At 71.0% G+C, this 56,841-nt stretch carries 49 protein-coding genes and 3 tRNA genes (1 of these 52 running past the window's edge); 30 read left to right on the top strand and 22 right to left on the bottom strand.

The annotated features are described in order from the left end of the window. The 6 genes from ASG04_RS04705 to ASG04_RS04680 form a co-directional block, all read left to right on the top strand. On the top strand, window positions 1-150 hold the 3' end of the coding sequence (locus ASG04_RS04705) for a DUF721 domain-containing protein (protein ID WP_056120990.1). Its footprint begins 351 nt before the window's first position; only the last 150 of its 501 coding nucleotides appear in the window; its start codon lies off the left edge, out of view; the stop codon is at window positions 148-150. A 133-nt stretch (window positions 151-283) separates the two neighbouring features. Beyond that, the gene (gene gyrB, locus ASG04_RS04700) at window positions 284-2,266 is read left to right on the top strand and encodes a DNA topoisomerase (ATP-hydrolyzing) subunit B (protein WP_056120989.1); all 1,983 of its coding nucleotides are present in this window, start codon (window positions 284-286) and stop codon (window positions 2,264-2,266) included. 116 nt (window positions 2,267-2,382) lie between these two features. Then, a complete protein-coding gene (gene gyrA, locus ASG04_RS04695) occupies window positions 2,383-5,052 on the top strand; it encodes a DNA gyrase subunit A (protein ID WP_056120987.1) in 2,670 nt (889 codons plus the stop codon). Continuing rightward, the gene (locus ASG04_RS04690; protein ID WP_056120986.1) at window positions 5,045-5,452 is read left to right on the top strand and encodes a DUF3566 domain-containing protein; all 408 of its coding nucleotides are present in this window, start codon (window positions 5,045-5,047) and stop codon (window positions 5,450-5,452) included. Before gyrA ends, ASG04_RS04690 begins: the two co-directional genes overlap by 8 nt. A gap of 76 nt (window positions 5,453-5,528) precedes the next feature. Further along, window positions 5,529-5,605 (top strand) — tRNA-Ile (locus ASG04_RS04685). Between the two features lie 41 nt (window positions 5,606-5,646). Then, window positions 5,647-5,719: transfer RNA gene (locus ASG04_RS04680), tRNA-Ala, on the top strand. 468 nt (window positions 5,720-6,187) lie between these two features. On the opposite strand, the gene ASG04_RS04675 is transcribed toward ASG04_RS04680, so the two are convergent. After that, window positions 6,188-6,766, bottom strand: coding sequence for a hypothetical protein (locus ASG04_RS04675; protein WP_056120984.1), 579 nt, complete (start codon window positions 6,764-6,766; stop codon window positions 6,188-6,190). Window positions 6,767-6,882: 116 nt separating this feature from the next. On the opposite strand from ASG04_RS04675, the gene ASG04_RS04670 reads away from it, so the two are divergent. Further along, window positions 6,883-7,422 carry a peptidylprolyl isomerase gene (locus ASG04_RS04670; protein WP_056120982.1) on the top strand — a complete coding sequence of 180 codons (540 nt, stop codon included), beginning with the start codon at window positions 6,883-6,885 and terminating at the stop codon, window positions 7,420-7,422. A 149-nt stretch (window positions 7,423-7,571) separates the two neighbouring features. Next, the gene (locus ASG04_RS04665) at window positions 7,572-8,282 is read left to right on the top strand and encodes a rhomboid family intramembrane serine protease (RefSeq protein WP_235515437.1); all 711 of its coding nucleotides are present in this window, start codon (window positions 7,572-7,574) and stop codon (window positions 8,280-8,282) included. 271 nt (window positions 8,283-8,553) lie between these two features. Here ASG04_RS04665 and ASG04_RS04660 read toward each other — a convergent pair whose 3' ends face one another. After that, window positions 8,554-8,808 carry a cell division protein CrgA gene (locus ASG04_RS04660; RefSeq protein WP_056120978.1) on the bottom strand — a complete coding sequence of 85 codons (255 nt, stop codon included), beginning with the start codon at window positions 8,806-8,808 and terminating at the stop codon, window positions 8,554-8,556. Window positions 8,809-8,890: 82 nt separating this feature from the next. Between ASG04_RS04660 and ASG04_RS04655 the strand changes: the two genes are divergently transcribed. After that, the gene (locus tag ASG04_RS04655) at window positions 8,891-9,535 is read left to right on the top strand and encodes an anthranilate synthase component II (protein ID WP_056120976.1); all 645 of its coding nucleotides are present in this window, start codon (window positions 8,891-8,893) and stop codon (window positions 9,533-9,535) included. Window positions 9,536-9,654: 119 nt separating this feature from the next. Here the strand turns inward: ASG04_RS04655 and pknB are convergent, their stop codons facing one another. From pknB to ASG04_RS04620, 7 genes are all read right to left on the bottom strand, one after another. Then, window positions 9,655-11,466: a Stk1 family PASTA domain-containing Ser/Thr kinase gene (gene pknB, locus ASG04_RS04650; protein WP_235515436.1), complete on the bottom strand. Its 1,812-nt coding sequence runs from the start codon at window positions 11,464-11,466 to the stop codon at window positions 9,655-9,657. Window positions 11,467-11,583: 117 nt separating this feature from the next. After that, the gene (locus tag ASG04_RS04645; RefSeq protein ID WP_056120975.1) at window positions 11,584-13,317 is read right to left on the bottom strand and encodes a serine/threonine-protein kinase; all 1,734 of its coding nucleotides are present in this window, start codon (window positions 13,315-13,317) and stop codon (window positions 11,584-11,586) included. Then, the gene (locus tag ASG04_RS04640; RefSeq protein ID WP_056120973.1) at window positions 13,314-14,768 is read right to left on the bottom strand and encodes a peptidoglycan D,D-transpeptidase FtsI family protein; all 1,455 of its coding nucleotides are present in this window, start codon (window positions 14,766-14,768) and stop codon (window positions 13,314-13,316) included. The genes ASG04_RS04645 and ASG04_RS04640 overlap by 4 nt, the downstream gene beginning before the upstream one ends. After that, on the bottom strand, window positions 14,765-16,213 hold the full coding sequence (locus ASG04_RS04635; RefSeq protein WP_056120971.1) for an FtsW/RodA/SpoVE family cell cycle protein: 1,449 nt from the start codon (window positions 16,211-16,213) through the stop codon (window positions 14,765-14,767). Before ASG04_RS04635 ends, ASG04_RS04640 begins: the two co-directional genes overlap by 4 nt. Further along, window positions 16,210-17,574 carry a Stp1/IreP family PP2C-type Ser/Thr phosphatase gene (locus ASG04_RS04630; protein WP_056120968.1) on the bottom strand — a complete coding sequence of 455 codons (1,365 nt, stop codon included), beginning with the start codon at window positions 17,572-17,574 and terminating at the stop codon, window positions 16,210-16,212. Before ASG04_RS04630 ends, ASG04_RS04635 begins: the two co-directional genes overlap by 4 nt. A 6-nt stretch (window positions 17,575-17,580) precedes the next feature. Further along, window positions 17,581-18,138: an FHA domain-containing protein gene (locus tag ASG04_RS04625; RefSeq protein WP_056120966.1), complete on the bottom strand. Its 558-nt coding sequence runs from the start codon at window positions 18,136-18,138 to the stop codon at window positions 17,581-17,583. Then, the gene (locus ASG04_RS04620) at window positions 18,135-18,815 is read right to left on the bottom strand and encodes an FhaA domain-containing protein (RefSeq protein ID WP_056120963.1); all 681 of its coding nucleotides are present in this window, start codon (window positions 18,813-18,815) and stop codon (window positions 18,135-18,137) included. Before ASG04_RS04620 ends, ASG04_RS04625 begins: the two co-directional genes overlap by 4 nt. A gap of 87 nt (window positions 18,816-18,902) precedes the next feature. On the opposite strand from ASG04_RS04620, the gene ASG04_RS04615 reads away from it, so the two are divergent. From ASG04_RS04615 to ASG04_RS04600, 4 genes are all read left to right on the top strand, one after another. Continuing rightward, window positions 18,903-18,989: transfer RNA gene (locus ASG04_RS04615), tRNA-Leu, on the top strand. 260 nt (window positions 18,990-19,249) lie between these two features. Further along, entirely contained in the window at window positions 19,250-20,233 is a 984-nt protein-coding gene (locus tag ASG04_RS04610) for an NAD-dependent epimerase/dehydratase family protein (RefSeq protein WP_056120962.1), read from the top strand. Window positions 20,234-20,252: 19 nt separating this feature from the next. Beyond that, window positions 20,253-20,492, top strand: a complete 240-nt coding sequence (locus ASG04_RS04605; RefSeq protein WP_056120960.1) for a hypothetical protein — start codon at window positions 20,253-20,255, stop codon at window positions 20,490-20,492. Continuing rightward, window positions 20,489-20,833 carry a type II toxin-antitoxin system PemK/MazF family toxin gene (locus ASG04_RS04600; RefSeq protein WP_056120957.1) on the top strand — a complete coding sequence of 115 codons (345 nt, stop codon included), beginning with the start codon at window positions 20,489-20,491 and terminating at the stop codon, window positions 20,831-20,833. The genes ASG04_RS04605 and ASG04_RS04600 overlap by 4 nt, the downstream gene beginning before the upstream one ends. Before the next feature lie 254 nt (window positions 20,834-21,087). On the opposite strand, the gene ASG04_RS04595 is transcribed toward ASG04_RS04600, so the two are convergent. After that, on the bottom strand, window positions 21,088-22,632 hold the full coding sequence (locus ASG04_RS04595) for a PucR family transcriptional regulator (protein ID WP_056120956.1): 1,545 nt from the start codon (window positions 22,630-22,632) through the stop codon (window positions 21,088-21,090). A 92-nt stretch (window positions 22,633-22,724) separates the two neighbouring features. Here ASG04_RS04595 and gabT point away from each other — a divergent pair, with 92 nt between their 5' ends. The 3 genes from gabT to ASG04_RS04580 are packed head-to-tail and all read left to right on the top strand — an operon-like array spanning window position 22,725 to window position 26,961. After that, entirely contained in the window at window positions 22,725-24,080 is a 1,356-nt protein-coding gene (gene gabT, locus ASG04_RS04590) for a 4-aminobutyrate--2-oxoglutarate transaminase (RefSeq protein WP_056120954.1), read from the top strand. Then, window positions 24,077-25,594, top strand: a complete 1,518-nt coding sequence (locus ASG04_RS04585; RefSeq protein ID WP_056120952.1) for an NAD-dependent succinate-semialdehyde dehydrogenase — start codon at window positions 24,077-24,079, stop codon at window positions 25,592-25,594. Before gabT ends, ASG04_RS04585 begins: the two co-directional genes overlap by 4 nt. After that, window positions 25,591-26,961, top strand: coding sequence for a flavin monoamine oxidase family protein (locus ASG04_RS04580; protein ID WP_056120950.1), 1,371 nt, complete (start codon window positions 25,591-25,593; stop codon window positions 26,959-26,961). Before ASG04_RS04585 ends, ASG04_RS04580 begins: the two co-directional genes overlap by 4 nt. 63 nt (window positions 26,962-27,024) lie before the next feature. Here ASG04_RS04580 and ASG04_RS04575 read toward each other — a convergent pair whose 3' ends face one another. Next, a complete protein-coding gene (locus ASG04_RS04575; RefSeq protein WP_056120949.1) occupies window positions 27,025-27,555 on the bottom strand; it encodes a GNAT family N-acetyltransferase in 531 nt (176 codons plus the stop codon). A gap of 90 nt (window positions 27,556-27,645) precedes the next feature. Between ASG04_RS04575 and ASG04_RS04570 the strand changes: the two genes are divergently transcribed. Then, the gene (locus tag ASG04_RS04570; protein ID WP_056120947.1) at window positions 27,646-29,136 is read left to right on the top strand and encodes a hypothetical protein; all 1,491 of its coding nucleotides are present in this window, start codon (window positions 27,646-27,648) and stop codon (window positions 29,134-29,136) included. A 184-nt stretch (window positions 29,137-29,320) separates the two neighbouring features. After that, the gene (locus ASG04_RS17315; protein WP_156463530.1) at window positions 29,321-29,479 is read left to right on the top strand and encodes a hypothetical protein; all 159 of its coding nucleotides are present in this window, start codon (window positions 29,321-29,323) and stop codon (window positions 29,477-29,479) included. 69 nt (window positions 29,480-29,548) lie between these two features. Here ASG04_RS17315 and ASG04_RS04565 read toward each other — a convergent pair whose 3' ends face one another. Further along, entirely contained in the window at window positions 29,549-30,919 is a 1,371-nt protein-coding gene (locus tag ASG04_RS04565; RefSeq protein ID WP_056121586.1) for an NAD-dependent succinate-semialdehyde dehydrogenase, read from the bottom strand. Window positions 30,920-31,162: 243 nt separating this feature from the next. Here ASG04_RS04565 and ASG04_RS04560 point away from each other — a divergent pair, with 243 nt between their 5' ends. Beyond that, window positions 31,163-32,269 (top strand): alpha/beta hydrolase, encoded by a 1,107-nt coding sequence (locus ASG04_RS04560; RefSeq protein WP_156463529.1) that lies wholly within the window; start codon window positions 31,163-31,165, stop codon window positions 32,267-32,269. A 58-nt stretch (window positions 32,270-32,327) separates the two neighbouring features. Here ASG04_RS04560 and ASG04_RS04555 read toward each other — a convergent pair whose 3' ends face one another. Continuing rightward, window positions 32,328-33,179: a phosphotransferase gene (locus ASG04_RS04555; protein ID WP_056120943.1), complete on the bottom strand. Its 852-nt coding sequence runs from the start codon at window positions 33,177-33,179 to the stop codon at window positions 32,328-32,330. 32 nt (window positions 33,180-33,211) lie between these two features. Between ASG04_RS04555 and ASG04_RS04550 the strand changes: the two genes are divergently transcribed. After that, entirely contained in the window at window positions 33,212-33,652 is a 441-nt protein-coding gene (locus ASG04_RS04550; RefSeq protein WP_056120941.1) for a VOC family protein, read from the top strand. Here the strand turns inward: ASG04_RS04550 and ASG04_RS04545 are convergent. Both ASG04_RS04545 and ASG04_RS04540 read right to left on the bottom strand, forming a co-directional pair. Continuing rightward, a complete protein-coding gene (locus tag ASG04_RS04545) occupies window positions 33,621-34,175 on the bottom strand; it encodes a hypothetical protein (RefSeq protein WP_056120939.1) in 555 nt (184 codons plus the stop codon). The genes ASG04_RS04550 and ASG04_RS04545 overlap by 32 nt on opposite strands. Next, a complete protein-coding gene (locus ASG04_RS04540; RefSeq protein ID WP_056120937.1) occupies window positions 34,168-34,653 on the bottom strand; it encodes a tetratricopeptide repeat protein in 486 nt (161 codons plus the stop codon). The genes ASG04_RS04545 and ASG04_RS04540 overlap by 8 nt, the downstream gene beginning before the upstream one ends. A 125-nt stretch (window positions 34,654-34,778) precedes the next feature. On the opposite strand from ASG04_RS04540, the gene ASG04_RS04535 reads away from it, so the two are divergent. Beyond that, a complete protein-coding gene (locus ASG04_RS04535; RefSeq protein WP_056120935.1) occupies window positions 34,779-35,597 on the top strand; it encodes an SDR family oxidoreductase in 819 nt (272 codons plus the stop codon). 79 nt (window positions 35,598-35,676) lie between these two features. On the opposite strand, the gene ASG04_RS17310 is transcribed toward ASG04_RS04535, so the two are convergent. The 5 genes from ASG04_RS17310 to ASG04_RS04510 all read right to left on the bottom strand — a co-directional run bounded on the left by ASG04_RS17310 (window position 35,677) and on the right by ASG04_RS04510 (window position 40,884). Then, entirely contained in the window at window positions 35,677-36,183 is a 507-nt protein-coding gene (locus tag ASG04_RS17310; RefSeq protein ID WP_056120933.1) for a hypothetical protein, read from the bottom strand. Window positions 36,184-36,288: 105 nt separating this feature from the next. Beyond that, window positions 36,289-37,620, bottom strand: coding sequence for a flavin monoamine oxidase family protein (locus tag ASG04_RS04525; RefSeq protein ID WP_056120931.1), 1,332 nt, complete (start codon window positions 37,618-37,620; stop codon window positions 36,289-36,291). Beyond that, entirely contained in the window at window positions 37,620-38,984 is a 1,365-nt protein-coding gene (locus ASG04_RS04520; RefSeq protein WP_056120928.1) for an NAD(P)/FAD-dependent oxidoreductase, read from the bottom strand. Before ASG04_RS04520 ends, ASG04_RS04525 begins: the two co-directional genes overlap by 1 nt. A 2-nt stretch (window positions 38,985-38,986) precedes the next feature. After that, window positions 38,987-40,417 carry an aspartate aminotransferase family protein gene (locus tag ASG04_RS04515; protein ID WP_056120926.1) on the bottom strand — a complete coding sequence of 477 codons (1,431 nt, stop codon included), beginning with the start codon at window positions 40,415-40,417 and terminating at the stop codon, window positions 38,987-38,989. Continuing rightward, complete coding sequence (locus ASG04_RS04510; RefSeq protein WP_111106184.1) at window positions 40,414-40,884, bottom strand: Lrp/AsnC family transcriptional regulator; 471 nt, start codon at window positions 40,882-40,884, stop codon at window positions 40,414-40,416. The genes ASG04_RS04515 and ASG04_RS04510 overlap by 4 nt, the downstream gene beginning before the upstream one ends. Window positions 40,885-41,009: 125 nt before the next feature. On the opposite strand from ASG04_RS04510, the gene ASG04_RS04505 reads away from it, so the two are divergent. Genes ASG04_RS04505 through ASG04_RS04485 form a run of 5 tightly spaced genes read left to right on the top strand, consistent with a single transcriptional unit; the run spans window position 41,010 to window position 46,669 of the window. Beyond that, a complete protein-coding gene (locus ASG04_RS04505) occupies window positions 41,010-42,458 on the top strand; it encodes a gamma-aminobutyraldehyde dehydrogenase (RefSeq protein ID WP_056120923.1) in 1,449 nt (482 codons plus the stop codon). 29 nt (window positions 42,459-42,487) lie between these two features. Beyond that, entirely contained in the window at window positions 42,488-43,678 is a 1,191-nt protein-coding gene (locus tag ASG04_RS04500; RefSeq protein ID WP_082517818.1) for an ABC transporter ATP-binding protein, read from the top strand. Continuing rightward, complete coding sequence (locus ASG04_RS04495) at window positions 43,675-44,883, top strand: spermidine/putrescine ABC transporter substrate-binding protein (protein ID WP_056120921.1); 1,209 nt, start codon at window positions 43,675-43,677, stop codon at window positions 44,881-44,883. The genes ASG04_RS04500 and ASG04_RS04495 overlap by 4 nt, the downstream gene beginning before the upstream one ends. Further along, window positions 44,880-45,803, top strand: coding sequence for an ABC transporter permease (locus ASG04_RS04490; RefSeq protein WP_156463528.1), 924 nt, complete (start codon window positions 44,880-44,882; stop codon window positions 45,801-45,803). Before ASG04_RS04495 ends, ASG04_RS04490 begins: the two co-directional genes overlap by 4 nt. After that, the gene (locus ASG04_RS04485) at window positions 45,800-46,669 is read left to right on the top strand and encodes an ABC transporter permease (RefSeq protein WP_082517817.1); all 870 of its coding nucleotides are present in this window, start codon (window positions 45,800-45,802) and stop codon (window positions 46,667-46,669) included. The genes ASG04_RS04490 and ASG04_RS04485 overlap by 4 nt, the downstream gene beginning before the upstream one ends. A gap of 140 nt (window positions 46,670-46,809) precedes the next feature. On the opposite strand, the gene ASG04_RS04480 is transcribed toward ASG04_RS04485, so the two are convergent. Next, the gene (locus tag ASG04_RS04480) at window positions 46,810-48,399 is read right to left on the bottom strand and encodes a GMC family oxidoreductase (protein WP_056121580.1); all 1,590 of its coding nucleotides are present in this window, start codon (window positions 48,397-48,399) and stop codon (window positions 46,810-46,812) included. Continuing rightward, window positions 48,396-49,742, bottom strand: coding sequence for an alpha/beta fold hydrolase (locus tag ASG04_RS04475; protein WP_056120919.1), 1,347 nt, complete (start codon window positions 49,740-49,742; stop codon window positions 48,396-48,398). The genes ASG04_RS04480 and ASG04_RS04475 overlap by 4 nt, the downstream gene beginning before the upstream one ends. An 87-nt stretch (window positions 49,743-49,829) precedes the next feature. Here ASG04_RS04475 and ASG04_RS04470 point away from each other — a divergent pair, with 87 nt between their 5' ends. The 4 genes from ASG04_RS04470 to ASG04_RS04455 form a co-directional block, all read left to right on the top strand. Then, a complete protein-coding gene (locus tag ASG04_RS04470) occupies window positions 49,830-52,379 on the top strand; it encodes a carboxylate--amine ligase/circularly permuted type 2 ATP-grasp protein (RefSeq protein WP_056120917.1) in 2,550 nt (849 codons plus the stop codon). After that, window positions 52,379-54,178, top strand: coding sequence for an N-acetylglutaminylglutamine amidotransferase (locus ASG04_RS04465; RefSeq protein WP_056120915.1), 1,800 nt, complete (start codon window positions 52,379-52,381; stop codon window positions 54,176-54,178). Before ASG04_RS04470 ends, ASG04_RS04465 begins: the two co-directional genes overlap by 1 nt. Further along, complete coding sequence (locus ASG04_RS17975) at window positions 54,175-56,112, top strand: S9 family peptidase (protein ID WP_268750889.1); 1,938 nt, start codon at window positions 54,175-54,177, stop codon at window positions 56,110-56,112. The genes ASG04_RS04465 and ASG04_RS17975 overlap by 4 nt, the downstream gene beginning before the upstream one ends. Before the next feature lie 27 nt (window positions 56,113-56,139). Beyond that, a partial coding sequence (locus ASG04_RS04455; protein WP_056121576.1) for a GntR family transcriptional regulator occupies window positions 56,140-56,841 on the top strand: 702 nt, incomplete at its 3' end.

Raw genomic sequence — 56,841 nt, 5'->3', positions numbered from 1 at the left:
CTGATGCGGGCGACGGTCACGACGACCATCGCGGAACGGCACCCGGAGGCGGGCGTCGAGTCGATCCGAGTTTCGGGCCCAGACGCCCCCACCTGGAAACGCGGCCTCAGGAGCGTTCAGGGGCGCGGTCCTCGCGACACCTACGGTTGAGCAGACCAAATCATCCTCTGGTCGCGAAATCGGCCGTCCACGGGCCGTTTTCACCCTCGAGGACGAAGCGCCTGCGATAGACTGGGCGGTGCAGTGCGCGGGCGTTCCGTGCGCAGGCAGGAGCTCTCGCGACATGGCATCAGGATCTGAAGACGACCAGAACACGTCAGGCGAACAGTCGTACGGCGCAGACCAGATCCAGGTGCTCGAGGGGCTCGAAGCCGTCCGCAAGCGCCCGGGCATGTACATCGGCTCCACCGGACCCCGCGGTCTCCACCACCTGGTGCAGGAGATCGTCGACAACTCGGTGGACGAAGCCCTCGCGGGCTACTGCGACACCATCGACGTGACCATCCGCGAAGACGGCGGCGTCCGTGTGGTCGACAACGGCCGCGGCATCCCGGTCGACGTCCACGCGGCCGAGGGGGTCTCCACGCTGCAGGTCGTCCTGACGGTGCTGCACGCCGGCGGCAAGTTCGGTGGCGGCGGGTACGCGGTCTCCGGCGGTCTGCACGGCGTCGGGTCGTCGGTCGTCAACGCGCTCAGCTCGGAACTCGACGTCGAGGTCCGTCGCCAGGGGCACGTGTACCGGCAGAGCTACACCGACGGCGTCCCCGTGGCACCCGTGTCCGAGGACGAAGCCACCGACGAGACCGGCACGACGATCACGTTCTGGCCGAACGCCGAGATCTTCGAGACCGTCGTCTTCGACTACGAGACCCTGCGCGGTCGCTTCCAGCAGATGGCGTTCCTCAACAAGGGCCTCCGCATCAACCTGCGTGACGAGCGCACTCCCGACGAGGGCGAGGAGTCGCGCCACGACTCCTTCCGGTACGAGCGCGGCCTCGCCGACTACGTCGAGTACCTCGGTCGGCAGAAGAAGGCCGACCTGGTGCACCCCGACGTGATCGGCTTCGAGGCCGAGGACACCGAGCGCAAGATCGCGCTCGAGGTCGCGATGCAGTGGAACACCTCGTACCAGGAGAGCGTCCACACCTTCGCGAACACGATCAACACGCACGAGGGCGGCACCCACGAAGAGGGCTTCCGCGCGGCGCTGACGACCCTGGTGAACCGGTACGCCCGCGAAGCCAAGATCATCAAGGAGAAAGACGACAACCTGACGGGTGACGACATCCGCGAAGGGCTGACCGCCGTCATCTCCGTGAAGCTCGCCGAGCCGCAGTTCGAGGGGCAGACGAAGACCAAGCTCGGCAACACCGAGGCCAAGTCCTTCGTCCAGCGCGTCGTCGGCACCGAGCTCACCCACTGGTTCGAGAGCAACCCGACGCAGGCCCGCGACGTCGTCCGCAAGGCGATCCAGGCCTCGCAGGCCCGGCTCGCCGCCCGCAAGGCCCGCGAGACCACCCGCCGCAAGGGGCTGCTCGAGTCCGGCGGCATGCCCGGCAAGCTCAAGGACTGCCAGTCGAAGGACCCGACCCTGTCGGAGATCTTCATGGTCGAGGGCGACTCCGCCGGCGGTTCCGCCGTGCAGGGGCGCAACCCGATGACCCAGGCGATCCTGCCGCTCCGGGGGAAGATCCTGAACGTCGAGAAGGCGCGCCTCGACCGTGCCCTGGCGAACCAGGAGATCCAGTCGATGATCACGGCGTTCGGCGCCGGCATCGGCGAGGACTTCGACCCGGACAAGGCCCGGTACCACAAGATCGTGCTGATGGCCGATGCCGACGTCGACGGCCAGCACATCACCACGCTGCTGCTGACGCTCCTGTTCCGCTACATGCGCCCGCTCATCGAGCGCGGCTACGTGTACCTGGCGCAGCCGCCGCTGTACCGGCTCAAGTGGTCGAACTCGGCGCACGAGTACGTGTTCAGCGACCGTGAGCGCGACGCACTGCTGCAGGCCGGCATCGCGTCGGGCAAGCGCATCCCGAAGGACAACGGGATCCAGCGTTACAAGGGCCTCGGCGAGATGGACTACAAGGAACTCTGGGACACCACGATGAACCCGGACACCCGCACCCTGCTGCAGGTGACGCTCGAGGACGCCGCGGCGGTCGACAGCGTGTTCGCGACGCTGATGGGCGAGGACGTCGACGCGCGTCGGTCCTTCATCCAGCAGAACGCGAAGGACGTCCGGTTCCTCGACATCTAGACCCGCCCAGGAGGCGCGGTGTCCGCCGCGCGCCCTGGTCCCGACCACCTGTGGTCGCGCCCACCGCGATGAACGTCACCACGGCCTCCCGGCCGTCAGAAAGGTAGCCGAGCCGCATGGCTGACGAGAACGACACCAACGACGACCAGCCCGAGATCGTGCACGGCGAGGTCGGGGACATCGTCGTCTCCGGCGACCGCATCTCCCAGGTCGACCTGCAGCTCGAGATGCAGCGCTCGTACCTCGACTACGCGATGAGCGTCATCGTCGGTCGCGCGCTGCCCGAGGTGCGCGACGGGCTCAAGCCCGTGCACCGCCGCGTGATCTACGCGATGTACGACGGCGGCTACCGCCCCGACCGCGCCTTCTCGAAGTGCTCGCGCGTCGTCGGCGACGTCATGGGCCAGTTCCACCCGCACGGCGACAGCGCGATCTACGACGCGCTCGTCCGCCTGGTGCAGCCGTGGTCGCTCCGCTACCCGCTCGCGCTCGGTCAGGGCAACTTCGGCTCCCCGGGCAACGACGGCGCTGCGGCACCGCGGTACACCGAGACCAAGATGGCGCCGCTCGCCATGGAGATGGTCCGGGACATCGACGAAGAGACCGTCGACTTCCAGGACAACTACGACGGTCGCACGCAAGAGCCCGCGATCCTGCCGGCCCGTTTCCCGAACCTGCTCGTCAACGGCTCGGTCGGCATCGCGGTCGGCATGGCGACGAACATCCCGCCGCACAACCTGCGCGAGGTCGCGTCGGGTGCGAAGTGGGCGCTGGAGCACCCGGACGCCTCGCGCGAAGAGCTGCTCGGCGCGCTCATGCAGCGGATCAAGGGCCCGGACTTCCCGACCGGCGCGCAGATCCTCGGCGTCAAGGGCATCCAGGACGCCTACCGCACGGGTCGTGGCTCGATCACGATGCGTGCCGTCGTCTCGGTGGAGGAGATCCAGGGTCGCACCTGCCTGGTCGTCACCGAGCTGCCGTACCAGGTCAACCCGGACAACCTCGCGATCAAGATCGCCGAGCTGGTCAAGGACGGCCGTCTCGCCGGCGTCGCGGACATCCGTGACGAGACCTCCGGTCGCACCGGGCAGCGTCTGGTCATCGTGCTCAAGCGCGACGCCGTCGCCAAGGTCGTGCTGAACAACCTGTACAAGCACACGCAGCTGCAGGAGAACTTCGGCGCGAACATGCTCGCGATCGTCGACGGCGTCCCGCGCACGCTGGCGCTCGACGGGTTCATCTCCGCCTGGGTCGACCACCAGGTCGAGGTCATCGTCCGCCGCACCAAGTACCGCCTGCGCGAAGCCGAGAAGCGGGCGCACATCCTGCGCGGCTACCTGGCTGCCCTCGACGCCCTCGACGAGGTCATCGCGCTCATCCGCCGTTCCCCCGACGTCGAAGAAGCGCGCAGCGGCCTGATGGACCTGTTGTCCGTCGACGAGATCCAGGCCCGCGCGATCCTCGAACTCCAGCTCCGCCGCCTGGCAGCGCTCGAGCGACAGAAGATCCACGAAGAGGCCGAAGCCCTCGAGCTCAAGATCGCCGACTTCGAGGACATCCTCGCGCGGCCCGAGCGTCAGCGCTCGATCATCGGCGAGGAGCTCGACGAGATCGTGGAGCGCTTCGGCGACGACCGTCGCAGCGAGATCATGCTCGGGTACGACGGCGACATGTCGATCGAGGACCTCATCCCCGAAGAAGAGGTGGTCGTCACGATCACCCGCGGCGGGTACGTCAAGCGCACCCGCAGCGACCAGTACCGGTCGCAGCACCGAGGCGGTCGTGGGGTCCGCGGTGCCCAGCTCCGCGCGGACGACGTGGTCGAGCACTTCTTCGTTACGACGACGCACCACTGGCTGCTGTTCCTGACCGACCAGGGCCGGGTCTACCGGGCCAAGGCGTACGAGCTGCAGGAAGCCGGGCGTGACGCCAAGGGCCAGCACTCGGCGAACCTGCTCGCGATGCAGCCGGACGAGCAGATCCAGCAGGTGCTCGACATCCGCGACTACGAGGCGGCGCAGTACCTCGTGCTCGCCACCGAGCAGGGCCTCGTGAAGAAGACCTCCCTGACCGAGTACGACACGAACCGCACGGGCGGCATCATCGCGATCAACCTGCGCGAGGGCGACAAGCTCCGCTCGGCGCTGCTCGTCGACGAGACCGATGACCTGCTGCTCGTGTCGCGGCACGGCATGTCGCTCCGCTTCACGGCGACGAACGACACGCTCCGACCGATGGGCCGTTCGACCTCCGGTGTGAAGGGCATGTCCTTCCGCGGCGACGACTCGCTGCTCGCCGCACGGGTCGTCTCGGACGACGGGTTCGTCTGGGTGATGACCGAGGGCGGCTACGCCAAGCGCACCGGCGTCGACCAGTACCGCATCCAGGGCCGTGGCGGACTCGGCATCAAGGTGGCCAAGTTGGCGGCCGACCGGGGCGATCTTGTGGGTGCTCTCATCGTCGGCGAGGACGACGAGGTGCTCGTCGTGCTGCAATCGGGCAAGGTGGTAAGGTCTGCCGTGGCCGAGGTCCCCGCCAAGGGACGCGACACGATGGGCGTCGTCTTCGCTCGGTTCGCCGAGAACGACCGGATCATCGCGGTGGCCCGGAACAGCGAGCGGAACCTGGACGACCAGGACGACGCCGAGATCGAGACCGCGGGCCCGGTCGAGACCGTCAGCCCTGACGAAGCGGCGCCGGAACCCACCGATGCCGCCGACAACGCGCCCACGAACCCCGCGCCCGTCGACGACGAGGCCGGAGAGGACCAGCCAAGCAATGAGTAGTGTCGCCGAGAAGCTCCAGAAGAAGGCGAAACGACCCGTCGGCACTCGTCAAGTGCGACTGCGGCTGGTCTACCTCGACTTCTGGTCGATGGTGAAGCTGTCCTTCCTCGTCGCCCTGGCCGGCAGCATCGTGATCGTCGTGGCGACCGCGCTGGTGTGGGTCATCCTCAACCAGACCGGCGTGTTCACCCAGATCGACGCCCTGCTCAAGGACGTCACCGGGCAGAACAACTACTCGATCATGGACCAGTTCTCGCTGGGCCAGGTGCTCGGGTTCTCCATCGTCGTGGGCATCCTCAACGTGGTGGTCGGCACCGTGCTCGGCGCCATCGTGAGCGTGCTGTACAACCTCAGTGTGCGGATCACGGGCGGCCTGCTCGTGGGCTTCACGAACAACTGACACACCCGGTCCGGATGAGGTCACCCGCTCGATTTCGCTCCCGCGACTTCGTGCGCTAGGCTTTCATCCGGTCTGAGGGGCTATAGCTCAGGCGGTTAGAGCGCTTCGCTGATAACGAAGAGGTCCAAGGTTCAAGTCCTTGTAGCCCCACCACGTACAACTTCATCCGGTCGCCGACATCGTCGGTGGCGCCCGGGGCCTTAGCTCAGTTGGTAGAGCGCCTGCTTTGCAAGCAGGATGTCGGGAGTTCGATTCTCCCAGGCTCCACTCCCTCAGATCGAACGCTGCTGCGTTCGTGCCTCCCTTCGCCGCGTTCGGTCGTCGTGCCAGTTCGCGCCGCTTCCCCTGCGGCGCGATGTCGCTGTGTGCGCGCGAGCGGCCAGGACGCACCGCTTGGGTTCGCGTGCGCGGTGCGTTGTGACCAGTCACCGCGTGGGCGCGCCGGCAGTCGGACGGGAGGACCGGTGCCAGGCCGTCACGGGCCTCCCCGTCCGCCACGGTGTGCGTCAGCGCTCGTGGCGCCCGCTCGGCCCGGTTCCGGTGCCCACACGGCGGATCCAGGTGACAAGACTCGCCGCGAGTGAATCGCTGCGGTGCGAGGACTGGACCGTCACGGCGGTCGAGGTTCCGTGATTCTGGAACCTCGCGGGGTGGAGCGGCCGTCGAGTGCGCGCCGCCTCCCGGGACGACGAAGGGCCCCGGCGGATGCCGGGGCCCTTCGAACGAACCGGGAGGTCAGGCGGCGGACTTGCCCGCCGAGTCGGCGTCGTCGGCGACCCAGAGGTCGTCGTCGGCGCGGAGCGTCTGGTACGCGGCGTAGGCGGCACCGGCGACGGCGACCACCCCGACCACGATCAGCGCGACGCCACCGAAGCCGAGGCCCTGCTTCTTGTGACCGGACGGCACGTACTTCGCCGCGGTCTTGCGGGCCTTCTTGCTCTTCTTCTGCGCGTTCTTCACGAGCTTCTTGACGCGGGGGTCCTTGGCGAGGTCGCCCACGCTCATGACCGAACCCGCAGTCGAGACCAGGCCGGGGATGACCTCGGTCTGGAACCGGTGCGACGCAGACTGCGCGGCCGAGGTGGCGGCGTGCACACCGGTGGCGACAGCCGGGCGGACCCCGTTGTCGATCGCGTGCTGGACGCGGGGGGCGATGTCCTTGCGTGCGGCGTCGGCGGCGTGCGACCGGGCGTCGGCGAGGATCTCGTTCGCGTGCTCGAGCACCTTGCGCTGCTCGCCGAGGAGCGAGGCGGTCTTGCCCTTGAGCTTCTTGATCTGCTTCCGGCGCTTGCGCGACAGTTCGATCGTCGTCATCTGGTACCTCCATCGGAACGGCGTGGACCCATCCTGCCACCAGGTCGCCTGACAGGTCACAGGGCCGTGCCTGTGCGTCTCGTCTGTACGCAGGTCGCACATGCGAGAATCGGAACATGTCTCTGCACACCGCTGTCGCAACGATCCACACGAACAAGGGCGACATCCGCGTCAACCTGTTCGGCAACCACGCCCCCAAGACCGTCAAGAACTTCGTCGACCTCGCGACGGGGCAGCAGGAATGGACCCACCCGGGCACGGGCAAGGTCTCGACCGACAAGCTGTACGACGGCGTGGTCTTCCACCGCATCATCAAGGACTTCATGATCCAGGGCGGCGACCCGCTCGGTCAGGGTGTCGGCGGCCCCGGCTACCGGTTCGACGACGAGATCTCCCCGGAGCTCACCTTCCAGAACCCGTACATCTTCGCCATGGCCAACGCCGGCATCCAGGGCGGCCGCGGCACGAACGGCTCGCAGTTCTTCATCACCACGGTGGCGACCCCCTGGCTGCAGGGCAAGCACACCATCTTCGGCGAGGTCGCGGACGACGAGTCGCGCGCGGTCGTCGACGCGATCGAGGGCGTCCCGACCGACGGCCGTGACAAGCCGATCGAGGACGTCGTGATCAACAGCATCGACGTCGAGTCCGTCTGACACCTGTGACCGACCAGGCGTACAACCCGGCCAACTACTGCTACCGGCACCCGGACCGACAGAGCTTCATCCTGTGCCAGCGGTGCGGGCGGACGATCTGCACCGAATGCCAGACACCGGCGGCGGTCGGGGTGCACTGCCCTGAGTGCGTGCGTGAACAGCGCATGCAGTTCGCCGCGAACCGTCGCGCGTCCGGAGCCCCGAACGGCATCACGGTCGCGCGACGTCGGTTCGCGATGCTCGACCAGAAGGCGACGGTCGTCATCGTCGCCGTCTCCGTGCTGATCTGGTTGCTCGACCAGGTCACGCGCGGGTTCTTCACCCAGCTGTTCTTCTTCAACGCCGCCTACCTGCCCACCCAGCCGTGGCGCATGGTGACGTCGTTGTTCGTGCACTCCGGCTTCCTGCACATCGCCTTCAACATGTGGGCGGTGTTCATCTTCGGCCGGATGCTCGAGAACATGCTCGGGACGTGGCGGTTCCTGGCGCTGTACTTCCTGGCCGGTCTCGGCGGGTCCATGGCGGTCACGCTGATCGCACCGGGTTCGTCGGTCGTCGGTGCTTCCGGTGCGATCTTCGGGCTGTTCGCCGCCTTCTTCATGCTGCAGCGCAGCCTGGGCGGCAACGCGGTGTCCCTGCTGGTCATCATCGGACTCAACCTGCTCATCGGGTTCCTGCCCGGTACGAACATCTCGTGGCAGGCACACGTCGGTGGCATCGCCGTTGGCTTCCTGACCGGGTACGTCTTCGCCAAGACCCGGAACATCCGAAAGCGGCGTCTGCAGATCACGCTGTTGTCACTCGAGGCCGTCGTGATCATCGCCCTGACCTACGTCGGGTACGCGATCGCTGTCGGCTGACCTTGATCCCCGAACGCCCCGTCACGCTCCGGTGTGACGGGGCGTTCGCCGTCTGTGGAGAACTCCCTGAGTTACACGGGTGTGATTATCCCCATTGTGGAAACAGCTGTGGACAACTCCGGACCCGGGGTGTGGACAAGAGTGTGGAGAACGGTCTCGGCTGTGGAGAACCCGCGGTAGCCGAGTGCGAGCTGGTCGTTCCTGCCCACGAACGACGACGCCCGCTGCACCGAGGGGGGCAGCGGGCGTCGTTCGACGGTGCGGGCGGGGATCAGCGCCAGCGCGTGGTCATCAGGAAGCCGACGAACATGATCCCGAAGCCGATCAGGATGTTCCACGAGTTGAGCGTGGGCACCGGCAGCGTGCCCTGGGAGATGTAGAACACGATGACCCAGGCGAGCCCGATCAGCATGAAGCCGAACATGACCGGCTTGAACCACACGGGGTTGGGCTGGTCGCCCGCCGTGTCGACCGAGTCGGCTCGGGTCCTCCGGGCGGGCTTGGTGCGGTCCTTGTCCTTGGCCATGGCCGGTATCCTACCGTGAACACGTGTGTGGACGGGCCCCACAGAGCCTCCGCACGACCCCCACGAGTACGGTGAACCGACCATGACCAGGATCCTCGTCGTCGACAACTACGACAGCTTCGTGTACACCCTCAACGGCTACGTCCAGCAGCTCGGCGCCGAGACGGACGTCGTCCGCAACGACGCCTTCCCCGCGTCGGAGATCGCCGACCGGATCGCCGAGTACGACGGGGTGCTGCTGTCGCCCGGCCCCGGAACCCCCGCTGACGCCGGAGTGTCGATCGCGACCGTGCGCGCGGCCATCGACGTCGACAAGCCACTGCTGGGCGTGTGCCTCGGCCACCAGGCCATCGCCGAGGCCCTCGGCGCGACCGTCACGCATGCCGAAGAGCTCATGCACGGCAAGACCTCGCAGGTCGACCACGACGACAGTGCGCTGTTCACGGGTGTCCCGCACCCCTTCACCGCGACGCGGTACCACTCGCTGGCGATCGTCGACGGCACGGTGCCGGACGAACTCACGGTGACGGCCCGGACCGAGGGCGGCGTCATCATGGGCGTTCAGCACCAGGACGCCCCGGTCTACGGCGTGCAGTTCCACCCCGAGTCCGTCCTGACCGAAGGCGGCTACCGGATGGTGGGCAACTGGCTCGAGACCGCCGGCTTGTCCGGTGCCGCCGAGCGTGCGGCGGGCCTCGGCCCGCTCATCGCCACGCGCCGCGACTGACGGACCGAACCGGCGCTGGCGGTGACGTGACCGCCCGTCGGACAGGCGGCCCGTGGCGTTCGGCCGCGGGCCTCCTGGTCGGCGGATGCCGGTTCCACGGCGCCGCACCGATCGGTGGGTCAGTTGCCGTCGTCGCCGCCGTCGCCACCGGTGCCGCCGTTGTCGCCGCCGCCCTGGGCGGGCGCCTGCGTCGGGGGTGAGGTGGGTCGGGCTGACGCGGCGCAGTAGGTCAGCACGACGGTGCTGCCCTGGGCGATGTCACCGGCTGGCTGGTCCTGCTGGACCACAAGACCACCGATGCAGGTGTACGACGCCTGCTGGCGGACCGTGAGCCCCAGGTTGGCGAGCGTCTGGTTCGCCGTCGCGATCGGCTGCTGCGAGACGTCCGGCAGCTGGACCATGCCGTTCGAGACGCGCAGGTTCACGACCGTGCCCTTGGTCAGCGAAGTGTTGGCGGCCGGGTCAGTGCTGAGCACGGTGCCCTCGGGCACGGACGGCGAGTAGTCGGTGTTGATCGCCCCGACCTCGAAGCCGGCGGCCTTGAGCGCGTTCTGGGCGGCGTCCTGGGCCTGGTTGGCCACGTCGGGCACGTTCACCTGCTCCGGCCCCAGTGAGACGACCACGCGGACGTTCTGTTTGCGGGCGACGTTCGTGCCGGACCCGGGTTCGGTGCGGATCACCGTGCCCTTGTCGACGTCGTCGGAGTTCTCGTCGACGCGGACCGGCACCAGGTCCTTCTGGTCGAACACCTTCTCTGCGGAGGACCAGGCGGCTCCCACGACGTTCGGCACACTGACCGAGGACGACACCGGGGCCTGTCCGGGCTGCAGGTTCGCGACCCAGAAGACCACACCCGCGATCACGGCGATCGTCAGCAGGATGCCGACCCAGATCCACGCGACCGGGGGGCGGTTCTGCGTGCGCTGGGGGCGGTGCTCCTGGGTGTCGTCGAGTTCTCGGAAGGCGACTTCCGGGTTGGAGGTCGTCCGGGGGTTCACGCCGAAGAGCATCGTCGAGGCGTCGTTCGCGCGCTGCTGCTGCAGCTTCCGGGTGGAGGCGGGGACCTGTCCGGCTCCGGCTTGTTCGAGGTCGCGTCGGAACTCGGCTGCGTTCTGGAAGCGACGGGTCCGGTCCTTGACCAGGGCGTGCAGCGTGACCGCGTCGATCGCCGGCGACACCGACGGCGTGATCGTCGAGGGTGGGACGGGCTGCTCACTGACGTGCTGGTACGCGACCGCAACGGGCGAGTCGCCGAGGAACGGCGGGCGACCGGTGAGCAGCTCGAACAGGACGATGCCTGTCGAGTAGAGGTCGGTGCGCGCGTCGACGGTCTCGCCGCGGGCCTGCTCCGGCGAGAAGTACGACGCGGTACCGAGGATCGACGTGGTCTGCGCGACCGTGGCGGAGGTGTCGGTGATGGCCCGGGCGATGCCGAAGTCCATCACCTTGACCTGGCCGGTCTGCGTGACCATGACGTTGGCGGGCTTGATGTCGCGGTGCACGACACCCGCGCGGTGCGAGTACTCGAGCGCGGTCAGGATGCCGCTGGTGATGCGGACGGCTTCGTCGGACTCGACCGGGCCGTCGCCGATGACGTCGCTGAGGGGGCGGCCCTCGACGAACTCCATCACGATGTACGGGACCTGGACCTCGGCACCGGAGGTCTCGGTCACGGTCTCTTCGCCGGCGTCGTAGACGCGGACGATGGTCGGGTGCGCCATGCGGGCCGCTGCCTGGGCTTCCTGACGGAAGCGGGTGCGGAACGCGGGGTCGTTGGCCAGGCTCGGCTTGAGGAGCTTGACGGCGACGCGGCGGCCGAGGCGCGTGTCCTGCCCGACGTGCACGGTAGCCATCCCGCCACGACCGATGACGTCACCGATCTCGTACCGGTTGGCGAGGAGCGTGATCCCCGCGGTCACACCTTCTGGCACGTACTCCTCCGAATGTCCGTCGGGGGCAAGTGTACGACAGGGCTCCCTGGTGAGACGCTGGCGGCGAGGCCGTCCACCCCAACCGTTACCGGAACGGTGTGGACGGCCCCGCGGTGCTCAGTTGCCGTCCTGCGGGCCGCCCGTCTGGGTCGGGTTGCTCGTCGGGTCGTCGGAGGGCTGCTGCACGGTCCACGTCGCCGTGGCTGCGTCGGACGCCTCGGACGCCGCCAGGGACCCGCACGTGACGGTGTACGTGAACGACACCTCGGAACCCGCGGCGTCGGCCTGGATGTTCACGGCGGTGGACGTCGTGTCGCCCGACGTGGCGCCCGAGCTGTCCTTGCCGCCGGTGACGGTCCACGAGTACTTGCTGACCGTGTACCCGGTCGGGCAGGTCGCGGCCGACCAGCTGAAGGTCACCGCGCCGCTCGACGAGACCGTGCCCGCACTCGGGGTGTTCGGCTTGTTGACCGTCGGCGGTGCCGTGTACTCGCGGATCGTGATGACGGTCCCCGGGGCGACGCTCCCGGTCGGGGTGAGCGACTGCACGGTGTTCGCCGCGTCGGCGGACGGTGCGGTGTCGCCGTCCTCCACCGTCGACTCGAGGCCGAGGGCACGCAGGGCGGCCTGGACTTCGGAGGTGTTGCGTCCGAGGTAGTCGCTCTGGTTCAGCACGACGCGCTCGGGTGTGGGTGTCTGGCTCGGCGTCTTGCTCGGCGGTGGCGGCGTCGAGCTCGTCGAGGCGCTCGGAGCCGGGTCTGCGTCGCCGTTCGCGAAGGCGAAGGCGGCGATGACGGCACCGGCGACCACGAGGACCCCGGCGGCGACCACCCACCAGATCCAGGCGCGCTTCTTCTTCGGTTCGTCGTCCTCGGCGGTGGCCGCGGAGGTCGGCGTGCGGGGTCCGCCGCCGACGGCACTGCCTGCCTGGGTGCCGAGCAGGGCCGTGGCCGCGTCGTTGCCCTGGGGCGGGTTGAACGCTACGGTGCCGGCCCCGCCGAGGGCGGGGACCGCGACCGTGGCCGCTGCGACGTCGCCACGCCGGAGCGCCTGCGCCGCGCGGGCCAGGTTCGCCGCGGTGGCGGGTCGGTCGGCGGGCTTCTTCGCGATGCAGGACATCACCAGGGCCGCGACCGGCTCGGGGATGTCGCCCGGCAGCGCCGGGGGCTGCTCGTTGATGTGCGCCATCGCGATCGCGACCTGCGACTCGCCCGTGAAGGGACGGCGTCCGGCCAGGCACTCGTACGCGACGATGCCGAGCGAGTAGACGTCCGTCGACGGGGACGCCGGGTGACCGCTCGCCTGCTCCGGCGAGAGGTACTGCACGGTGCCCATGACCTGGCCGGTCGCGGTGAGCGGGACCTGGTCGGCGATGCGCGCGATGCCGAAGTCGGTGATCTTGACGCGGCCGTCCGGCGTGATCAGCAGGTTGCCCGGCTTGATGTCGCGGTGGACCAGGCCGACGGCGTGGGCGGCCTGCAGCGCGTTCGCGGTCTGCGCGACGATGTCGAGGACCTTGTCGACGGGCAGCGTGTGCTCGCGCTCGATCATGGTCGAGAGCGCCTCGCCGGGCACGAGCTCCATCACGAGGTAGGCGCTGCCGTCCTCTTCGCCGTAGTCGAAGACGTTGGCGATGCCCTCGTGGTTGACGAGCGCGGCGTGCCGGGCCTCGGCGCGGAAGCGCTCGAGGAACCCGGGGTCGCCGAGGTACTCGTCCTTGAGGATCTTGAGTGCGACGGTCCGGCCGATGACCAGGTCGGTCGCCTGCCAGACCTCGCCCATGCCGCCGATGGCGACGCGGGACGAGAGTTGGTACCGCCCACCGAAGGTGAGTCCGCTGGTGGGTCTCATTTGTTCAGCACCGCCTCCATGACGTTCTTCGCGATCGGGGCCGCGACCGAGTTGCCGACGCCGGACTGTCCGAGTCCGCCACCGTTGCCCACGACGACCGCCACAGCGACCTCCGGGTCCTTCGCGGGCGCGAACCCGGTGAACCACAGCGTGTAGGGGTCGCCCGTGCCGCCCTCGGCGGTCCCGGTCTTGCCGGCGACGTCGACCCCGTCGATCTTCGCATTGGTTCCGGTCCCCGCGCTCACGACGCTCTGCATCGCCTCGGTCAGGTCGGATGACTCGGACGAGGACAGGGGGTCGCTGTACTGCTTCGGGGTGAAGGACTCGACGGTCTTCAGGTCGCTCGTGGTGATCGAGTCGATGAGCGACGGCTGCATGACCGACCCGCCGTTCGCGATGCCCGCCGAGACCATCGCCATCTGCAGCGGCGAGACACGGACGCTCGCCTGGCCGAACGAGCTCAGCATGAGCTGGGCGGTCGAGTCGACGTCCGGGTACTGGCTGGCCGTGGCCTTCATCGGGACGTCGATGGCGTCGCCGAACCCGTACTTGTCCGCCATCGCCTTGATCGTGCTGTACCCGAGCTTCTGCCCGAGCTCGGCGAACGGGATGTTGCACGAGTACTGGATGGCGGTGCGCAGCTTGACGGTGTCCCCGCCGCCACACGAGCCGCCCTCGGCGTTGTTGATGTAGGTGCTCGTGCCGGGCAGCTGCAGGCGCGAGGGGTTCGGGAACTCGGAGTCGAGGTCGTACTTGCCGCCCTCGAGTGCCGCCGACGCCACGACGAGCTTGAAGACCGATCCCGGCGTGTAGAGGTCTCCGCCGATGGCGCGGTTCTGCAGCGGGGTCGGCGTCTGGTTCAGGAGGGCGTCGTACTGCGCCTTGACGTTCCCGGTGTCGTGCGACGTCAGGGAGTTCGGGTCGTAGTCCGGCTTGGACACCATCGCCAGGATCTTGCCCGTCTTGGGCTGGATCGCGACGACGGCACCCGTGTTCGACCCGAGGGCGTCGTACGCGGCCTGTTGCACGTCCGGGTCGATGGTCAGGTTGACGTTGTCGCCCTGCACGTCCTGTCCGGTGAGGATCGAGTTGAGGTTCTGGAAGAACGAGTCGTCGGAGTTGCCGGACAGCACGGTGTTCTCGGCGCTCTCGATCCCCGTGTTGCCCTGGCCGATCGTGAAGTACCCCGTCACCGCCGAGTACAGGGCGCCGTTGGCGTACTTGCGCTGGTACTTGTACTGGTCGTCGACGGCGGTGGACTCGGCGATCGGCGTGCCGTTCACCAGGATGGCGCCGCGTTTGTTCGAGTAGCTGTCGAGGATCGTGCGCGAGTTGCGCGAGTCGGCGCGCAGGGAGTCGGCCGCGAAGAACTGGATCGAGGTCGTCGACACGAAGAGTGCGACGAACATGAGCACGACGACGGTGGAGACGCCGCGGAGCTGCCGTTTCATCGACGCTCCTTCCTGGTCCGCCCGCGCGCGGCCTTCCGGTCGGCGGCGCTCGGGCCACCGCGCTCGGACAGGACACGCTGTTCTGCGGGGATGGAGTCGGTCAGCCGCAGCAGCATCGCCGCGATGATCCAGTTCGCCACCAGGGACGAACCACCGGCGGCCATGAACGGTGTCGTCAGACCGGTGACCGGGATGATCCGGGTGATGCCGCCGACGACGACGAAGACCTGCAGTGCGATCGTGAAGCCGAAGCCGATGCCGAGCAGCTTGCCGAAGTCGTCCTGCGCCATGAAGCCCACGCGGATGCCGCGGGAGACCAGCACGATGAACAGCGCGAGGATGGCGAAGACCCCGATGAGCCCGAGCTCCTCACCGAGGGACGCGATGATGTAGTCCGCGTTGGCGACGGGGGTGATGTAGGGCCGACCCTGGCCGAGGCCGGTGCCCGTGATGCCGCCGTTCGCGAACCCGAACAGGCCGTTCACCAGCTGGTAGCTGGCCTGGGTGTCGGCGTAGTACACCGAGTTGGCGAAGGGGTTGAGCCACTGCTCGAACCGCCCCTGGACGTACTCGAGCACGCTCGCCGCCGCGAGGGCACCGCCGACGAACAGCGCCAGACCGATGAGCACCCAGCTGAGGCGACCGGTCGCGACGTAGATCATCACGAGGAACAGCCCGAAGTACAGCAGCGCCGTGCCGAGGTCGCGCTGGAACACGAGCACGCTCATCGCGACGCCCCACACGATGAGGATCGGGCCGAGGTCGCGCCCACGCGGGAACGTCATGCCGAGGAACTTCCGGCCGACGATCGACAGGCTGTCGCGCGCCGTCACCAGGTAGCCGGCGAAGAACAGCGCCATCGTGATCTTGGCGAGTTCGCCGGGCTGGAACGAGAACGGGCCGAGTCGGATCCAGACGCGGGCACCGCCGACGTTCAGCCCGATGCCGGGCAGCATGGGCAGGAGCAGCAGCACGATGGTCAGGAACATGAAGATGTACCGGTACCGCTGCAGGAACCGGTGGTTCTTCACGAGGACGACCGTCAGGATCGCGAACACCATGGCCAGCAGGGTCCAGACGATCTGCTTCACGCCGATCGCGTCCCAGCCGGTCAGGGCGTTGTGCACGTCGATGCGGTAGATCTCGGCGATCCCGATCCCGTTGAGCACGAGCGCCACGGGGAGGATGAACGGGTCGGCGTTCTTCGCGACCACGCGCAGCACGATGTGCATGACGAGCGCCAGGCCGAGGATGGTGGACCCGGCCCAGAGCACCGACGTGTCGAACAGACGCCCCTTGGTGCCGAGCTCGACGAGGACCATCGCGCCGGCGCAGATGCCGCACGCGATGACGAGCAGCACGAGTTCGAGGTTCCGCGCCCGTGCGGGTTCGCGGAGCTTGATCGTGATCGCCTGGGTCAGCGACGGCGAGGTCGTCGCGGTCACTTGGCTGCCCCGGACGTGGCGGACGGCGAGGGCGACGGGGACCGCGACGAGCTCGGGGACGGCGAGGACGACGACCCGCCGGATCCACCCGTGCCACTCTGGTCCTGCCCGGTCCGCGCCGCGGTGCGGAGCCGGCCGACGATGTCGCGCGCGTCGTCGAGCGACTGCGCGTTGATGGTGGAGCGCACGTTCTCCCTGGTGTACTCGGGCAGGTCGGCGACCTCGATGCCGGAGTCCTCGTACACGTCGGACAGGGCGACCGGGCCGATCTGCTGCTGTACGCCCTTGTAGATCGCGACCTGGCCGCGGTCGGAGCCGACGTAGTAGTGGTCCTGCACGATCCTCCAGCCGAGGAACACGGCACCGACCAGTGCGGCGACGGCGAGCACGAGCGCGACGGTCCACGTGATGCGCCGGCGCACTCGGCGGCGGCGGTCCTCGGCGATGAGCTCGGCGAAGTACTGGTCGCTCTCGGGCTCGAAGTGCGAGTCCTCAGGGGCGGTCGTGACCTTGAGCGGGTGCAGCAGGATCGTGGGCAGGCGGATCGGCTTGCGGCCGGTCGACGCCTCGAAGGTCAGCGGCGCCGCGGCGGAGCCGACCGTGGTGGCCGCGTCGTCGTCGTCCTCGGTCGGGACGGCGTCGGTGACGTCCATCGCCACGACGGTGACGTTGTCCGGAGCCCCGTGGTCGAGGGTCTCCTTGACGAGCCGCTGCGTGACCTGGTTGGCGTCCATCGTCGACGCCAGGGCGTGCCGGATCCGCTCCTCGGCCAGGTAGGACGACAGCCCGTCGGAGCAGAGCAGCCACCGGTCGCCCGGGCGGATGTCCATGATCGCGGTGTCGACCTCGGGGGCCGCGTCGACGTCGCCGAGCACGCGCATCAGGACCGACCGACGCGGGTGCACCGCGGCTTCTTCCGGTGTGATGCGGCCGCTGTCGACCAGGCGCTGCACGAACGTGTGGTCGGACGTGATCTGCTGGAGCTCGCCGTCACGGAAGCGGTAGATGCGCGAGTCGCCGATGTGCGCGATCGCGATCTGGTCGCCGACGCGGATCATCGCGCTGACGGTGGTGCCCATCCCCGTGAGTTCCTGGTGCTCGAACACCGTCTCGGTGATCAGCTGGTTCGCGGCGATGAGCGCGGACTGCAGCGCGAACTCGGCGTCGTGGGCGGAGGGGAACTCGCGGTCGACCTCGCGGATGCGCCGGATCGCGATGGCCGACGCGACGTCGCCGCCGGCGTGCCCGCCCATGCCGTCCGCCACCGCGAAGAGGTGGGCCCCCGCGTAGCCGGAGTCCTGGTTGTTCGCGCGGATGCGCCCGACGTGGGACACAGCGGCGCTCAGCGTGCGAGCGGTCATCCGGGCCTACCGCCGCAGCTCGAACGTCGTCGTCCCGATCGTGATCGGCGTCCGCTCCGCGACGGTCACGGGGGCCGTCACCTTCTGCCCGTCGACGAACGTGCCGTTCGTCGACTCGAGGTCGATGACCACCCACCCGGACGGCTGCAGTTCGAGTCGTGCGTGGTTCGTGGACGTGTAGTCGTCGCGGATCACGACGTTGCTCTCGCTGGAGCGTCCGACCGTGATGGGGCCGCGACCGAGCGGCATCTCCATGCCCTCACGCGCACCCTCGGTGATGACGAGCCGCGTGGCGACGTCGGTGGCGGTCAGCTGCGAGCCGGACGAGCGCCCCTGCTCGATGAGCTCGGTGAACGCCCCGGCACCACCACCCGGTGCGGCACCTCCCGCGGGGATGGTCGGGGTCGTCGGGCCGGACGGCGCGCCCTTGGGATCGGTGGGGATCGTGCGCACCCGCTGCCCGAAGAGGTCGCTGCGCAGGGCGAAGACGATCACGAAGACGAACAGCCAGAGCACCGCGAGGAACGCGAAGCGCAGGACGAGCAGTGTCAGCCCTGTGGTCATCGCGCACCTCCGTCGTTCTCCGGGATCACCCGGAACACCATACGGGTACGACCGATCTCGATGGTTGAGTCCGGCTCGACGATCGACTGGTCGAACCGCTCGCCGTTCAGCTTCGAGCCGTTCGTGGAGCCGAGGTCGTTGGCCTGGGCGTGCTTGCCGTCCCACAGGACCTCGACGTGCTTGCGGCTCGTGCCGGTGTCGGCGACGGTGATGTCGGCGTCGGTGCCGCGGCCGATCACGGTGCGCCCGCGCTGCAGACGGTGCCGCTGGGACCCGATGTCGAGCACGGCGACCCACGCGACGTCGCGCTGCACGGTGGTGGAGTCGATCTGCAGGATCCCCGTCGACAGCGTGCCGTCCTGTTGCAGGCGGATCGTGACCGGGCCCGAGAAGGAGTAGTTCTGCGCCACCGCGTGCTGCTGGACCATCTGCGTGAGCTCGTCGATCAGCGGCCGACCGACGTCGTTCATCCGCGAGCAGTCCGGCGGCGCCAGGCGCACGGTGAACTCGTTCGGCACCAGGATGCGGTCGCGCGAGACCACCGCTGCCTTGGTGTCGAGCTCACGCCGCAGCGCGCTCGAGATCTCCACCGGCTGCACGCCGGAGCGGAAGGTCTTGGCGAACGTGCCGTTGACGGCGCGCTCCAGCCCCCGCTCGAAGCTGTCCAGCAGTCCCATGGGTCTCCCACGTTCTCGGGTCGATGACCTCTGCATGGTAGTCGGTGGCAGCTGGCGCATTCTGTGCGTGGTAGTGTTCTCGGGCTGGCGCGAGTGGCGGAATTGGTAGACGCGCACGGTTCAGGTCCGTGTGCTGGAAACGGCGTGGGGGTTCAAGTCCCCCCTCGCGCACCAGGCAGAACAGAAGAAGTCGAAGGCCCCTGATCGAGAGATCAGGGGCCTTCGTCGTTCCACCGCGGCACCGTCGCGTCGCCGCGGCGGCTCGCCGGGCCGCGATCGCGGCACCGTCCCGTCGCCGAGCCGGACCGCCGGGCCGCGATCGCGGCACCGTCCCGTCGCCGAGGCGGACAGCCGGGCCCCTGGCAGGCCGGCACCGAGCCTCCCGTCCGTCCGGGGTGGCCCCGGCACATGCACACGCGCCTACGCTCGCCCGCATGAGCAGCAGCAAGCGCATCGTCGTCATCGGCGGCAGCGGACACATCGGCACGTTCCTGGTCCCTCGGCTCGTCCGCGCCGGTCACCACGTCGTGAACATCAGCCGCGGACAGCGCCGCGCGTACGCGGAGTCCCCGGAGTGGGACCAGGTCGAGCAGGTCGTCGCCGACCGCGAGCAGGAGGACCGCGACGGCACCTTCCCAGACCGCGTCGTCGGACTCCGCCCCGACGTGGTCGTCGACCTGGTGTGCTTCACGCTCGAGTCGGCCACGGCCCTGGTCGAACGGCTGCGCGGATCCGACGTGCACCTGCTGCACTGCGGTTCGATCTGGCGTGCCGGGCCGAGCCAGGTGCTCCCGGTCACCGAGGAGAACGCCACGCCCCCGGTCGGGACCTACGGCGTCGAGAAGGACCGGATCGCCCGGATGCTCAAGAAGGAAACTGCCGATGGTGGTGTCGTCACGACCTCGCTCCACCCCGGGCACATCAGCGGCCCCGGATGGGCGCCGATCGGCCCGGTCGGCAACCTCGACCCGTCGGTGTGGCGCACCCTGGCGACCGGCGAGACCCTGGCGATCCCGGGCATCGGCACCGAGACCATGGCCCACGTGCACGCCGACGACGTCGCCCAGGCGTTCGAACGCGCGATCGAGCACCGCGATGCCGCATCCGGCGAGGACTTCACGGTGGTCGCGTCCGACGCCCTGAACGTGCGCGGGTACGCGGCGCTCGCCGCGTCGTGGTTCGGCCAGGAGGCCCGGCTCGAGTCCGTCCCGTGGGACCGGTTCCGCGAGACCACCGACCAGGACGCGGCCGGCGCGAGCTGGGACCACCTGTCCCGCAGTCAGGTGTTCAGCATCGACAAGGCGCGACGTCTGCTCGGGTACCAGCCGCGGTACACGGCCGGCGAGACGGTGGAGTCGGCGGTCCGCTGGCTCGTCGAGCACGGCGAGCTCGAGATCCCGGCCTCACTAGGGCGGTGATACCGGTTATACTCACCCCATGAAGAAGGCCATCTCGGTTCCGGACGCCGACTTCGAACGATTCGAACGCGTGGCGCGTGCCCATGGCATGAACCGTTCGGAGTTCTACCGCACCGCGGCCACTCGGTTCGCAGACCAGCTCGAGGGGACGTCCGAGCTCACGGCACTCGCCGACGCTGCGCTCACGAAGGCCGGAGGTGACGACGACCTGTTCGTGCGGGAGAACGAGCGGCTCCGGTCCGGAGGGACGACCTGGTGATCGAACGAGGCGACGTGGTGTGGGCCGACTTCGGTTCCCCTCGCGGCTCCGAGCCCGCGAAGGTGCGTCCGTGCGTGGTCCTGCAGGCCGACTGGCTGACGGCGTCATCGATCCAGACAGTCCTCACGGTTCCGCTCACCTCGAACACCGCGCTCGAGCAGTTCCCCGGCAACGTGCTGGTGCCCCCGGGCTCGTCCGGTTTGGACCGTGACTCGGTGGCGAACGTCACACAGGTCGGACCCGTGAGTCGGGAGTTCCTCGACCCGCACCCGGTCGGCATGCTCCCCGCCTACCTGCTCGGACAGGTCGAGGCGGGGGTGCGACTCGTCCTCGGCGTCTGACGGCGGACGGGAGGCCCGTGGCGGCGGTGATCCGCGCCTCCGGTCCGTCTGCTGGTCACGCATCCGACGCGAGTCGCTCCATCCGCAGACCGACGGCTCCGGCGACCGTGCGGACGACGAGGTCGTCGCGCTCCGCGCGCGACCGGGTGGCCGACCAGGACGGAGCCGTTCGCGGCGGCGTCGATCTGCGCGGGACGTTCCCCGGGAGACAGGCGACGGCGGGGTGCACACGGGAACAGCCGAGACAGGGGCTCTCAGTCGGCGGACAGGGCGACGAAGGCGGCCCAGACGTCGGCGCGGGTGGCGAACAGGCCGAGGTCACGGTCGAGCAGCCGACCCGCGTGCGCGACCCGTGCCCGGGCGGTGTGCCGGTGCACGCCGAGGACCTGCGCTGCGCGGTCGTACTCGCAGTCCTGCTCGAGCCAGGTGCGGACGGTCCGGGTCAGGTCGGAGCCGGCAGCGGCGTCGTGGTCGGTCAGCGGGGCGAGGAACGCGCGGGCGATGTCGGACGCGTCGGTGTGGGCGAGGTGCGCCAGGACGCCGTCGCGCGCCAGGTCCCCGAACTCCACGATGCCGGGGCGACCCTCGCGCGAGCGGTCGAGCGCGCGGACGGCCTCGGCGCGGGCTCGCCCGAAGGACCCGTAGGCGGCCCCGTCGGACAGCCCGACGTGCAGGTCGTACCGCTCGGTCAGTCGACGGACGGTGTCCACGCCGTCGTCGTCCGCGCCGATGCACAGGAACAGGGCGTCATCGACCGCGAAGAAGAGCTGCCCGGGGCGGTCCTGCACCCAGAGTTCGAGGAGGTCGACCACGGCGTCGCGGTCCTCGTCGTCCACGTGGACGGCGGCGACGCGGACCGGTGCGGCGGGGAGCGGCCCCCAGAGCTCGCGCGAGGTCGTCTCGACCACGTCGTGGTTGCCGGACGACAGCATCGTCAGGAGCCCGGTGCGCAGCAGTCCGCGTGCACGTCCGAGCTCGCGGTTCTGCTGCAGCGCCAGACCCGCGAGCGCGATGACGGCGGTGACGACCTCGCGTCCGGCGTGGTCGAGCGTGCCGGTCGCGATGGCGAGGACGCCGTCCAGGTGTCCGCCCGACCCGAGCGTCTGCAGTGTGAAACCCCCTGTGGCGGTGCTCACCGGGAGGCTCGCGCGCTGTCCGCCGCGCAGGAGCCGGGCGCCCTCCTCCTGCAGCTGGGTGCGCTCGACCGCGGCGATGCCGTCGGGCGGGAAGGCACGGTCGATGCGCCCGGAGACGTCGAGCAGCCCGACCCAGCAGTCGAGCTGTCGCGAGAGCTCGGCCAGCGTCGCGCCGAGGCCGTCCGGCCGCATGGCGGCGAACGAGATCGCGCGCTGCGCGGCGAGGGCCCACGCGTCGCGGGCGTTCGCGTCCTTCGCCACGGACTCGGCGTTCGCCTGCGCGACCTGGATGAACGAGGTCGCGTACGGCACCTCGAACAGCGGGAGCCCGTGGGTCCGGCAGGCATCGACGAGGGCATCCGGCGTCCCGGCGCGGACGACCTCGGTGCCGAAGCCGAGTGCCACGACGCCGTGGGCCGTCAGCCGGCGGACGTAGTCGTCGGCGATGCCGGGCGGCACCTCGGCGTCCGGGCCGAACTGTGTCCCCGTCGTCAGGAGCGCCTGGCCCGCGGCGAGGAAGGGCGTGGGGTCGGGCAGGTCGGAGCTGTGCAGCCAGGCGATCGGCACGTCCGACGACCGGGCGGCGGTGGTGTCCCGGACGTCGGTCAGCAGCCGGAGGCCGAGGTCTCGGCGGGCGAGCAGGGATCGCAGCGTCGCGGGCATGGCGCAACTGTATCCACCACGGCGAAACCCACGGCGGTGGGTGGCCACGGTGGACGGTGGGGTGTGCCCTCTCCGGCTCGTAGCATCGCCGGATGTCGACCACAGCCGTCCACCCCACCACCACCGGCGGACCGGGCCTGGCGCAGGAGCGCCGCCTCGTGACCACGGTCCCCGGACCGCGGTCCACGGAGCTGCTCGCACGCAAGGCCGCCGCCGTGCCAACGGGGGTCGGTGTCGCGGTGCCGATCGCCGTGGTGGCCGCGGGCGGCGGGGTCGTCGTCGACGCCGACGGCAACTCGCTCATCGACCTGGGCTCGGGCATCGCCGTCACCACGGTCGGGAACGCCCACCCCGGCGTCGTCGCTGCCGTCACCGCGCAGGCGGCGGCGTTCACCCACACCTGCTTCACGATCGCCGCCTACGACGGGTACGTCGAGGTGGCCGAGGCGCTCAACCGGCTGACCCCGGGCGACCACGACAAGCGCACGGCGCTGTTCAACTCCGGCGCCGAGGCCGTCGAGAACGCGGTGAAGATCGCCAGGAGCCACACCGGGCGGCAGGCCGTCGTGGTGTTCGACCACGCGTACCACGGACGCACGAACCTGACGCTGGCACTCACGGCGAAGAACCAGCCGTACAAGAGCGGCTTCGGCCCGTTCGCACCCGAGGTCTACCGCGTGCCGATGTCCTACCCGTACCGTGACGGCCTGTCCGGCGCCGAAGCGGCGAAGCGCGCGATCACCCAGATCGAGAAGCAGGTCGGGGCCGAGAACACCGCCGCGGTGCTGATCGAGCCCATCCAGGGCGAGGGCGGCTTCGTCGTCCCGGCCGAGGGGTTCCTGCCGGCCATCGCCGCGTGGGCCCGAGCGAACGACGTGGTCTTCATCGCCGACGAGATCCAGACCGGCTTCGCACGGACGGGGGCCATGTTCGCCAGCGACCACGAGGGCGTCGTGCCGGACGTCGTCACCACCGCCAAGGGCATCGCCGGCGGACTGCCGCTGTCCGCCGTCACCGGTCGCGCCGAGATCATGGACTCCCCGCAGGTCGGCGGCATCGGCGGGACCTACGGCGGCAACCCGATCGCGTGCGCGGCAGCCCTCGCCGCGATCGACGCGTTCGAACACGACGACCTGGTCGAGCGCGCACGCCGGATCGAGCGGATCCTCCTCGACACGCTCCGTGCGGCGCAGGCGGACGACCCGCGGATCGGCGACGTGCGTGGCCGGGGGGCGATGATCGCGATGGAGCTGGTGGACCCCGTCACCGGTGACCCGGACCCCGGGCTGACCGGGCGGGTGGTGCGGTACGCCTTCGAGCACGGCGTCATCGCGCTGACCGCCGGCACCTACGGCAACGTCCTGCGCTTCCTGCCGCCGCTCGCGATCGACGACGCCCTGCTGACCGAGGGCCTCGGCGTCGTGCTCGAAGGGCTGGCACAGGCATGAGCGCCAGCACTGAACAGGACCTGCTGTCCCGCGTGCCCACCGGGCTGTTCATCGACGGCTCGTGGCAGCCGTCGTCGGACGGAGCCACCTTCGCCGTCCACGACCCGTCGACCGGAGCGGTGCTGGCCGACGTGGCGAGCGCGACGGCCGACGACGGGCTCCGTGCGCTCGCCGCAGCCGACCGCGCCCGAGCCGACTGGGCCGCCACGCCACCCCGGAAGCGCGGGGAACTGCTGCGCGCCGCCTTCGACCTGCTGCAGGAGCGCCGTGCGGACTTCGCGCTCCTGATGACCCTGGAGATGGGCAAGCCCCTGGCCGAGGCGGACGGCGAGGTCACCTACGGCGGCGAGTTCCTGCGCTGGTTCTCGGAAGAGGCGGTCCGGATCGGCGGTTCGTACGGCACCAACCCCGAGGGCACCGGTCGGGCGACCGTCTCGCACAAGCCCGTCGGGCCCGCGTACCTGATCACCCCGTGGAACTTCCCCCTCGCGATGGCGACGCGCAAGATCGCGCCCGCGCTGGCCGCCGGCTGCACGGTGGTCGTCAAGCCCGCCGAACTCACGCCGCTCACCACCCTGCTGTTCGTGGACCTGCTGCGCGAAGTCGGTGTGCCGGACGGTGTCGTGAACGTCGTGCCGACGAGTGACGCGCGTGCGGTGTCCGAGCCGGTGATCGCCGACCCGCGACTCCGGAAGCTGTCGTTCACGGGGTCGACCCCCGTCGGTCGGACGCTCATGGCGCAGGCCTCCGCGAACGTCCTGCGTACGAGCATGGAACTCGGCGGCAACGCACCGTTCCTGGTCTTCGCCGACGCCGACCTGGACGAGGCCGTGACCGGTGCCCTCGCGGCGAAGTTCCGGAACACCGGGCAGGCCTGCACCGCGGCGAACCGGTTCATCGTGCACGAGGACGTCGCCGAGGAGTTCGCCCGCCGGGTCACCGAGCGCGTGCAGGCGATGCGCGTCGGCCGCGGCACCGAGGACGGCGTCGCGATCGGTCCGCTGATCGACACCCGCGCGGTCGCCAAGGCCGAGCGGCTCGTCACCGACGCCGTGGCCCGTGGCGCCGTCGTCCGCACCGGTGGAACGGCGCTCGACGGACCCGGCACGTTCTTCGCGCCGACCGTGCTGACGGACGTGCAGCCGGGCAGCGAGATCCTGCGCGACGAGATCTTCGGCCCGGTCCTGGCGATCAGCACCTTCGCCACCGAGGACCAGGCCGTCCGCGCGGCCAACGACACCGAGTACGGTCTCGTGGCGTACGCCTTCACCGAGGACCCGGCCCGTGGGCATCGGCTGATGGAGCGGCTCGAGACCGGCATGCTCGGCCTGAACACCGGGGTCGTGTCGAACGCCTCGGCACCCTTCGGTGGCGTGAAGCAGTCCGGCACCGGTCGCGAGGGCGGCGCCGAGGGCATCCACGAGTACCTCGAGACGATGTACACCCTGACGCCGGACCCGTTCCGGCAGCGCACCGCCCAGGGCACCACGACCGGACAGGGAGCACAGCGATGACCGAGAGCGACGTCGTCGTCATCGGGGCCGGCGTGACCGGGCTCGTCGCCGCCACCCGCCTGCGTGCCCAGGGCCGCACGGTCACGGTGCTCGAGGCCCGCGACCGCGTCGGCGGCCGCACGTGGACGGACGACATCGAGGGCGTCACGCTCGAGATCGGCGGCCAGTGGGTCTCGCCCGACCAGACCGCGCTGCTCGAGACCCTCGAGGAGCTCGGCCTCGACACGGTCGACCGGTACCGCGAGGGGTCGAGCGTGTACGTCGACGCCGACGGCAACCGGACGGAGTACACCGGCGACGTCTTCCCGCTGCCCGAGGCCACCGCGAACGAGGTCGAGCGGCTCGTGGCGGTCGTCGACGTGTTCGTCGCCACCGTCGACCCGGCCGAGCCCTGGGCAGCGCCGGACGCCGAGCGACTCGACGAGGTCTCCTTCCGCGATTGGCTGCACGGTCTGAGCGACGACCGCGTCGCGACGGAGAACGTCGCGCTGTTCATCGCCGGCGCGATGCTGACCAAGCCCGCGCACGCGTTCTCCGCATTGCAGGCGCTGCTGATGGCCGCGTCTGCCGGCAGCTTCTCGAACCTGGTCGACGCCGACTTCATCCTCGACAAGCGCGTCGTCGGCGGCATGCAGCAGGTCTCCGAACGGCTGGCCGCGCAGCTCGGCGACGCCGTGCACCTGAACGCGCCCGTCCGGACGCTCCGCTGGACCGACGACGGTGTCGTCGCGCTCGCCGACGGCGGCGTCGAGGTGCACGCGCAGCAGGCCCTGTTGGCGGTCCCGCCGCCGCTCTACAGCCGGATCACGTTCGAGCCGCCGCTGCCCCGCCGCCAGCACCAGCTCCACCAGCACCTGTCGATGGGGTTCGTGATCAAGGTGCAGGCGGTGTACGACCGGCCGTTCTGGCGCGATGCCGGCCTGTCCGGCACGGCGTTCAGCCCCTACGAGCTCGTGCACGAGGCGTACGACAACACGACGCACGGTTCGGCGCAGGGCGCCATCGTGGGCTTCGTGTCCGACGTGCATGCCGACGCCGTCCTCGCGCTGCCCGCGGAGGAGCGCAAGGCACGGATCCTCGCCTCGCTCGTCGACTACTACGGACCCCGGGCGGCCGACCCCGTCGTCTACCACGAGAGCGACTGGGGCACCGAGGAGTGGACCCGCGGCGCGTACGCGGCGAGCTTCGACCTGGGCGGCCTGGTCCGCTACGGTGCCGACCAGCGCGCGGCCGTGGGGCCGATCCGCTTCGCGTCGAGCGACCTGGCCGGCGCCGGCTACCAGCACGTCGACGGTGCGGTCCGGATGGGCCGCCAGGCGGCGGCCGAGATCGTGGCCGTCCTGCCGCAGCCGGCCACCGTCCGGTAGTCACCCCGTGGCGGACGGGAGGCCCGGTGCCAACTGGCACCGGGCCTCCCGTCCGTCAGGCGGTCAGGACCGCCGCATGTCGAGCGTCGGTCCGAGGGTCCCGGGGAACTCGTCGCCGACGACCGTGAAGCCGGCCTTCTCGTAGCCGCGGATCGCTCGCGCGTTGCGGGCATGGACGGTGAGTCGCACCGGCGCGGCCGCCCATGCGCCGATCGCGTCGACGAGGGCACCGACGACCCCGTGTCCGCGGTGCTCCGGCGCGACGTAGACGCCGACGACGGCACAGCCGTCGACGTGGACGGGACGACCTTCGAAGTCGTCGTCGCCCGCACGCTCGCGGAGTCCCGTGGCGGTGCCGATCCATGTGCCAGACCCGTCCTCGGCGATGAACTGCCGAGCCGTTGCCGCATCGCCGGCATCGTCCGAGCCGCCGGCGGCGCGGTCCCGCCAGAACATGTCCGGCAGGGCTGTCGTGTGCTCGACGGAGTCGACGAACGCCATCGCGGCGACCGGGTCCTGCACGGCGCGGAGGCGGAGTTCGCGGACGCGCTCCCACTCGTCGGCGTGGATCGGGCGGACGGTGATCGGAGCCATCCCGGCAGTCTGCCAGTCCGCTCCCGGACAGCGTCGACCGAACACGACATGATCGACATGAGGGCTACTCGGGCCCCACCAGGAGGACCAATGCCGCAGTCGGCACGCACACCGTTCATCGCTGTCGGCCTCGTGTTGGGTGTGCTCGGCTCGACGCTCGCCGCGCAACCCGCGGTCGCAGCCGACGACCACCCGCCGATCATCGGGATGATCGCGAACACGACTGCGCCGGACCGGTTCCAGCAGCCCCAGCTCTACGGAGACGGGGACATCGACCTCGTCACCGCGAACCGGAAGCGCATCGAGCTCCGCTTCCGTGACCCGGCGAACGCGGACTGGTCGAGGGAGATCGCCTTCGAGCGCACCGACAGCGCCGACCTCTCCGTCGGCACGGTCACCGTCGAACACGCCAGCCGCTGGGAGGTCCGCGACGTCGCGTTCGACGCGTCCGGCACCCTCACGCGCTTCGACATCACGTTCCTCTCCGCGGGCTACAGCCCCGCGAACGCGTCGTTCGGGCAGGTCAGGATGGGCGAGCCGGAGCAGGCCGTCCGCTTCTCGAGCACGGACCTCACCTGGCCGCAGACCGCCGTCGGCAGCACCCGCATCTGGGCGACCCAGGCCCTCCACAACGCGTCGGGGACACCGCAGCGCCTCGGTCGCGCCGTCCTCGGTGGGATGCACGCAGGTGACTTCGCGCTCGCGGACGACACCTGCAGCGGGACGACCCTCGTCGCCGGTGCGACCTGCACCGTGCGTGTCGGGTTCTCGCCGCGGGTCGGCGGTCCCCGTGTCGCCAGCCTCGGGATCCCCGTCGGGGGGACGACGGTGAGCGCCTCGCTCGCCGGGACGTCGCCGGTCGGGACGAGCAGGCTCACGGTGAGTGGCGACAACTGGATCGCCCTGAACCGCACGCGTGTGGACGCCGACGGGCCGCTCGCGATGTTCCAGGGGTCGAACGGTCCCGGCACCGCGGTGTTCTCGTCACAGCAGGTCTACTCGACGACGACGGCCTTCAGCAGACTCGAACTCGCGCCGTTGGACTCGTCGGTGCTCCACGACGGGACCTTCCGCGTGGGCGACCATGAGGACGGGGCGCCGCTCTTGCTCGACATCAGCCGAGCCAGTCGGGACTGCAACGGCACCCAGGGGACCGCCACGATCTCCGACCTCGCCCTCGCTCCCGACGGGTCGGTCGACCGTGCTCGCGTGCGGTTCTCCGTCGCCTGCGGCAACGACACCCGCCCCGGTCCGGTGTCCGGTGAGCTGCTCTGGCGGTCCCGGACCGACGTCACCGCGCCGCGCGGTGCCAGCCCGGTGAGCGTCTCGACCACGGGGACGCCGAAGGTCACCTGGGGGAAGTCGTCTTCGGGGGACGCCGCGACGACGATCGTGCGACTCGTGCCCGGTGACGAGACTGGTGCGACGCCGACCTCGGGCTCGGCGGTGGCGGCGAGCAGCGCCGCTGGTTCCGCGACGATCGCCGGACTGCCGGCAGGCCGTCAGTACTCGGTGATGGTGTGGGTCGTGGACCGCACCGGCAACGTGAGCGGCGTCCTGCGACGGTCGCTGACCACCTGACCACCTGACCACCTGACCCACGACCTGGCCCCTCCCGTCATCGCGGCGGAGAGGTCGTGCACGGCGGCCAGTCGGAGCGCGTGCATCCGCGCCCTCGCTGGCTCGGACGGTGTCCTCTGGTGTCACCGCAGTCCCGCATCGGCCCTGGGCGGACGAGGCAGGGCGCGCGCGTACCGTGCGCGACATGAGCGACACGACACCTGACGGATCCAGCCAGCCCACCGACGACGAGCAGCAGTACACCGACGACCTGCCGGACGGGTCCTCGACGGGGAACGCCACCGAGGACCCGGCGCAGGACAGCGACCCGGACTCCGGCGGGGAGCCCGCGGACCCGCAGTGACGAGGTGACGGACAGGAGGCCCGGTGCCAGCTGGCACCGGGCCTCCTGTCCGTCATGTGCTGCGGTCCGTCAGCCGATCCGGATCAGCTTCTTGTTGACGAACTCGTCGGCCCCCAGGGCGCCGAGCTCACGGCCGAAGCCGCTGCCCTTGACCCCGCCGAACGGCAGCTCGGGGCTGTCCGCGCCGACGATGTTGACGTAGACCATGCCGGCCTCGATGCGGTCGGCGACCCGGAGGGCCTGGTCGGCGTCGGTGGTGAAGAGGTAGGAGCCCAGGCCGTACGGGGTGTCGTTGGCGAGCCGGACGGCGTCGTCCTCGTCCGCGACGCGGTACACGGCTGCCACGGGTCCGAAGAACTCCTCGCGGTAGGCGTCGTTGTCCGCTGTGACACCGGTCAGGACGGTCGGGGTGAACGCGTTTCCGATGCGCTCGCCGCCGGTCTCGACGGTCGCTCCCTGGGCGGTCGCGGCCTCGAGCTGCTCCTGGAGTCGGTCGGCGGCGGCCGGCGAGGACAGCGGGCCGAGCTCGGCACCCGGCGTGGACGGGTCGGTCGGGGTGACGGCAGCCATGGCGGTGGTGAACTTCGCCAGGAAGTCGTCGTACAGGTGGTCGGCCACCAGGAAGCGCTTGGCGGCGTTGCAGACCTGCCCGTTGCCCTCGAGCCGCGTGGCGACGGCGGACGCGACGACGGCGTCCAGGTCGTCGGTCGAGAGCAGGATGAACGGGTCGGACCCGCCGAGCTCGAGCACGACCTTCGTCAGGTTGCGGCCGGCGATCTCGGCGACGGCGGCACCGGCGCGGGCGGACCCGGTGAGGGAGACGCCCTGCACGCGCGGATCGGCGATGACGTCCGCGACCTGGTCGTTCGAGGCGAACACGTTCGTGTAGGCGCCCGCGGGGAACCCGGCGTCGTGGAAGATGCGTTCCACCGCCAGGGCCGACTCGGGACACTGCGGCGCGTGCTTCAGCAGGACCGTGTTGCCGATGAGCAGGTTCGGGCCGGCGAACCGGGCGATCTGGTAGGCGGGGAAGTTCCACGGCATGATCCCGAGCAGCACGCCGACCGAGTCCTTCCGGATGAACGCGCTGCCGACCGACCCGGATGCCAGGGTGATGGGCTGGTCGGCGAGGAACTCCTCGGCGTGGTCGGCGTGGTGGTCGTAGATGTCCGCGCAGAAGTCGACCTCGCCCAGGGCCTGCTCGATCGGCTTCGCCATCTCGCGCACGATCGTCGCCGCCAGGTCCGCACGCCGTTCGCGGTAGAGCTCGGCGACACGGTGCAGCAGCGCCGCGCGGTCGGCCACCGTGCTGGTGTCCTCGGCGTGCGCGCGGTCGGCGGTGCTGATCGCGTCCGACAGCTCGGCGTCGGTGATCGTCGGGAAGGTGCGGAGCACCTCGCCGCTGGTGGGGTCGGTGACGGCGTAGATCGTGTCGCTCATGGTTCCCTCGTGTCGGACGTGGTCGTCGGTCAGGTGCTCGGTGACGCCGGTCGGGGAACTGTACCGGCGGGGCACGCGCGACCGGACCAGCCATGACGTCCACGAAGCACGAGGGCGCTGTACTCCAGGGCGATCGCTCGCCGGCTGCTCGACACCAGCTGGGACCCGGCGAGGAGGACCTTCAGCCCGGCGCACCGCTCCGGAGGCCTGCTCCCGGCGCTGCTCCCTACGCTCGGCATTCCCATGCAGCACACAACTCGCTCCAAGGCCGTCGTTGCCGTCGTCGTGGCCATGACGGTCCTGACGGCGGTGAACGTCGGCGTCGCGGCGACCTGGTGGGGCCGGTCCTCGTCGGCGGCGGCACCCGTGGATGCCGGGACGACGGCCACGGCGACGCCGCTGCCGACGTCGAGCCCGCGCAACCCGCCCTCGACGCCGGCCGTCTCCGACGCCGGCATCCCGGCCGCCGAGGCGCCGGGCACGACCACCGCTCCGGCGACCGCCGACCTGGCGTCCACCTGGACGCCACCGGCGGGCATGCCGACCGCCGGTCGTCTGCTGCACGTGACGATCCCGGCGACCCGCTCCCACTTCACCGCGCGCGACGCCCTGCTCTACCTGCCGCCGGCCGCGCTCACCGCCGCCCCGCCCCACCTGCCGGTCGTCGTGCTGCTGTCCGGGCAGTCCCGCGGCGCCGGACCGGAGGACCTGCAGACCGGTGGGCACATCGAGGAGACGATGGACGCGCTCGCCGCCCTGCACCGTGGACTCGCGCCGATCGTGGTCGTACCGGATCAGCTCGGCCCGGAGTCCGCCAACCCGATGTGCGTCGACGGTCCGCTCGGCAACAGCCGGACCTACCTGCTGCACGACGTCCCGGCCTGGGTCACGACGCACCTGCGCGTGCAGTCCGGTGCCGGCGCGTGGACGATCGGCGGGTTCTCGCAGGGCGGTACGTGCGCGATCCAGCTCGGCGCGGGTGACCCGGCGCGGTTCGGGAACCTCATCGACGTCTCGGGCGAGGCCGGCCCGACCCTGGGATCCGTGGCGACCACGATCGCCGAGGGCTTCTCGGGGGACGCGGCCGCCTACCGGGCGGCGCAGCCGGCGGCACTGCTCGCCGCGCACGGACCGTACCGGGCGTCGAACGCGTTCTTCGCGGCCGGCGCCGACGACCACGTCTACGGGCAGTTCACCCCGGTGCAGGCGCAGCGGGCACGGGCAGCCGGCATGCACGTGACGACGTGGATCCTGCCGGGCGCCCGGCACAACTGGGCGACCGCGGGCCCCGCGCTCGCTGCCGGGCTGAGCTGGCTGATGCCGCTGGTGGGCCTGGCCCCCGGGCGCTGAGTCCGCAGGCCCGGAGGTCGCCGGTGTCGACCAGGCGATCACCGACGGCAGCGGGCGGTCAGTCGAAGGCGCTGAGGGCGTCCGCGAGCATGCTGTGGCCCTGTCGCTCGAAGCGCTCGTCGCCGACCGTGAAGGCCCAGACCGCCGTGCCCACCGCTTCGCGCAGCTGCAGCCAGCGCCAGGCGTCGGGCTCGCGGGGGTCGTCCCCGTAGCCGTCGAGGAACGCCCGCTCGAGCTCGGGCTCGTGCTGCCAGTGCAGGACGGCCAGTCGTGTCAGGTCGGCGGCCGGGGGACGCAGCGCGAACCGGCCGAAGTCGATCGCGCGCAGCTGTCCCCGGTCGACGATCCAGTTCCGGGGGTGCCAGTCCCCGTGGGTCGGGACGACCGTCGCGGGCCCGGGTTCGGAGCGCTCGAGCAGGCGCCGAGCACGGTCCGCGACCGCGGCGGGGATCCGGTGCGGCGACGACAGCGCGGCGGTGGCCTTCGCTGTCTCGGCGCGCAGGAAGCCGTCGTCTCGGACCGCGTGCTGGTCGTGGAAACGGCGGAGCAGCGTCCCAGCCTGCCGGTGGACGTCGGGGGAGTGCTCGTCGTCGGTGCCGAGTGCCAGGTGGCCCGGGACCCGGTCGAGCACCAGGACACGCAGGTCCTCGTCCGCGGTGCGCAGCGCACCGGTGTCCCCGGAGGCGACGAGCCCCGCGGTCCACCGGCGGTGTGCGAGCAGCTCCCGTGGGAAGTGAGTGTTGGTCGGCCCGGACGCCTTGACCGTCACGTCGTGCTCGGCGCCCTCGACGTGCAGCACGACCGTGTCGAGCAGCCCCCAGGACTCGATCGCGGTGACGGTCGCGCCGGGGACCGTCCGGCGGACGAAGTCGACCTGTGCGCCGTCGAGTCCGGTGCTGCCCCACTGCATGCGCTCACCGTACCGAGGACGATGATGTCGGGATGACCGACCCCATCGTCACGCCGCTCGGCTTCGCCCACGTGCGACTGACCGTGACCGACATCCGCCGCAGCAAGGCCTTCTACGAGCAGCTGTTCGGGATGGCGCCCGGCAGCGACTTCAGTGACCAGATCGACGACCCGACCGTCCACGACGACCCCTGGCGCACCTACGGCGGGTGCTCGTTCACGTTCGGCGGTCAGACGCTCGGGCTCCGCCCGGTGGCACCCGTCGGCGACCGGTTCGACCCGGACCGCGTCGGGCTGGACCACGTCTCCTTCCGCGTGGGCTCCGTGGACGACCTGCACGCGGCCGTCGAGCGCCTGGACGCGGCCGGCATCGCGCACGGCGGGGTCACCGACCTGCCGCCGTTCGGGCTCGTCATCCTGTCCGTGCAGGACCCCGACGACGTCAACCTGGAGTTCGCAGCGCCCCAGGGATGACGTGGTCGAGGACCCGCCGCGCCACCTCGGCGGCCGTCAGGTCGTCGGTGGCGACCACCAGTTCGTCCAGGTCCGCACGGGCCTGCCGTTCCTGCAGCCCGACGCACCGTTCCAGGTGCCACCGGAGTTCCGCGGCACGCGAGCTGTCGTACCGGAGTCGCAGACGGGCCTCCAGGGTCTGCGCGCTGGCGACCAGCCGGACCGAGCGGATGCGCATCCCCGTCGCGTCTGCGTACCGACGCATGTCCTTCGGGTCGGCGATGACGCCGCTCATCACGAGCTGCCGTGGACCTGCGCGACGGTAGTTCGCCCAGACCGCCGCGATGTTCTGCGCCTCGACGGCCGTGTTGTTCGGGTCGTCCGCCGCGACGGGCCACGACCGGTGGAACCAGTCCACGTCCATCAGGCTGAACGGCCGACCCGCGGCGGCGAGGAGGTTCCCGACGTGGTCGAGGACCGAGGTCTTCCCGACCCCGTACGAGCCGTTGAGGAAGAGCGCTGCTGACGAACCGTCGTCAGTCATCGGTGAGCGCTGCGGCGTATGCGCGGACGGACCGGTGGTAGCGCGGCAGGGTGGGTTCGACGGCTTCGATCGCGACACGGAGTGCCTCGTCGTGACGGCCCGCGCTGTGCAGGGCGAGCGCCAGGAAGACCCTCGGGGCAGCCCCCGTCGCCGGGTGGGTCGGAGCGTGCTCGAGCATGGCGATCGCCTCGTCGAGACGACCGAGGTTCCGCAGGGTCGATGCGTGCTGCACGACCATCTGCGCGGCGCGTGTCGGGTCCACGGCGTCCAGACCCGCTGCCGTGGCGGCCGTGTAGTGGGTGTCGGCCTCGGCCTCGTGTCCACCCGAGTCACACGCGCCGCCGAGCTCGAACGCACCGAGCGCGAGGTGCGGGGCGGCGTCGGCGAGCACCCGCATCCGGTCGATCCGCTGCTCGTCGTCGACGGTCTCGTCTGCCCACAGCGCCGCGACGGCGCGTTCCCAGTCGTCGGTGTCCATCGCCCCAGGCTACGAGGTCGTCGTCAACCGGGGGGTGGGCCGGAAGGCGCGCGGTGTCACCCGGACGTCCAGGTCCGTCCAGCCGAGCTGGCGTTGCCTGGCGGTGTCAGACCACAGGAGGACACATGAGCAAGACCTGGTTCATCACCGGCGCATCCAAGGGCTTCGGCCGCGAGTGGGCGGAAGCCGCACTCGAGCGCGGCGACTCGGTCGCCGGCACGGCCCGCAACACCGACGACGTACAGCCGCTCGTCGACCAGTACCCGGACACGTTCCTCGCCATCCAGCTCGACGTCACCGACCGCTCGGCCGACTTCGCCGCGGTCGAGCAGGCGGCGGATCACTTCGGCTCGCTCGACGTCGTCATCAACAACGCCGGCTTCGGCCACTTCGGCATGGTCGAGGAGCTCACCGAGGACGAGGTCCGCAGCCAGCTCGAGACGAACCTGTTCGGTGCGCTCTGGGTCACCCAGGCGGCCCTGCCGATCATGCGCGAGCAGGGCTCCGGCCACGTCATCCAGGTGTCGAGCATCGGCGGCATCAGCGCCTTCCCGACCGTCGGCGCGTACCACGCGTCGAAGTGGGCGCTCGAGGGCCTGTCGCAGTCGCTCTCGCAGGAGGTCGCGGGCTTCGGCATCAACGTCACGCTGATCGAGCCCGGCGGGTTCTCGACCGACTGGTCGGGCCCGTCGTCGAAGCACAGCGACGAGAACCCGGCGTACGCGGACGTGCGCGAGGCGGCCTCGAAGCGTCCGTCGGCCGCCGACCCGGGCAAGCCCGAGGCGACCCGGTCGGCGATCCTCAAGGTCGTCGACGCCGAGCAGCCCCCGCTGCGCGTCTTCTTCGGCAAGGCGCCGCTCGGCATCGCCGAGAAGGACTACGAGTCGCGTCTGGCCACCTGGCGCGAGTGGCAGCCCGTCGCGGAGGAGGCCCACGGCGCCTGACCGACCGCGTCCGGGGACGACGCTGGACGTGTCCTCCCCGGAACCGGCAGGCTCGCGGCCGAACGAGCCGGGTCGCGTCTCAGCTCACCCACACGTTCTGCGCGATCGGGTGCAGCACCCCGTCGCCCTCGCCGGCGAAGCCGTCGGACACGAGCGCCGTCCGGCGTCCCTCGTCGCCGGTCATGTTCACGATGACCGACTCCGGGTGCACGACACCGCCGCACGTGGTCCAGTTGTCCACGCTGGCCGGATCCGGGTCGTACGCGATCAGGCAGGCCCCGCCACCCGCATCGGCCGCGATCCAGTAGGTCGTCCCGTCCCGGGTCACCGCCAGCCGCTGGCTGTTGGCGACCATCGTGTCGGGAGGGTCGACCGCGTCGTCCGGCAGGGCGTCGTCGGGTGAGAACGGGCGGTCCAGGATCGCGAGGTACCGACCCGGGTCGGGCGTGGCCGCGACGCCGGACGGTGCCACGGTGCCGGCGGCCGACCGGGACGGGGCGGGCTCGTCTGCCGCGGTGCACCCGGCCGCCAGCATCGCCAGCGCCCCCGCGATGCCCGCGGTGATCGCGATCCGAGACGTCTGCATGGTTCCCCCCACCGTTGCTGCACGCTAGCAGCAGGCGAACAGGCAGCGCACGACGCGCAGCACCGCACCGCGCGACCCCGACGACCCGACAACTCCGACGCCACGTCAGGCCGCCGGCACGGCCCCGGCCAACGCCGCCGCCGACACCGGCCGCCCGAGTACCCGCCCGGCAGCCCGTAACCCGGACAGCAGCGCCCCGTGCACCGTCGCGGGGTCGTCGCCCCACGTGGCCTCGCCCGCCAGCTGCACGCGGCCGACCGCTGTCCCGAGCAGGTCGTGGTCGTCGGTCGACGCCCCCACGTGCAGATACGAGTACGACCCCCGCGCGAACGGGTCCGCCGCCCACCGGGTGATCCGCACTGCCTGGGGTGCAGGCACCGCTCCGCCGAACATGTGCCGGAGTCCTGCCAGCCCCTCCGTGACGATCTCGTCGTCGGTCAGCCGCTCGAGCCGACGGGCACCAGCACCACCGACCAGCGCGGCGAGCACGGGCTCCCCGGTCACGCGGGACATGTCGTACCAGGAGTGCCAGTCCACGCCGGCGGGCCCCTGCTGCCGGATCACCCAGTCCGAGCCCCAGAACCGCGTCGGGAAGCGCAGGAACACCTTGTCGTAGACGCCGAACCCGAGCCGGCCCATCGCACCGGCGACGGGGTCGGGCAGCGGCGGGTCGAAGACGACGTCGCCCGCCTGCAGCACGCCGAGCGGCACCGTCACCACGGCCGACGCGGCGCTGAACACGGCACCGTCGGCGGTCGTCACCCGGACGCGCTCGTCGTTCTGCGCGACCTCGGTCACGACGGCACCGGTCCGCACGTCCAGCCCGTCGGCCAGCGCCGCCGCGTACTGCCCGTACCCGCGGGGGAACACGACCTCGTCACCGGGCACGTGCTCCTCCTCGAGCCCGTGGGCGTCGAGGTCGGTGACGGGTGCGCCGCACAGATCCTCGGAGCGGTGCGCCAGGTACTCGGACACTCGCAGTGCTCGATCGCCCGACCACCCGAGCGACGACAGCACCGCGGCGACCACCTCGGCGTACGAGACGCCCGGGGCAGCCGCTGCGACCGCGCCGTCGAGCAGCCGGTCGACGGTGTGCAGGTCGTCGACGAACGACGACACGGCAGGGTCCTGCAGGGCCGCGCCGGTCGGGTCGTGCCACGCGATCGGCCGCCCGTCGAACTGGAAGCTGCCCACCGTGAACTCGACCGTGTCGATGCCGAACGCCGGTGCCAGCGCCCAGAGCGGGTTGCCGTCGACGCCGTGGATCCACGATGCCCCGAGGTCGACGGGCACGCCGAGCGCGGTGTCCGTCCAGGTGCGCCCGCCGATGCGGTCCCGCGCCTCGAGCACGACGACGTCCTGCCCGGCCAGGACCAGGGCTCGCGCGGCGGCGAGTCCGGCCACACCCGCCCCGACGACGATCACGTCCACGCCCATCAGTGCCCTCCCGTCAGCGGTGCCATCAGCCGCGCGGCGATGCTCGCCCGCCCGGTCAGTGCTTCCTCGCGGTCGGCCAGGTCCGTCGCGACGAGTCCGGCGTTCGCCCCGAGGAACCGCAGCGGCTCGCGCTCCCAGTCGGGGGAGCGGTGCCCGACCCACGGCAGCGCGGTCAGGTCCGAGCGGACCCCGCGCACCAGGTCGGCGAGCGTCCGCCCCGCCAGGTTCGTCGTCGAGAGACCGTCGCCGACGTAGCCGCCGGCCGTGCCGACGGCGCCGTCCCACGTCACCGAGGCGCACCAGTCGCGCGGCACCCCGAGCGGTCCGCCCCAGGTGTGGGTGACGGGTGCGTCGGCCACCGCCGGGAACAGGTCGACCAGGGCGGATCGCAGGTGCGAGAACACCCGCGGCACCCGGTCGTACCCGGGCCGGATGGCCGATCCCCAGTGGTACCGGGCACCCCGGCCGCCGAACGCCAGGCGGTCGTCGGCGGTGCGCTGCCCGTAGACCAGCAGGTGCCGGTAGTCCGAGAACGTCTGCCCGTGCTCGAGCCCGATCCGGTCCCACGCGGCGGTCGGCAGCGGTGCGGTCGCGATCATCAGCGAGTAGAGCGGCAGGATCCGACGGCGGGTCTGCGCGATCTGCGCGCCGTACCCCTCGGTCGCGACGACGACCGCGCCGGCCGACACGGTCCCGCGGGTGGTGACCACCCGCCCTGCGGCCCAGGACGTGGCGGGCGTGTGCTCCGCGATCACGACACCACGAGCCTCCAGGGCGGCCGCCAGTCCGCGCACCAACGCGGCGGGCTGCACCCGCGCGCAGTCCGGGGTCCAGGCCACGCCGACGGTGCCTGCGGCGTCACCGGCCGCTGCCGGCCGGTGCACCATGTCGTCGCCGAACGCACCCGACGAGGTGACCTCGTCCCGGGCCGAGCGGTCCTGCACGGCGGACCGCGCGTACAGCACGGTGCCGCCCTTGACGTAGTCGCAGTCGATGCCGGCCTCGGTCGACGCACGCCCGACCTCGTCGACGGTGTCGCGCATCGCCTGGCGCATCGCGAGTGCGGCCTGCAGGCCGTCGTGCTCGGCGATGGACGCGGCCGACCGCGGGAAGAGCGCCGAGCACCATCCACCGTTCCGACCGGACGCCCCGAAGCCCGCGATCTCGCGTTCCACGACGACGATCTGGAGGCCCGGATCACCCTGCAGCAGGTACCACGCGGTCCAGAGACCGGTGAGTCCACCGCCGACGATGCAGACGTCCGCCGTGCGGTCGCCGTCGAGGGGTGGCCGGGGCGTCAGGTCGTCGCGGCCGGTGGCCACGAGCTGGTCCAGCCAGAACGAGACGCCCCGGTAGCCCGTCACGGTCAGATCTTCGACGCGGCCTCGGACAGCACGCTCCGCAGGATCGAGGTGATCTCGCGGAACTCCGGCTGCCCGATCGTGAGTGGCGGCGCGAGCTGCACGACGGGGTCGCCCCGGTCGTCCGCGCGGCAGTACAGCCCGGCGTCGAACAGCGCCTTCGACAGGAACCCGCGCAGCAGCCGCTCGGACTCGTCGGCGTCGAAGGTCGTCTTGGTGGCCTTGTCCTTGACGAGCTCGATGCCGTAGAAGTACCCCGCACCGCGCACGTCACCGACGATGGGCAGGTCGCGCAGCGTGTCGAGCTCGGCCTTGAACAGCGGGGCGTTCTGCTGGACGTTGGCGAGCAGGCCCTCTTCCTCGAAGATGTCGAGGTTCTCCATCGCGACCGCGGCCGACACCGGGTGCCCGCCGAACGTGTAGCCGTGGTAGAAGGTCGTGTCGCCCGTGGAGAACGGCTCGAACAGCTTGTCGCTGATGATCGTCGCGCCGATCGGGGAGTACCCCGAGGTCATCGCCTTGGCGCACGTGATCATGTCCGGCACGAAGCCGTACGTGTCACAGGCGAACATCGTGCCGATGCGGCCGAACGCGCAGATGACCTCGTCGGAGACCAGCAGCACGTCGTACTCGTCGCAGATCTCGCGCACGCGCTGGAAGTACCCGGGCGGCGGGGTGAAGCAGCCGCCGGAGTTCTGCACCGGTTCGAGGAACACGGCGGCGACGGTGTCGGGGCCCTCGAACTCGATCATCTCGCGGATGCGCTCGGCGGCCCAGACGCCGAACTCCTCTTCGGACTGCCCCGCGAAGCCCATCTCGTCGGCGCGGTAGTAGTTCGTGTTCGGCACGCGCAGCCCGCCGGGGGTCAGCGGCTCGAACATCTGCTTCATCGCGGGGATGCCCGTGATCGCGAGGGCTCCCTGCGGGGTGCCGTGGTACGCGACCGCGCGGGAGACCACCTTGTGCTTCATCGGCTTGCCGCGGAGCTTCCAGTAGTGCTTCGCGAGCTTGAACGCGGTCTCGACGGCCTCACCGCCGCCGGTCGAGAAGAACACCTTGTTGAGGTCGCCCGGCGCCAGGTCGGCCAGGCGGTCGGCGAGCTCGATCGCCGCGGGGTGCGCGTACGACCAGATCGGGAAGAACGACAGTGTCTCGGCCTGCTTCGCCGCCATCTCGGCCAGACGCTTCCGCCCGTGGCCGGCGGCGACGACGAACAGGCCGGACAGGCCGTCGATGTAGCCCTTGCCGTGGCTGTCGTACACGTGGTGTCCCTCGCCGCGCACCATGATCGGCACGTCGGCGCCGGCCTGGTTTGCCCCGTGGCGGGCGAAGTGCATCCACAGGTGGTCACGGGACTTCTGCTGCAGGGCGGCGTCGTCGACGGGCGCGAACGGGTCGTACGAGCCCAGGCGGGTCGGTCGGTCGGTGATGGTCATCGCGTTCCCCAGTCGTAGAGCTGTTTGCGGAGTTGCAGGTAGACGAAGGTCTCGGTGCCGGTCACGCCCGGGATGGCCCGGATCGTGCCGTTGAGCAGTTCGATCAGGTCGTCGTCGTCCTCGCAGACGACCTCGACCATCAGGTCGAAGCTGCCGGCGGTCATCACGAGGTAGTCGACGGCCGCCAGCTGTTCGAGTGCGTCGGCGACCTTGCGGGTGTCACCGTTGACGCGGATGCCGATCATCGCCTGCCGGTGGAAGCCGAGCTGCATCGGGTCGGTGACCGCGACGATCTGCATGACGCCGGTCTCGGTCAGCTTCTGCACGCGCTGCCGGACCGCCGCCTCGCTGAGACCGACCGCCTTGCCGATCTCCCCGTACGGACGGCGGCCGTCAGCCTGGAGCTGCTCGATGATGCGCTTGGAGATGTCGTCGATCGGACCCGGACGTCGTGGTGCTGCCGCCATGCCCGACAGCATGGCAGCGCCTTCCTCGTCAATGCAAGGGATTCCGTTGTGAACAACGTGTTTCACAACGATTTCCGTTGCGACAAGACTTCCGAACCGCCGTTTTCCGTGTCAGTATCACGGCCATGCCGGACACCACGAGCACCGTCACCCACCCTGTGCGGAACTTCGTCGGGGGCGCGTTCGTCGAGCCCCGTGGGGACGCCGTCATGGACCTCGTCGACCCGACCGACGAGCAGGTCTACGGCGTCTCCCCGGTGTCCACCGCTGCCGACGTGGACGACGCGTTCACGTCGGCAGCGGCTGCATCCGCACGGTGGCGCCGGACGACCCCGGGCGAACGGCAGCTCGCGCTGTTCCGGATCGCCGACGCGATGGAGGACCGGGCGGAGGAGTTCGCCGACCTGGAGTCCCTGGACACCGGCAAGCCCCGCGCCACCCTGGTGCAGGACGAGATCCTGCTGTCGGTCGACCAGCTCCGGTTCTTCGCCGGGGCCGCCCGCAACCTCGAGGGCCGGAGCGCCGGCGAGTACCTGGCCGACCACACGTCCTTCGTCCGTCGCGAACCGATCGGCGTCGTCGCGCAGGTCACCCCGTGGAACTACCCGCTCAACATGGCGGTGTGGAAGATCGCGCCGGCCATCGCCGCGGGCAACACCACGGTGCTGAAGCCGAGCGACACGACACCCCTGTCGACGCTGCTGCTCGCCGAGGTCGCCGCCGAGTTCCTGCCGCCGGGCGTGCTCAACGTCGTCGTCGGGGACCGCACCACGGGCGCCGCGATGATCGACCACCCGACCCCGCAGCTCGTCTCGATCACCGGGTCCGTCCGCGCGGGCATGGAGGTCGCACGGGCCGCCGCGAACGACCTCAAGCGCACCCACCTCGAGCTCGGCGGCAAGGCGCCCGTGATCGTCTTCGACGACGCCGACATCCCGGCCGCGGTCGCGGGCATCGTCGCGGCCGGGTTCTTCAACGCCGGCCAGGACTGCACCGCGGCGACCCGGCTGCTCGTGCAGGAGGGCATCCACGACGAGTTCGTCGCCGCCCTGGTCGCCGAGGCCCGGGGCAACGCGCAGTGCGGCCCCGACGTCGACGCCCCGTTCTTCGGCCCGGTCAACAACGCCGGGCAGCTCGCCCAGGTGCGCTCGTTCATCGACACGCTGCCCGACCACGCGACGATCGAGCTCGGCGGGCACCGGATCGGCGACCGCGGCTTCCACCACCAGGCCACGATCGTGTCCGGCCTGCACCAGGACGACCGGATCGTGCAGCAGGAGGTGTTCGGGCCGGTGCAGACCGTGCAGCGCTTCCGCACCGAGGAGGACGCCCTGCGTGCCGCGAACGGTGTGGAGTACGGCCTGGCGAGCTCGGTCTGGACGACCGACCACGCCCGGGCCATGCGCTTCGCCCGCGACCTGGACTTCGGCTGCGTCTGGATCAACACGCACATCCCGATCGTCGCCGAGATGCCGCACGGGGGCTTCGGCCACTCCGGCTACGGCAAGGACCTGTCCCAGTACGGGTTCGACGACTACACCCGCATCAAGCACGTCATGTCCCACATCGGCTGAGCCCGATCCACCCTGCAGCAGGAGGCACCATGGCAGTGACCGGCACGTTCGCCGAATCGGGAGCCGATCTCCGGCTCGAGCAGATCACCAAGTCGTTCCCCGGGCACACCGCGGTCGACGCCCTGGACCTGACGGTCCCGGCGGGGTCGTTCTTCGCCCTGCTCGGTCCGTCGGGCTGCGGCAAGACCACCACGCTCCGACTGGTCGCCGGGCTCGAGGAACCCACGAGCGGCAGCATCCTGCTGGGCGGCGAGGACGTCACCGAGACCAAGCCGTACCAGCGGCCGGTCAACACCGTGTTCCAGAACTACGCGCTCTTCCCGCACATGAGCGTGCTCGACAACGTCGCGTTCGGCCTGAAGCGCCGCCGCATCCCGGACCCGATGACGAAGGCGCGCGAGGCGCTGCGGCTGGTCGAGCTCGAGGCGTCGGCGTCGAAGCGGCCCGCGCAGCTGTCCGGCGGCATGCAGCAGCGCGTCGCCCTGGCCCGCGCCATCGTCAACCGGCCGGCGCTGCTGCTGCTCGACGAACCGCTCGGCGCCCTCGACCTGAAGCTCCGGCACCAGATGCAGCTCGAGCTCAAGACCATCCAGGCCGAGGTCGGGCTGACGTTCCTGCACGTCACCCACGACCAGGAGGAGGCGATGACGATGGCCGACACCGTCGCCGTGATGAACGGCGGTCGGATCGAGCAGATGGGCAGCCCCGAGGACCTCTACGAACTCCCGCGCACCGCGTTCGTCGCCAACTTCCTGGGGCAGTCGAACCTGCTCGAGGGCGACGTGCAGGGCACCGACGGCCCGCTGCTGGTCGTCCGGACCGCGGCCGGCACGTTGGCCGTGCCCACCGACCGCGCGGTCACCACCACGGGCCGCGTGGTCGTCGGGGTCCGCCCCGAGAAGCTCAAGATCCGCACCGCCGAACCCGCGCGCGAACCCGGCCGCAACATCCTCGGACCCGGACGCGTCGTCGACGTCTCGTTCTCCGGCGTCAGCACGCAGTACCTGGTCGACGTCCCCGGAGCCGGCCGGGTGTCGGTGTTCGCCCAGAACTCGAAGGGCGGCCCGCGGGTCGCGACCGGCACCGAGGTGTGGCTCACCTGGGGCGTCGACCACGGCTTCGGTCTGGAGGCTCCGCACACGTCCGACGCGACCGTCACCACCCAGCCCGCACCGGGCCTCCCGTCCGGCCAGCCCGCAACCGCAGGTGCGGTCGCATGAGCGCCGGACCCGACCTGCTGCGCGGCCTGACCTCCGCCCGCGTCAGCCGCCGGGGGCTGCTCGCCGGTGGCGGTGCCGCGGCGCTCGCCGCCCTGCTGACCGGGTGCAGCATCAAGGGCTCGGCCGGGTCGCAGGGCGACCCCGTCGACTGGACGGCCTTCTGGCGGGACGCGAAGGAGACCAAGGACCTGAACTTCGCGAACTGGCCGCTGTACATCGACTCCGACCACGGCAAGTCCGAGTCCCTGCGGCTGTTCGAGCAGGAGACGGGCATCGCCGTGGACTACCAGGCGGTGATCCAGGACAACGCGACGTTCTACGCCACCGTCTCCCCGATCCTCCGGGCGAAGGGGTCGACCGGCTACGACCTGGTCGTCATGACGAACGGGTACGAGCTCACCGAGATGATCAAGAACGGCTTCGTGTGCCAGCTCGACCGGTCGCGGATGCCGAACTTCGCCAAGTACGCGTCGGACTCGGTGCAGGACCCGAACTACGACCCGGGCAACAAGCACTCCGTGGTGTGGCAGACCGGGTTCACGGGCCTGGCGTACAACCCGAAGTACACCGGGCGGAAGATCACCTCGTTCCAGGACCTGCTCGACCCCGCGTTCCGTGGCCGCATCGGGCTGATGAGCGACAACACCGAGCTCGGTTCGCTCGCGCTGCTGGCGCTCGGCATCGCTCCGGAGACCTCGACGCCGTCGGACTGGCGGAAGGCGCAGGACTGGCTGCGGAAGCTGCGGCCGAGTGTCGCCGGCTTCTACGACCAGAGCTACGTCAACCGGTTGGAGAACGGCGACACGTGGATCACCCAGGCGTGGTCGGGTGACGTGTTCCAGGCGCAGCAGTCCGGGTTCCCGGACCTGGAGTTCGTCACGCCGGACGAGGGCCAGATGATGTGGCACGACAACATGCTCATCCCGAAGCAGGCCGCCAACCCGCTGTCGGCGTTGACCTGGATGGACTACTACTACACGCCGCGGATCGCCGGGATCGTCGAGGACTACGTCAACTACGTGTGCCCGGTGCCCGGCGCCGAGGACTACGTGCGCGATGAGCTCAAGGACCCCACCGTGGCCGACAGTCCGCTCGTGTTCCCGGATGCGTCGGTGCTGGAGAAGTCGCACGAGTTCCGCGTGTTCGCCAACTACGACGAGTACTCGGAGTGGAACGGCATCTTCAACGCGGTGGTGCAGTCGTGAGCGCCGTCGGGGTGGCCCCGGGGCTCGGGCCCGCCGGCACCGCGCCGGTACGCCGGGGACGTCGTCGCAGCACGCCGTTCCTGCTCGCGCTGGTCGGCACCGCGTACCTCTGCGTGTTCTTCGTGATCCCGCTGGTGTCCGGGCTGATCGTCTCGCTGATGTCGGGCAACCCGGACGACGGGTACACGTTCACGTGGAACTTCGGGATCTACTCGTCGCTGTTCGTCGACCCGCAGGTGCCGTACCTGACGTTCCTGCTGCGCTCGCTCTGGTACGGCCTGGCCGCCACCGTCGTGACGATCATCGTCGGGTACCCGGTGGCGTACTTCGTGGCGTTCCGGGTGTCGCCGCGGTGGAAGAACCCGCTGCTCATGCTCGTGTTCATCAGCTTCCTGGTGTCGTTCGTCATCCGCACCGACATGTGGGCGTTCGTGCTGGCGTCGCAGGGGCCCGTCGTCACCGTCCTGCAGGGGATCGGGCTGGCCGGCAAGGACTTCCACATCCTCGGCACCGGCGGGGCGGTCGTCTTCGGGGACGCGTACAACGACCTGGCGTTCATGGTGCTGCCGATCTACGCCGCGCTCGAGCGGATCGACCCACGACTCGGCGAGGCGGCGAACGACCTGTACGCCGGTAAGGTCCGTGCGTTCTGGCACACCACGCTGCCGCTGTCCCGCTCCGGCATCTTCGCCGGGGTGCTGCTCGTGTTCATCGACTGCGTCGGCGACCCGGTCAACTCGGCGCTGCTCGGGGGCACGAACACGTACACGATCGGGCAGGCGATCCAGGACGCCTACTCCGGCAACCAGCAGTACAACGTCGCCGCGGCCCTGTCGACCGTGCTCATGGTCGTGCTCGGCATCATCCTGTTCATCTACGCCCGGGTCTCCGGCACCGACGACCTCGAGGACCTCGTATGACCGCCGTCGCCCCACCCCGTTCGTCCACAGGACCGGCATCGCCGGTCTCCGCGCCGGTCGTGCACCGCAACGGCGTGAACCGCCGCGGGCCGTGGCTGGCGATCGTGTACTGGGTCGTCATCGCGATCACCCTCGTGCCGATCGTCTACATGGTCGTGTACTCGTTCAACGACGCCCCCACGAACCGCCTGTCGTTCGCGTGGAACGGCTTCACGACCTACTGGTACGCCAACCTGGTGAACGTGTCCGGGCTCGGGCAGGCCTTCGTGACGTCCGTGGTCGTCGCGTTCCTGGCCGCGATCGTGTCCGTCGCGATCGGGCTGCCGCTCGCGCTGGCCCTCGAGCGGTACCGGTTCCCGGGCCGCGGCGTCGTGAACAGCGTCGTGTTCGCCGACATCGCGGCGCCGTCGATCGTCGTCGGGTCCGCGTCGCTGTCGTTCTTCCTGTCGATCGGGCTCGGGACCGGGTTCCTGACGGTGCTGCTGACACACGTGGCGTTCGACGTGGCGTACGTCGTCGTGGTGCTGCGGGCGCGGATCGCGGGGACCTCCCGGGCACTCGAGGAGGCCGCCGGTGACCTCGGTGCGACACCGTTCCAGGCCTTCCGGCTCGTGACGCTCCCGCTGCTGGCGCCGGGCATGCTCGCCGCGGGACTGTTGGCGCTCGCGATGTCGATCGACGACTACGTGATCACGTCGTTCGTCGCGGGGCCCGCGGTGACCTTCCCCCTGTTCGTGTACGGCGCCGCGAAGGCCGGGATGCCGCCGCAGGTGCTCTGCTTCGGGACGCTGGTGTTCGCGGTGGGACTGCTCGTCGCGCTGCTGAACGGCGCGCTGAACCGTCGGTTGGCGCGCACGCGGGGGTGACGCCCCGGCGCCGTTGCGCCGCCGGGTGGTGCGCGGTTGTCCGGCTGGTGCGAGGTTGATGCCTCGCACCGGGCGGTCGACGTCGCACCGGGCGGCGAACTCGCACGGTGCGGGTGTACTCCAGTAGTCGGTCGGTCGCGTCAGACGGCGACGCGCGCCGCCTGGTCGCGGTCGGCCGCGACGTCGTCGGCCAGCATGCGGTCGGCGGTGCGGAGCGACAGCGCCATGATCGTCAGCGCCGGGTTGGCGATGAGCGAACTCGGGAAGACCGAGTTGTCGACGATCCACATGTTCGGCACGTCCCACGAGCGGCCGACCGCGTCGACGACCGAGCGCTCGGGATCGGTGCCCATCCGCGCGGTGCCCACGGTGTGCGCGGTGCGGTCGAGCACGCGCACGTCCTTGCCGCCGGCGGCCTCGACGATCGCGGTCATCGTCGCGATGGCGTGCTCCGCGACCGCGGCCTCGTTGTCACCGGGCGAGAACGTGACCCGGGCGACGGGCATCCCGTTCGCGTCGAGCTCGTCGGTCAGGACCAGCCGGTTGTCGTCGTACGGCAGGCACTCGGCGTTGATGCCGACGCCGGCCATCCGCGGGTAGTCGCGCATCGCCCGGACGAGGGCGGCGCCACGGAGGCCACCGCCGCGCACGAGCGAGGTCGCGAGGGTCAGCGGCTGCACGCCCAGGCTCTGGATCAGGTAGCCGCCAGCGAAGTCGACGCCCTCGGGACGGATGAAGTCCTCGGTGATGATCGACGACGGGTAGCCGCGGTACGAGCGCATCGACTCGTCGAACGTCGCCCACACCTGGGTCGCGCCGTGGGCCGTGAAGTTCCGGCCGACCTGACCGCTGCTGTTGGCGAGTCCGGTGTGCAGCAGCAGCCGGGGGGTCTCGATCCCGCCGGCGGCCAGTACGAGGGAGCGGGTGCGCTGGCGGTGGTCACGGCCACCCTGGCGGTAGACGACCGCCTCGACCTGCCCACGGGCGTCGAGCTCGATGCCGTGCACGAACGACTCGGCACGGATCTCCGCGCCGAACGCGACCGCAGCGGGCAGGTACGTGGTGTCCATGGACACCTTCGCGCCGTTCCGGCAGCCCTGGTGGCACGAGCCGCACGCCACGCACGCCTGGCGCAGGCCGTGGTGCTCCTGCATGCGGTCCTCGGTGGTGAGTCCCACGGGGGCATCAGTGGCCGTGATCCCGAGGGCCGCGGTGCCGCGCATCATCATGTCCGACGAGGCGTTCCGCGCCGCCGGGCCCATGCGGTAGCGACGAGCGGGGTCCCACGGGTAGTGCGCGGGTCCGGCGACGCCGACGTCGTGCTCGGCCTGCTCGATCCAGCGGACCAGCTCGGCGTGCTCGATCGGCCAGTCCTCGCCCTTGCCCGAGTCGGTGCGCAGCCGGATGTCGTGCTCGTTCGGGCGCGGGGTGAACGCACCCCAGTGCAGCGTCGACCCACCCACGCCGGTGCCGCTGTTGTTCGGGCCGAACGCGGTCGGGGCGCTGCCACCGCTGATGCGCTCGTCCATCCAGTTGATGTCACCGGGGGCCTCGACCTCGTCGGGCGTGTGGTCCCCGGGCTCCGTGTTCGGACCGGCCTCGAGGGCGACGACCCGCAGGCCGCGTCGTGCCAGGGTCGCGAGCAGCGGTGCGCCACCCGCACCCGTGCCGACGACCACCACGTCGACGATCTCGTCCTCGGCATACCGGCGCTGGTCGTTCAGGTTCATCGTGCGGCTCCCGCCGGTTCCCATGCTTCTCGCTGTCCCGCTCCGAGGAGCAGGAAGCCCTGCTTGCGGACGCCGTCGCCACCGTTGGCGAAGCCGTCGTAGTCGATCTCGGCCATGGTCGCGGGGTGCGCGACCCACTGCTTTGCGAGGTCCACGCTGGCGTCCTCGGCCCAGGCGCGGAGCTGCTCCGCGTCGAAGGGACCGGCGGCCGGAGTGTGCTCGCCCTCGGACACCGCGTCGAGCACGGTCGCCAGGTGGTCGTCGCCCCGGTCGGCCTCGGGCGCGAGTGCGTCGAGTCCGGCGCGGTAGGCGTCCACGTCGACGGGCAGCCCGTCCGGACGCCAGCCGTCGCCGAGGCCGTCGGCGAGCTGCGCGTCGACGCGGAGCGCCAGGTCCACCGGACGGTCGTCCTGCGGCACGACGACCCGGGCGACCGCACGGAGGGTGGTCAGCTGGCGGTCGGTGAGGACCTGCGGGGATGCGCCGGGGTCGTCCGGCAGCGACCGGACCGCCAGGATGCCCCGGGTCCGCGCACTGACGCGCGGTGAGGCGATGACGCGCACGGTGGCGGCGGGCACGAGGGGTCCTGGAGCGACTCGGCGGTCCCAGAAGTCCCGGATGCGGTCGGCGACGTCGTCCGGGCGCTCCCACGGCAGCAGGTGGGCGGCGCCCTCGACGACGCCGAACTCGCCGTTCGGCCAGTGCGGCAGGTTCAGGGTGCGCTGCGCGTCGGGTCCGAGGTCGCCGTCGGCCGCGCCGGCCAGGACGAGCGCCGGCACCGGGTTCGGGGGGAAGCGGTCGGACCAGTCCTCGCGGCTGCCGCGGACGAGCCAGGCGGTCCAGGCCTCGGGGGCGGCGCGCTGCACGTCGTGCACGGCCATGGCGTGGGGCTCCGGCGGCAGCTGCTCGTCGGTGTTCGCGGACACGAAGGTGTCGGCCTCGTCCGGGCCGATCTCGCCGTCGGACGCCCAGCCGAGCATGGTCTGTCGCCGCTCGTCGTCCATCGGCTCGGGCGACAGCGGCGAGGCGGCGAGCAGCACCACGGCGCGCAGGCCGAACAGGCCGTTCGAGCCGTCGATGGTCCGTGACGCCACGACCGAGGCGACCTTGCCGCCCATCGAGTGCCCGACGAGCACCCACTCGGTGGCGCCGCTCCGGCCGATGGCACGCTCGACGCGCTCGACCATCTCCTCGACGGTCGTGCCGGTCACGGCGGAGGACCGCCCGAAGCCGGGCAGGTCGACGCCGATCAGGTCGAGGGTCCCGGCGAGACGCGCACGGAGGGTCGCGAACTCCTCGGAACTCGACCCGAGGGCGTGCAGGCAGAATGCGGTCGCCGTCATCCTTCGTTTCTACGGACGAGCCACGGGGTTGTTCACAGCCTGCTGTACCCCCGTGCGCGCGACACCCGTCGCCGGTAGGTTCTCCACATGAGTGCAGAGCTGACGCTCGGCGCCGAGGAAGAACTGCACCTCATCGACCTCGAGTCCGGCCGACTTTCCGCGAAGGCCCCGCGCCTTCTGCCCAAGCTGCCCGCCGACCGCTTCGGCGCCGAGCTGCAGCGGACCACCATCGAGACGAACACCCCGGTCGTGACGACCCTCGACGACCTCCGGCGCGTGATCGTCGACCTGCGCCAGGAGCTCGCCGCCGCGATCGAACCCGCGGGGGTGACGATCGCCGCGGCCGGCACGGCGCCCCGGTCCGAGTACGCCGACTTCGAGCTGACGTCGGGCGGTCGCTTCGGCCGGATGCAGGAGCAGTACCGGATGCTCGTCGACGAACAGCTCATCTGCGGGCTGCAGGTGCACGTCGGGGTGAGCGACCGCGACCTGGCGGTGCAGATCGCCCAGCGCGTGGCACCGACGCTGCCCGCGCTGCTGGCCCTGAGCGCGTCGAGTCCGTTCTGGAACGGGCAGGACACCGGGTACTCCTCGTTCCGCAGCATCATCTGGCAGCGGTGGCCGTCCGCCGGCAGCTTCGGTCGGGTGTCGAGTGCGGCGGAGTACGACAAGGTGCTCGACGACCTCATCGCGTCGGGCGTGATCGCCGACAAGAAGATGGCGTACTTCGACGTCCGGCCCTCGTCCCACGCGCCGACGCTCGAGCTCCGGGTCTGCGACGCCACCCCCGTGGTCGACGACGCCGTCCTGATCGCGGGGCTCTTCCGCGCCGCGGTCCGCAAGGCCGAGCTCGCGGTCGAGTCGGGCGGCGAGTGGCACCCGCGCAGCGAACCGCTGCACCGGGCGGCGATGTGGCAGGCCGCCCGCAGTGGTCTGAGCGGCGAACTGCTCGGGCTCGGGCAGCACCCGGAGCGCCTGCCGGCAGAGATCGCGGTCCGACAGCTCGTCTCCCGCCTGCGTCCCGAGCTCGAGGAACTCGGCGACTGGGCCACGGTGGCCGACCTGGTCGAGGACACGCTCGCGCGGGGCACCTCCACCGACCGGCAACGCACCGCGTACGCCGAGCGCGGCAGCCTGGACGACGTCGTCGCCCAGGTCATCGCCGACACCGCGGGGACGCCCTCCGGCCACGAGGAACACCCCGTGGTCGCGATCCCGTCCTACCGGGTGCGCGCGGGCGACGAAGCGGTCGGACCCGGTGCCCGCCCGCGCCCCGCCTTCCGCGACCTCGCCGCGTTCTTCCGCGGCTGGGACGCCGACACCACGATCGAGCACTGCGCCGCGCGGGACGTCTGGACCCGCGAGCACGAGGTCGGGTTCGTCGTCGACGGCGGCGTGCAGGTCTTCGGGTGCGACCTGGTGCCGCGCACGATCAGTGCCTACGAGTGGGCCCAGCTCGAGGCCGGTCTCGCCCAGCGGGCACGGGCCATCGAGCTCTTCCTGCGTGACGCGTACGGCGCCAGACGGATCGTCACGGACGGTGCGATGCACCAGGACGACTTCGTCGGGGCGAACGGCTGGGACCCGGATGCGGCTCGGCTCCCCGCCGATGCCGTCCGGGCGTCGGTGATCGGCTTCGACCTGATCCGGAACGAGTTCGGCGGGTGGCGCGTGCTCGAGGACAACGTTCGCTCGCCCTCCGGTGTCGCGTACGGACTCGCCCTGCGCGAGATGATGGACGACGTGGTGCCGGACGCCCCCCGCCCCGACCGGTTGCGCGACCCGCACACCGTCCTCGGTCTGCTGCGTGACACCCTCTGCGCGAACGCGTCCGCCGTCACCGGCCACCCGGACCCGGTCGTGGCCCTGGTGTCGGACGGCCCGGGCGCCGGTGCCTGGTACGAACACCGTCGCCTGGCTGACGGCGCCGGCATGCGGCTGGTGTCCGAGTCCGACCTCGACGTCCGCGACGGGCAGGTGGTCCATGCCCCGTCGGGCGAGGTCCTGCACGCGCTCTACCTGCGGATCGACCGCGACGTCAGCGCGCTGCGGACCGACGCGACCCCGGACCTCGGCGCGCGGATCCTCGACGCGGCGCAGGCGGGCACGGTGCACCTCGCCAACGCGCCGGGCAACGCGCTGGTCGACGACAAGGCGATGTACGTCTGGGTGCCGGACCTGATCTGGTACTACCTCGAGCAGAAGCCCCTGCTCGAGTCCGTGCCGACGTACCGCACCGGCATCGAGGTCGAGCGGCTGTCCGTGCTCGACCGCGTCGGCGAGCTCGTCACGAAGCCCGTCGACGGCGAGGGCGGCCGCGACGTGATGATCGGTCCGAGCGCGAGTGCCCCCGAGGTCGCGGAACGCCGACGCGCGATCGCCGCCGACCCCGCGGGCTGGGTGGGGCAAGAGGTCGTGCAGCTGTCGTCGCACCCCACCATCGGCCCCTCCGGCCTCGACCCGCGGCACGTCGACCTCCGGGCGTTCGTGTACGTCACCGGGACCGGCCCGGACGACGTCCACCTGGCCGACGTCGCCCTGACCCGCGTCGCCCCCGAGGGCAGCATGGTCGTCAACTCCTCGCGGGGCGGCGGCGCCAAGGACACGTGGATCATCGACGCGGAAGCAGCGCGCTGATGTGCGGGCTCGCGGGCGAGATCCGCTTCGACGGCACCGCACCCGACGTGGGCGCGGTCGCCCGGATGACGGGCTGCATGGTGCACCGGGGCCCCGACGGCGACGGCCTGTGGGCCCGCGGCCCCGTCGCGCTCGGCCACCGACGTCTGTCGATCGTCGACCTGTCCACCGCCGGGGCGCAGCCGATGGTCGTGGCGCGGCTGGGTCTCACGATCGCCTACAACGGCATGGTCTACAACTACCGGCAGCTCCGCGACGAGCTGCACGGCAAGGGCCACACCTTCGACTCGACGTCGGACACCGAGGTCATCGTCGCCGCGTACGCCGAGTGGGGCACCGCGTTCGTCGAGCACCTGGTCGGGATGTTCGCGATCGCGATCTGGGAGCACGCCAGCGGGCGGCTCGTCCTGGCGCGGGACCGCCTGGGCATCAAGCCGCTCTACGTCGCTCCTGTGCCCGGCGGGCTCCGGTTCGCGAGCTCCCTGCCCGCGGTCCTGGCGGGCAGCGGCGGCGGCAGCCATGACGTCGACACGTCGATCGACCCGGTCGCCTTCGCGTCGTACATGACCTTCCACTCGATCGTCCCGGCTCCGCGCACGATCCTGTCCGGTGTCGGCAAGCTCCCGCCCGCGACCGTCCGGGTGGTCGAGCCCGACGGCACGACCACGGACACCGTGTACTGGGAACCCCGGTTCGAGCGTGACCCGGCCAAGGCCGACTGGTCGGACCAGGACTGGCAGCACGCCGTGGTCGAGTCCCTCCGCACCGCGGTCGGACGGCGCATGGTCGCCGACGTCCCCGTGGGCGTGCTGCTCTCCGGCGGCATCGACTCCTCGCTCGTGGTCGCCCTGCTCGCCGAGGCCGGTCAGCGCGACCTCGCCACGTTCAGCATCGGCTTCGAGTCGGCCGGCGGTGAGTCCGGCGACGAGTTCGAGTACTCGGACCTGGTCGCCCGGCACTTCGGCACCGACCACCACCGCATCCGCATCCCGTCGTCGCGGCTGCTCGACGGCATCGACGGCGCGGTGGCGGCGATGAGCGAGCCCATGGTCAGCCACGACTGCGTCGCGTTCTGGCTGCTGTCACAAGAGGTCTCGCAGCACGTCAAGGTCGTGCAGTCCGGGCAGGGTGCCGACGAGGTCCTGGCCGGCTACAGCTGGTACCCGCCCCTGGCCGACGTCCCGCGGGACCAGGCCGCCGAGGCGTACCGCTCGGTGTTCATGGACCGCCGCTGGCCGGCTCTGCAGGGACTGCTCGGGGAGCGCTGGCGCAGCGACGACGACACTCCGTCGGCGTTCGTCGACCGGGAGTTCGCCCGCCCGGGTGCCGACGACAGCGTGGACGCCGCACTCCGCAGCGACACGACCATCATGCTCGTCGACGACCCGGTCAAGCGCGTCGACAACATGACCATGGCCTGGGGGCTCGAGGCCCGCGTGCCGTTCCTCGACCACGAGTTCGTCGAGCTGGCCGGTGCGGTCCCGACGGCGCTCAAGCTCGCCGACGGCGGCAAGGGCGTGCTGAAGCGGGCGTCGCGCGGCATCGTCCCCGACGCGGTCATCGACCGCACCAAGGGCTCGTTCCCCGTACCGGCGATCCGGCAGCTCGAGGGCCCCTACCTCGAGCGCGTCCGCGTCGCGCTGCACGCACCAGAGGCGCGCGAGCGCGGTCTGTTCGACCCGGCCACGGTGGAGCGGATGCTCCGCGACCCGAACACCACCAGGACCGAGATCGGCGCGAACGCACTCTGGCAGCTCGGCCTGATCGAGATGTGGCTGCAGCACCAGGGGGTGCGGTGAACCGGGCGGGAGGCCCCACCGACGTCGCCACGCGGGTGACGGTCGTCGGGGCGGTCAGGACCGAGGCCGCGGCCGACCTGGGCGAGCGGCTCACGGCCGCCTGGGGGTCGTGGGGCCCGACGATGACGCGCAACGCGCGCCGTGTCGCCTTCGTGAGCGACCGGTTCGGCACCCCAGAGGTGTTCGTGCAGGACGTCGTGGTGGACGGCCCACCCCCCGAGCCGACCCGCATCGGACTGTCCGACGACCCGGTCATCCGGGTGTCGTGGTCCTCGGACGGCGAGTGGCTCGCCGTGGCGATCGCGACTGACGGCGGCGTGAAGCAGCAGGTCTGGGTGGTCCGTCCCGACGGTTCCGACGCGGCGCAGATCGCCGGGTCGCGGTATCAGCACGCCGAACTCGGACCGTGGAGCCGCAGCGGGCACCGCGTCGTGATCACCCTGCCGTCGACCGAGCCCGAGCAGCCCGCCCGCGCGTACCTGGTGGACCCGGTGTCCGGCGACCGCGACGACCTGGCGGTCGGCGAGCTCATCCACGTGCTCGACCTGTCGGTCGAGGAACGCCTGGTGGTGCTGCGCGACGGGCAGCGCGGGCAGGAGTTCGTCGTCGCCGTCGACCGGTTGACCGACGAGAGCCACCCGCTGCTGACCGACCCGCCGTCCGGATCCGCCGAGATCGCGTTCCTGCGGCCGTCCCCGGCGAGCGAGACCAGCCCGCTCGTGGCGTACGTCGCCACCGAGGCCGGTGCTCCGCGCCGCCAGCTCGTCGCACAGCCCGTCGGCCCGCACGGGTGGCGCGGACGGTCCCGACGCATCGTCGGACGTGACGACGCCGAGCTCGAGTTCCTCGACGCCGACGACGCCGGCCGCACGCTGCTGCTCGGGTGGAACGTCGACGGGCGCAGCGAGCTCGAGCTCGTCAACACGCACGACGCCTCGCGCACCCCGGTGCCGGACCTGCCCGGTGCGGTCGTCACCGACCCGGTGCTCAGCCGCGACGGCCGCAGCGTCATCCTCGCCGTCGAGGGACCGACCAGCCCCCGCGGTCTGTGGCGTCTCGACACGAACGCCCTGACCTGGAGCCGCGTCACCGACGCCCCGGCACTGCCGGACACCCCGCTCGTCGAACCCGTGTTGCAGCGCTTCGCCGCACGCGACGGACTGGAGCTGACCGGATGGCTCTACCCGGCGGTCGAGCCGGCCACCGCGTCACCCGCGGCCGGCGACGAGGGCCGGGCCGAGCCTCCACGCCGTCGCGCAGCGATGGTCCACCTGCACGGCGGGCCGGAGTCGCAGGAACGGCCGACGTTCTCGCCGCAGCACCAGGCGCTCGCCGCGGCGGGCATCACCGTCTTCGCACCGAACATCCGGGGTTCCTCCGGGTACGGCGCCGCGTTCGTGCACGCGGACGACCTGGCCCTGCGGTGGGACGCGCTGGCCGACGTCGTCGACTGCGCCCGGTGGCTCGTGTCGTCGGGCTGGGCAGACCGGTCGCGCGTCGCGGTCGAGGGCCGCTCGTACGGCGGCTACGCGACCAACGCCTCGTTGGCGTTCACCCCGGACGTCTTCGCGGCCGGGGTCGCGGTGTGCGGCATGAGCGACTTCGCGACGTTCTACCGCGACACCGAACCGTGGATCGCCGGCGCCGCGGCGACGAAGTACGGTCACCCGGTGCACGACCACGAGCTGCTCGCGTCGCTGTCGCCGATGCGCGCGGTCGACGACGTGACGGCGCCGCTGCTCGTCGTGCACGGTGAGCTCGACACCAACGTGCCGATCGGCGAGGCGCACCAGCTCGTCGCCGCACTGCGCGACCGGGCGCACGACGTCGAGTACCTCGAGCTCGCGGGCGAGGGGCACGAGTACCGCCGGGCGACGTCGCGTGCGGAACTCGTCCGGACGATGGTGTCGTTCCTGGCCTCCCGTCTCGGGTGAGACCCGGCGTTCCCTAGGATCGAGGACGTGACCACCACCGTGCCCGGCTTCCCGACGGGACGCATCACGCAGCGCGGGCTGCGCGACCGCGTGTACGACCGGGTGCTCGACGTGCTGATGGGGCACGACGTCGAGCCGGGCATGCGCCTGTCGATCGACGGGCTCGCCCGGACGCTCGGCGTCTCGCCCACCCCGGTGCGCGAGGCGCTGGTGCAGCTCGAGCGGACCGGCCTGGTGGTGCGCGAGGCGAACAAGGGGTACCGCGTGGCTCCGCCGCTCGCCGGCGACCAGCTCGAGGCGCTGTTCGACGCCCGGCTCATCATCGAGAGCGGCGCGGTCGACCTCGCGGCCCGGGGTGACGTCGGCGCGCTGCGTGCGCGACTCGAGGCGGCACTCGGGCAACAGGCGGCGGTGGTCCGGGAGATCGCGGCCGTGGGGGTGCAGGCCGCGCCCGAGGAGCTGATGGCCCGGTTCTTCCGGAGCGACTGGCAGTTCCACCAGGTCGTGTTCGACGCCGCACGCAACCCGTTCCTGCAGGAGATGTCCGAGGTCATCACGACGCGGGTGCACCGGATGCGGCAGATCGTCGAGGGCGGCGACGACGACACCGACCGTGCCGTGCACGAGCACCAGGCGATCGTGGACGCGCTGGGGGTCGATCCCCAGACGGCGGTCGCCGCGATGCGGACGCACATCGACGCCGTCCGCGAGCGGTCGCGGGCGGACGCG

Source organism: Curtobacterium sp. Leaf183 (genome assembly GCF_001424385.1).
Taxonomy (GTDB): domain Bacteria; phylum Actinomycetota; class Actinomycetes; order Actinomycetales; family Microbacteriaceae; genus Curtobacterium.
Note: the sequence above shows the minus strand (reverse complement) of the source record. Positions and strands in the feature narration are given on the sequence as shown.

Coding starts and splice junctions, on each gene's coding strand:
- ASG04_RS04560 (WP_156463529.1), top strand. CDS start 31,163: ATGCAGCACACAACTCGCTCCAAGGCCGTCGTTGCCGTCGTCGTGGCC.
- gyrB (WP_056120989.1), top strand. CDS start 284: ATGGCATCAGGATCTGAAGACGACCAGAACACGTCAGGCGAACAGTCG.
- ASG04_RS17310 (WP_056120933.1), bottom strand. CDS start 36,183: ATGCAGACGTCTCGGATCGCGATCACCGCGGGCATCGCGGGGGCGCTG.
- ASG04_RS04595 (WP_056120956.1), bottom strand. CDS start 22,632: ATGCCCGCGACGCTGCGATCCCTGCTCGCCCGCCGAGACCTCGGCCTC.
- ASG04_RS04625 (WP_056120966.1), bottom strand. CDS start 18,138: ATGACCACAGGGCTGACACTGCTCGTCCTGCGCTTCGCGTTCCTCGCG.
- ASG04_RS04690 (WP_056120986.1), top strand. CDS start 5,045: ATGAGTAGTGTCGCCGAGAAGCTCCAGAAGAAGGCGAAACGACCCGTC.
- ASG04_RS04555 (WP_056120943.1), bottom strand. CDS start 33,179: ATGCAGTGGGGCAGCACCGGACTCGACGGCGCACAGGTCGACTTCGTC.
- ASG04_RS04585 (WP_056120952.1), top strand. CDS start 24,077: ATGAGCGCCAGCACTGAACAGGACCTGCTGTCCCGCGTGCCCACCGGG.
- ASG04_RS04495 (WP_056120921.1), top strand. CDS start 43,675: ATGAGCGCCGGACCCGACCTGCTGCGCGGCCTGACCTCCGCCCGCGTC.
- ASG04_RS04640 (WP_056120973.1), bottom strand. CDS start 14,768: ATGAAACGGCAGCTCCGCGGCGTCTCCACCGTCGTCGTGCTCATGTTC.
- ASG04_RS04675 (WP_056120984.1), bottom strand. CDS start 6,766: ATGACGACGATCGAACTGTCGCGCAAGCGCCGGAAGCAGATCAAGAAG.
- ASG04_RS04655 (WP_056120976.1), top strand. CDS start 8,891: ATGACCAGGATCCTCGTCGTCGACAACTACGACAGCTTCGTGTACACC.
- ASG04_RS04660 (WP_056120978.1), bottom strand. CDS start 8,808: ATGGCCAAGGACAAGGACCGCACCAAGCCCGCCCGGAGGACCCGAGCC.
- ASG04_RS04465 (WP_056120915.1), top strand. CDS start 52,379: ATGTGCGGGCTCGCGGGCGAGATCCGCTTCGACGGCACCGCACCCGAC.
- ASG04_RS04515 (WP_056120926.1), bottom strand. CDS start 40,417: ATGACCATCACCGACCGACCGACCCGCCTGGGCTCGTACGACCCGTTC.
- ASG04_RS04470 (WP_056120917.1), top strand. CDS start 49,830: ATGAGTGCAGAGCTGACGCTCGGCGCCGAGGAAGAACTGCACCTCATC.
- ASG04_RS04550 (WP_056120941.1), top strand. CDS start 33,212: ATGACCGACCCCATCGTCACGCCGCTCGGCTTCGCCCACGTGCGACTG.
- ASG04_RS04475 (WP_056120919.1), bottom strand. CDS start 49,742: ATGACGGCGACCGCATTCTGCCTGCACGCCCTCGGGTCGAGTTCCGAG.
- ASG04_RS04535 (WP_056120935.1), top strand. CDS start 34,779: ATGAGCAAGACCTGGTTCATCACCGGCGCATCCAAGGGCTTCGGCCGC.
- ASG04_RS04505 (WP_056120923.1), top strand. CDS start 41,010: ATGCCGGACACCACGAGCACCGTCACCCACCCTGTGCGGAACTTCGTC.
- ASG04_RS04500 (WP_082517818.1), top strand. CDS start 42,488: ATGGCAGTGACCGGCACGTTCGCCGAATCGGGAGCCGATCTCCGGCTC.
- ASG04_RS04510 (WP_111106184.1), bottom strand. CDS start 40,884: ATGGCGGCAGCACCACGACGTCCGGGTCCGATCGACGACATCTCCAAG.
- ASG04_RS04620 (WP_056120963.1), bottom strand. CDS start 18,815: ATGGGACTGCTGGACAGCTTCGAGCGGGGGCTGGAGCGCGCCGTCAAC.
- ASG04_RS04630 (WP_056120968.1), bottom strand. CDS start 17,574: ATGACCGCTCGCACGCTGAGCGCCGCTGTGTCCCACGTCGGGCGCATC.
- ASG04_RS04570 (WP_056120947.1), top strand. CDS start 27,646: ATGCCGCAGTCGGCACGCACACCGTTCATCGCTGTCGGCCTCGTGTTG.
- ASG04_RS04565 (WP_056121586.1), bottom strand. CDS start 30,919: ATGAGCGACACGATCTACGCCGTCACCGACCCCACCAGCGGCGAGGTG.
- ASG04_RS04485 (WP_082517817.1), top strand. CDS start 45,800: ATGACCGCCGTCGCCCCACCCCGTTCGTCCACAGGACCGGCATCGCCG.
- ASG04_RS04480 (WP_056121580.1), bottom strand. CDS start 48,399: ATGAACCTGAACGACCAGCGCCGGTATGCCGAGGACGAGATCGTCGAC.
- ASG04_RS04645 (WP_056120975.1), bottom strand. CDS start 13,317: ATGAGACCCACCAGCGGACTCACCTTCGGTGGGCGGTACCAACTCTCG.
- ASG04_RS04580 (WP_056120950.1), top strand. CDS start 25,591: ATGACCGAGAGCGACGTCGTCGTCATCGGGGCCGGCGTGACCGGGCTC.
- ASG04_RS04605 (WP_056120960.1), top strand. CDS start 20,253: ATGAAGAAGGCCATCTCGGTTCCGGACGCCGACTTCGAACGATTCGAA.
- ASG04_RS04545 (WP_056120939.1), bottom strand. CDS start 34,175: ATGACTGACGACGGTTCGTCAGCAGCGCTCTTCCTCAACGGCTCGTAC.
- gabT (WP_056120954.1), top strand. CDS start 22,725: ATGTCGACCACAGCCGTCCACCCCACCACCACCGGCGGACCGGGCCTG.
- gyrA (WP_056120987.1), top strand. CDS start 2,383: ATGGCTGACGAGAACGACACCAACGACGACCAGCCCGAGATCGTGCAC.
- ASG04_RS17315 (WP_156463530.1), top strand. CDS start 29,321: ATGAGCGACACGACACCTGACGGATCCAGCCAGCCCACCGACGACGAG.
- ASG04_RS04540 (WP_056120937.1), bottom strand. CDS start 34,653: ATGGACACCGACGACTGGGAACGCGCCGTCGCGGCGCTGTGGGCAGAC.
- ASG04_RS04670 (WP_056120982.1), top strand. CDS start 6,883: ATGTCTCTGCACACCGCTGTCGCAACGATCCACACGAACAAGGGCGAC.
- ASG04_RS04575 (WP_056120949.1), bottom strand. CDS start 27,555: ATGGCTCCGATCACCGTCCGCCCGATCCACGCCGACGAGTGGGAGCGC.
- ASG04_RS04525 (WP_056120931.1), bottom strand. CDS start 37,620: ATGGGCGTGGACGTGATCGTCGTCGGGGCGGGTGTGGCCGGACTCGCC.
- ASG04_RS04610 (WP_056120962.1), top strand. CDS start 19,250: ATGAGCAGCAGCAAGCGCATCGTCGTCATCGGCGGCAGCGGACACATC.